This is a genomic window from Helicobacter zhangjianzhongii (assembly GCF_030249855.1).
Classification (GTDB): domain Bacteria; phylum Campylobacterota; class Campylobacteria; order Campylobacterales; family Helicobacteraceae; genus Helicobacter_B; species Helicobacter_B zhangjianzhongii.
The window spans coordinates 57,672-107,419 of sequence record NZ_JANURN010000008.1 but is presented as its reverse complement, the minus strand read 5'-3'; the positions used below and the strand labels follow the sequence as shown (position 1 = coordinate 107,419).

The following is a 49,748-nucleotide window of genomic DNA, read 5'->3' as shown; positions in this document are numbered from 1 at the left end:
GCAAGGGTCATATACACGCTAGAGTTTTGTGTGATACTAAGGGCTTTAAGGAGATGAAAGATAGCCCACACTATGGGTAAAAAGCAAAAGATAAAAAGATAGGAGTTAAAGAGCATAGGAGGTCCTTTGGGGGGGTTAGTTATTTGCGAGCATAGTCATCTGCTAGGCGCACGATGTCATCTTCGCCAAGGTATTCACCCATTTGCACCTCAATCACCACAAGGGGGATTTTCCCGGGGTTTTCTAGCCTGTGGGGCTGCCCCATAGGAATATAGGTGGATTGATTGGTTTGTAAAAATATCTCTTTATCCCCTAGCTGCACCACTGCGCTGCCATTGACAATGATCCAATGCTCATTGCGATGAAAATGCTTCTGCAAGCTTAGGCGAGATTTTGGCTTGACGATGATTTGCTTGATTTTATAAAAACTAGATTCTAGCAAGATCGTGTAGCTCCCCCACGGGCGATAGGTCGTGCGATGTGTGCGTGCAAGCTCGGGGTAAGATTCACGCAAACGCGGCAGCACCTCTTTAATACGCGCCGACTCGCCCATCTTGCTAACAAGCAAGCAATCATCACTATCAACAATTATCATATCCTCCACGCCTACGCCTACAACAGGTCGAGAAGATAAGATAAAGTTATTTCTAGAATCCTTGGCGATGAAGTGGGTATTTGTGGCGTTGTTTTGCGCATCTTTTGGGTATTCTTCACTCAAGGATTCAAAGCTCCCCACATCACTCCAGCGCAGCTGGCTTGTGATACAAGCAATATTATCTGCCTTTTCCATTAGGGCATAATCAATACTCTCTTCCCTAAGCCCTTGACTTAGCTCCCTGTCTAGCCGCACGCATTCTTGCTCATCGATTATTTGGCTTTGACTTTGGGCAAAGATCTCTTCACAAAGAGTGTAGATGTCATTAGCGTGGTGTTTTAGCCCATCAAGCAGCACACTAGCCTTGAAGCAAAACATACCGCTATTCCAAAAATACTCCCCAGAATCCACATATTTCTGCGCGGTTTTGGATTCTGGCTTTTCATAGAAGCCTAGCACACGCCCGCTGCCCTGCTCCACGCGGATATAGCCATAGCCTGTGTGCGGACTTGTAGGCGTGATCCCAAAAGTTACGATTTGATTATGTCTAGCTTGCTCTAAAGCCTGCTCTATGCAGGATTGATAATTGTCTTTGGCGATTAAATGATCGCTTGGCAGTGCTAGGATAATCTCATCGCCTCCATAGTGCTTTTGCGTATGCAAAGCAGCCATAGCTAGAGCTGGGGCGGTGTTTTTCCCATAGGATTCTAGGATAAAGTGATCAATCTGCACGCCTAGATCGTGGGCTTGATCTTTGGCAAGAAAATAGAGCGATTCATTGGTGATGATTTGTATCTTTGGCTCTCTGCCCTGCTCTGCGCACAATGCCACATTGCGCGCTAAAGTCTCTTGAAAAAGTGAAGTAGCGTATTTGTCTGTTTTAGGGAGAATGTGGGCAAACTGCTTGGGCAAAAGCTCGCGAGAAAGTGGAAAAAGCCTAGTCCCAGAGCCGCCGCATAAAATACTAACAACCATACCACACTCCAAAGTTACGCAAAAAAGGGGCTTGACACCTAGCCCCTAAGTATTAGTAAGAGAATTTAGCAAACACTTTTAGTGCATTGTCGCTGAAGTTTGAGCTGCTGCCTGTGATGTTGTTTTTGATATACGCGTAGCCTACACCAAGGTCAAGCCCCATATTTTTCTGCTGCCATACATGGAAATTCGACATAAGAGAGTATTCTTGATATGTCCCAAATGCTGCCATCGCATCAAGTCGCACCCACTTAAAGTCAAATCCACCAAACACATAGCCATAGAATGAGCCATTAGCGAAATATGGCGCGATATTGGCACTTGAGCCAGCAAAGCTTCTACCATAGAATTTAGAAGAATCACTAAGCGCGTAGATATGGCTTCCTGCTCCACCTAGCACACCCACGATCCCAGCACCAAAGAGAAATTGCTTCTTATAGCGGAATGACTGATCCCCCCATACAAGCCCAGAGATAGAGTCTTTTGGGCGGTCCCAGTATTGAAACATACCTTGTAGCACTGTGGTCCCCTCTAAGCCCTTGAAGTCAAAGGCATAGCCAGCTTTCAAACCACCTTGCAGTAAGAGTGCGTTTGCTGTGCCAGCACCGCTGTGGAAAAGCACGAAAGGCTTAAGCAAAAAGCCCTTATAAGTAAAATCCACACCCCCAGCGACTAACTCGCCTTTGCCAAAAAGAGGGTTTTTGCTTGTGCCATTCATATAGGCAGTTAGGCTTGAGAGATCACCTGCAATCCTATCACCTTGCAAATAGTTGTGCTGCTTGCCATTGTAGAGATAGGAGTTGGCATAAGTAAGCCAATAGACCATTTTATCTTCATAGGTTGTAAAGCGCAGTGAAAGCCCTTGCACATTGCCTTGTAGCCAATCAAACTTCATAAAGTCGTTTTTAAATCGCCCAGCATAGAAAGAAATCAAGCGGTTTTTATACCCAATGTAAGCCTCTGAAGCATCGCCATCACTCCCATAAGGCTGCGCCTTGCTATCGCTATCATAAGGTGTCCAAGCACCAATTGCCCCAAGCCCCCAGCGGAAGCCATTTGTCAGCGAGAAATCCGCCCCAGCATTTGCTAACACACCAGCAAAATGCTTGCCACCGCCGCTAAAGTCAATGGAGCCTAATGATCCTAGCTTGCCATAAGTGCTTACATTGATATCTACCGCATTTGCAGCACTAAAGGCTAGCAGTGAGCCTAGAGCCACACTCTTAAAACCTACGAAGTTCTTCATCACATTTCCTTTTTGTCAAAATAAGCGCGGATTATAGCTAAAGTTTTCTTAAACCAATCAGCTACTTCTGCGGTAGCTCATAGACATAAAAATGCGCAGGTAGATTCCAGATATTGCCTGAAAAGACAAGATTGCTAGAGTCTTTTGCTAAGGCATATTTCATCAGTGTTTTTATGCCTACAAAGCCAAGATTTAGCCCAAAATCTGCGTGGTATATGCGCTTATAGGTAGAATCTAAATGCGCGATATACTCACTATTGACAAAATTACTGCTATAAGGCGTTAGGATTAGGTATTGCGGCTGTGGTGCGGCTTTTGTGCTGTCGCTTTGGCTAGAATCCACTTTTTCAAAAGTGGATTCTAGGCTTTTGCGCAATGGATTATACATATCTCTATCAGGGACAATAGTCGCTTTGACTCCAGCATATTCAAGCCATTTTTCAAAGCTATAGCACACTTCGCTTTTTTCTATCAATGTGCAATCCACACCTTCAAGCATTATGCTAACAGGCTTATTTTGGCTAGAGAAAAATGCCAGAGTGGATTGGAGATTTTGCCCAGAGGCTTTGTAGTGGGCAATTGTATGAGCGGAGTAAAAAAGTGAGTTGCTTACAAAAATCCCCACACAAAGCGCGATCACCACTGCAAAAACCTTGCGCACAAAGCCACTTAAATGCGTCCATAAAGCAGGGATAGCACTTAATGCCACAAGTCCAAAAATATAGCCCGGAAGCGGATAATGCGCGCTAGAGATATTAAGCACCAAATACGCCCCCATAAATGCCGCACACGCACAAAGACTAGAATCCAGTATTGGTATAAATGGCGAGCTTGTGGGGCTTGCCTTATAGGCACGCACAATCACAAACACTCGGTAGAAACATAGCAGCGGCACAAGCACGAACAAAAACGGCTCATTCATAATGTAAGTGAAAAGATTTTTAGCAAATACGATAAGCGGATTATGCAGTGTATCGCCATATCTACCGCTAGTAGTTTTCTGCGCGATAACAAAGACATAATACGCTACTACCCATACCACACAAGCACATAGTAGCAGCACATCAAAGACCATAAGCTTGCGATTTGGCAAGGCGCGATGATTGACAGAACGCTTGTTGAGAAAAGTTAGCAGCAAGTGCGTGAAAGCAAAGCTGCCAATTAAGATAAAAGCCGTTTCTTTATAAAAGCAAGCGATCATCGCACTAAGCCCACCTATAATAAGCACAATCACACTTAGCATACCCCTATTGTTTGCAACAAAGGCGTAGCTTGCAAGCATAATGCTTAAAAACACAAACTCCATTCGTTCAGGCACAAAAAGCCGAAACCACGAGCCACAAAATGCCGGTGTGAGCAAAAGCAAAGCCACGAGTATGTAGGCGATTGTTTTAGGGGCTTTGGTGTGTGGGGCAATGAAGGGCAAAAGCGTGGCGATAGCATAGCTAAGGCACAATCCCACCACTAGCACACAAAGGGCATTAAAGCCATAAAACACAGAAGCAGAAGCACCAAAAATCGCGCTTAAGACATTGAGATCTTGCCCATCTAGTGGGTAAAATCTGCCAATTTCTGGGATAATGTGATGAGTTAGTGGGATATTTTGCCCTATAAGAAGCGTTTGTATCAGCGTGTGGTCATCAATCACAGCAAAGGCACTATCGTAAAACACGATAAACGCATAGCAACATAAAAAAGCGAAAAATACAAAAGTAGCGACAGGAGATGAACTAGAATCTAAATTCTTTGCCCCCCCCCCCCCCGTTTTATACGAAGTTGCGGTGTGGTGTAGCATTGCACTATCCTTTATAAACACTTATTTGAGATAAACAAAAGCGCGATTATAGCAAATGTTTGTTGTAGGCATTGTTTGACTTGCGTATATTTATGGTAGAATTGCGCCTTTAATTTTCAAGCATTCTTAAGCAGGAGTTATTATGAGCGTGCTTTTTATCACAATTGAGATTCTTTTAGCACTTGCCATTGTTGGTGTCGTGCTACTACAAAAATCAAGCTCGCTTGGGCTTGGGGCATATAGCGGGAGCAATGAATCGCTCTTTGGGGCTAAAGGACCAGCAGGCTTTCTGGCGAAATTTACCATTATCCTAGCACTGCTATTTCTAGCAAATACGATTTTCCTAGGCTATCAGCTTAACACCCAAAGGCAAAAGAGTGTCTTTGACACAGCTAAATCGGTAGAATCCGCACCGCTTAATGCCCCATTAAATGCGCCACTAGACTCTGGGCTTAATCAACCCTTGCAAGGCACGCTAACCCAGCCAGAACAATAGCACCCTATCATCAAAGGACAAACAATGACACAAGAGATTATGACTCATACTAAATCCCATATGGAAAAATCCCTAGAATCTTTGCGTAAGGATTTTAGCACCTTGCGCAGTGGCAAGGTATCTGTAAGCGTGCTTGATAATATCCGTGTGAGTTATTATGACACCCCCACCCCACTCAATCAAGTAGGCTCTGTCATCGCCCAAGATGCAAGCACCATTGTCATCACGCCGTGGGAAAAGTCTTTGCTAAAAGATATAGAAAAAGCGATCCAAGAAGCCAATATCGGTGTCAATCCAAATTCTGATAGCGAATGTATCAAGCTATTTTTCCCACCGATGACCCAAGAGCAGCGCAAAGACATCGCCAAAGAGGCAAAGGCTATGGGCGAAAAGGCAAAAATCGCTGTGCGCAATATCCGCCAAGATGGCAACAACCACATCAAAAAGCTTGAAAAAGATAAGCAAATCACCGAAGACATTAGCAAAAAAGCTCAAGATGATGTGCAAAAGCTCACCGATGAGTTTGTCAAAAAGATTGATGAAATGGTCAAACACAAAGAAGAAGAGGTTATGAAAATCTAATGCAAGCACTTAATATCGAGCAAATCTACAAAGATGCAAACGCCCTTTTAGAAGGGCATTTTCTCCTAAGCAGTGGGAATCACTCCACCCACTATCTCCAATCCGCCAAAGTGCTTGAAAATCCACAAATCGCTAGCCAGCTAGGCTGTGCATTAGCAGCGCAGATCATAGCTGCTGGCATACAAGCAGATACCATTTGCTCCCCTGCGCTTGGAGGGATTCTAGCAGGCTATGAGCTTGCGCGAGCACTTGGCGTGCGATTTATTTTCACAGAGCGAGTCGATGGGGCAATGCAGCTGCGGCGTGGATTTGATGTAAGAATGGGCGAAAAGGTCATTATATGCGAAGACATCATCACCACAGGTGGCTCTGCACTAGAATCCGCGCGGTGTGTGGAGTTTCTTGGAGCAGAGGTAGTGGCGTATGCTGGGCTTGCTAATCGCGGATTTTGCGTGCGTGCAAATGGAGAGCAGACAAGCAAAAAGCCCGAGTGTCGCCTGCCAGATTCTATCCCGCTCTTTGCCTTAGAGGATTTCATCTTCACAATGTATGATCCCAAAGACTGCCCACTTTGTGCGCAAAACCACAAAGCCATAAAGCCCGGCTCTAGGGGAAATTAGCCCTACTATGCCAAGCAAATCGCCAAGCAAATCCGCACCACCAAACTCTACGCCACTAAGCAAATCTACATCAAAAAAGCCGCGCTTCCGCACGATAAAAAAACAGCATAAAAGTGCCAATACGCCAAATGTCCGCACACACACTCTCTCTGCCATAGCTAGAGAGATATTTTTAGTCCGTAGGCTCAAGGCATTGCTTGTTGATATGTTTATGATTTATACACCTATTTTGTATTGTGCGTATTGGATTCTAGGCGGTGCGCAAGGCTTTAGAGATAGCCAGCTTGCGATTTTTGTATGCTTTGTCTCCTATGCAAGCATTTGCGCGCTATTTATCGCTAAAAGTGGGCAGACACCGGGGCTGCGCTATGTATGCTTGCAGCTTGTGGATACAAGCTACACACCAGAATCTACACAATCCCCGCATAGGCAAGTTGGTTTTATGCGTGCTTTTGTGCGTGTGTTTGTGTGGGCATTTACTTGTGCGATTGTGGTTGGATTTGTCGCGCCATTTGTATCCCAAAGCCGCCAATGCCTACACGATCGCTGGCTCAAAACAAAGCTAATCGATAGAGATACGCCTATGCCAAATGCCCCAAAAGCATAGCCATATGGAGAATCCATTAGGAAGATCCACGAAGTTGGCACATATTTTGCTTTATGCTTACTAACTTTCAAAAAAAGGATGTTTGATGACAAGTATCACACAGAGAATCAAGATGATGTCAGTTGCGACAATTACAGCCCTAAGCCTTGTCGCGTGCGTTGGGACACAAGAGGGTGTTGGGCTCACTCCGCCAAGTGCTGATTTTCACCCAACAGGCATTGAAAATCCAAGCTTTGGTGGTGTCAATCCCCCAATGATCAATCCACCCTTGGCAAATCCGGGACCTATCATTGGCAGTAACCCTATGGTAGAAGAAGATGATGACATCGCTCCATCAAAAGGGGGTAGTGAGCCTATCATCCAAAACAACCCAAATCTAACCCCAAGCAATGTGATTGAGCTACAAGTAACAGGCACAGGAGTCGCACCGCAAAACTCCATATCCCCAGCGCAATCAACAGCCCTAGCCAAACGCGCAGCAATGATTGATGCCTACAAGCTCCTTGGTGAAAAAATGTATGGCGTGAAATTAAATGGTCAAGACACAGTGGAAAATATGGCGATCACAAGCTCAACGGTAAAATCCAAAGTCCAAGCTCTCGTGCGTGGTGCAGATGTCGTGAATGTCGATTGTAAATCTGGATTATGCCAAGTAACAATGGAGCTTAAACTTGATGGTCGCGTGTGGTATCGCGCGCTTGGTGGGCGATAACTAGCGTGAAATCTCTTGCATCTCTATGTGGCATTGCGCTGCTTGCCCTATTGCCTATCTTTGTGGGCGGCTGCGCAAACTTGGGGGTCCTAGATCTCTTTTCTGACAAACCCGTAAGCAAGGACGCTCTCTCTCAATACAATCAACAAAAGCAAGAAAACGCGCCCAAAAAGGCTACCGGCAAGCGCGTGCTATACATAAAATCCCGTATTTTTAACTACTATGACTATGCGACATTTGCTGTCAATAAAAAGCAAGAGATTTTTATCGAGCTTTTTGCTGGGGGTAAAACCATTGGGACACTAGAAGTCAATAAACGCAGAATCTGCATTCTAAAGGACTGCGCACGCAAGTGGCCTGTGGCTAAGGAGTTTTTCGGCAAGGTGAGTTATGGGGATTTGTTTGATGATATATTTTTCCAGCGCGATATTTTTGGCGGAGTGGGAAAAGTCATCGAGAGAGATGGGGCGTTGGTGCAGCGATTTCAAAAAAATGGCGAGATCATCTACTATCGGCGCACAAAAGATGGCGTGCTGTTTAAAAATATGAGCAATGGTGTGATTGTGTCATTGCACAAATACCAAGAGCCAAGAGTGCCAAAAGAGCTAGAAGAAGAAGCTTAGCAAGCCCAACATCTCCCAACAATCTTTTGCTATCTTTTACCCCTGCCTAGAATCCACTTTTATCACCACCCCCAACCGCACAGATCAAATCAAAGCTCCATAGCACAAGCTAGATTCTAGGGCTTTCTCACTACACACACGATCGCTCAAAACTAGATTCTAGTCAATTAGCGATCGATCAAGCCATAATTGATAGGAATACTTAGTAAAACAATCTTGCTTGGCTTGGGGAAAGACTTATGCGCTGCTTGGATCGTCTGTATTGCTTGCTTATTTAAAATATCTCCTGTATTGGAGCGCACGACCCGCAGTCCTTCAAGACTCCCATCAGGCTTTAGGCAAAACTCCACGACCACAGTGCCTTGCATACCGCGGATTCTAGCGAGCTGTGGATAATCGTGCTTGCGTGCTATGGCAGCTTGCACCTTGGCATAAAACTCATCGCTTATGCCCTCATTATGCGCTAAAAGCTCTTGTGTAGAGCCTTGGGAGTCTTGATTAGACGCGCTCTCTTGTATCTCCTCGCCATCTTTATGCGTAGTCTGCTTGGATTCTAGTGGCGAGTCGTGTCTTTGCTCTTGGTCTTGCAAGATCTCTTGAGTTGGGATTGGGTGCTTTGTCTTATGCTTTTGCTTATGGTGCTGATTTTGGGCGTGCTTGGGCTTTGTGGGCTTAGAGTAGGTCTTTTGCGGGGCATTTGTGTTGATACTTGCTAGACTCATTGTGATCGGTGCGCTCCCTACTTGAGCGATTGTATCTTGGCTAAACACCCCCACAACCCACGACAAACCAAGCAAATGCACGCCAAGTGAGATTGCAAAGCCTATAAACGATGGGGTTTTAAGGTGTTTGTGCAGTGATGGAAAAATTCTCATGCCCTTTGTCCTTAATAATACTAATGATTTGCACAAAGCTTTCAAACCTCGCGTCTTTGTCGCTTTTGACCTCAATCATCGTTGCATTATCAATAGCATTGATCGCCTCGCGCAACGCACTAGAATCTAGCTCCTTATCATCGATATAGATATGATTGTCCGCGTTAATAAGAATCTGCACGACCTTATCATCTGCCTTTTTTTCGACATTGTCGGCTTGGGGGAGATTGATGGGGATTTTACCTTGAGCGATAAATGTCGAGACACTTAGCACAATAGCTAACAAAACAAGCATCACATCGATAAAAGGCACGATATTTAGCCCCTCCGCACGCCTAGGCTTCATCGCTATCCTTTCTCTCTTTTCTATATTGTGCGGTGGATTGTGATTTTTGCGCTTTGTAGCGGTTGCTTAGCACATCACAACGGCGCAAGAGAATATTATAAACCATAAGCGTAGGGATAGCCACGCACAGCCCAAGTGCGGTTGCTTTTAGCGCGAGTGAAAGCCCCACCATAATTGTCTTAGCATCCATTCCGCCACTCATACCCATATCATAAAATGTAATCATTATCCCACACACCGTCCCAAGCAGCCCGACATAAGGGGCATTTGAATAGATGATATATAAAGCAGTTAGATTTTTGCTAAGAGATTCTTCTAGCGCATCAAGACTTGCAAAGACACCTACATCAACACGCGCATAGAAAATAATCCGCTCAACACTAAACCACAAGGCAAAAAAGCTCATCGCTCCAAGCACCGCAAACACGATAAAATCAATATTTTCTCGCAGAAAATCCATACCCAACCCTTTGCAAGCTAAATGTCAGCTAGATTCCCATATTTCCTAGAATCTAAGAATCATTTTTATTTTAGTGTGATAGTAATATGTGTTTAATAAAAATAAGATAAAACAACAAACCCACCACAAAGCGCGGATTTTAGTATATAATCGCGCCTTGTGATTATGCCCTAGCCATCACGCTAGCCAGCCCTAAGTCCCGAACGCTACCACTCCATACACGAGCATTGCAATGAGATCACAAGTATCCAAAGACTACAACAAAGACCGCTTAAAGCAAAATCTTAATGCCTTTATCAGCCACGAATCCTTCAGCGGCGTGCTGCTGTTTTTCTGCGTGGTGTTTGCTATGCTTGTGGCAAATTCCAAATTCTCTGTGCTGTATTTCGCGCTAAAAGAGCTTGAGCTAGGCGCATTTTTGGGTCCTTATCACACAGGAATGAGTATAGAGCATTTTGTCAATGATGTGGCGATGAGCTTATTTTTCTTAATGATGGGGCTTGAGATGAAGCGCGAGATCCTCTATGGCGAGCTTGCTGGGTTTAAAAAGATCATTTTCCCAATGCTTGCTGCCATTGGCGGGATCATCGTGCCTATAGGGATTTATCTCTTCTTCAACCACGGCACCCCAAGTGCCAATGGCTTTGGTGTAGCGATGAGCACAGATACGGCATTTGCGCTAGGGGCGATTTTGTTTCTAGGCAAGAGAGTGCCGCTAAGCTGTAAGGTGTTTTTGGTAACTTTGGCAGTTGTTGATGATTTGGGGGCGATTTTAGTTATCGTGCTGTTTTATACAAGCACCCTACATATCGGCTGGCTACTTGTAGCAGGGGCGATATTTGCCCTACTTGTGTATATCAACCACAAGGACACCTACAAGCTCCCGATCTTTTTGCTACTTGGAGTGGGCTTATGGATCGCGGTCTTTAATAGTGGCGTGCATGCCACTGTGGCAGCGGTGATTTTGGCATTTTGTATCCCGGGGCGATCCAATGTCTCTGATACTTGCTTGCTAAATCTTAAAAAGGAGCTAGAGGGGATTTATACAATGGTGCAAAGTGGGAGAAATTTCTTTGAGACCAGCATAGAGCACGCCAAATTTAGCCTACGCGGGATCTGGGAGAGTCTCACGCGCTTTTTTATCGATGATAGCCCTAGAAGACAATTTGACTTGCAAGAGCAAAGCAAGCGCGTGCAGATTCTAGACTCTATCTCGCGCTACTCCTTGCAAGCCCAGAATCCACTTTTGCGCTTGCAGAGTGTCTTGCACCCGCTTTGCTCGTATTTCATCGTGCCTTTGTTTGCCTTCATCAATGCAGGCGTGCAGATAGACTCTAGTGTCAATCTTAATATTGATGCGATATTTTTAGGCACGGTTGTGGGGCTTGTGGTAGGCAAGCCGCTAGGGATTTTTGCCTTTGCCTATCTTGGAGTCAAGCTCAAAATCGCCACAAAGCCCCCTACACTTAGCTTCACACAAGTGTTTGCCGTAGGCACACTTGCGGGGATTGGCTTTACGATGTCGATTTTTGTCGCAAATATCGCATATATCAATCTCGAATACGGCAGAGAGGCTGTTATGGTCTCTAAGCTTGCGATTTTATATGCTTCATCATTGGCATTATTGCTTGGGATCGCTATGCTCTGGCTTAGCACAAGGGCAAAGCCAGAGACCAAATCCCCTTAGCTACCCGCGCATTTGGTGTGTAGTTTTGGATACTCTCTTGTAAAATCTGCGTAAATTTATAACTCTTTTGTATAAAGTTGGCTAGAATCGCGTAATTTTACAAAAAGGACATCTATGCAAGCAAATGCACAAATGCTAAAGAATATGATTGGCTTGGGGCTAGCTGGGAACTTTGCCAATCACCTAGAGCAAGCAGGAGAGGCAAAGGATTTTGCTTGCATTATATGTGATGATGAGAATGCCCCTAAGGGAATGTTCCCTTTCTATGTGCCGCAAGATTCTGGGATTTTGGGGCGATTTTGCTTCAATGATGAAGCTATTATCCTGCCGCAAGATTCTACTTTGCGCATACAAGCAGAGCCAGAAGTCGCCTTGGAGTGTGAGATCATTTATGAAGGCGATTCATCAAAAGTCATAGCCGTAGAGCCTAGATTTTTTATGGCGTGCAATGACACTTCCGTGCGCAACGACCCAAACGCCACCAAGCTCTCCCAAAAGAAAAATTTCTCCCTAGGCTCCAAAGGACTTGGCAGGAAGCTGCGCATTGATAACTTTACAAAATCTGGAGTTTGCCAGCAGTATTCACTCGCCTCATTTATCCGCAAGCAAGGCGCAGAGCTTGAGCCTTATGGCGAGTGCAGCACACTCTGCTCATATAGCTATTTTTATCGCACGCTTACAGATTGGATCGCTTGCAAGCTTAATACGCAAAAAGACCTAAGCGTGCTAGAAAATCTACAAGACATCTTGGCGCGCTCACACTATCCGCGGCAAGCCATCATCTCTGTGGGAGCTACGCGCTATATGCCACAATACGAAAACTACTTCCTGCAAGAAAATGATGAAATCGCTATTGTAGTCTTTAACCACAACACCCACACCTATGAGCAGATCCAAGCCCTAGTCGCTTCCAAGTCCCTTGACCCCCACATATCTGCGCTATACCAACGCGTGCAAAGACACGCCTAGGCTTCAAGCCCCAATCGCGCAGGATTCTGCTCTTTGGCGCGGAGACAGATTAAAAGTGGATTCTAAGAAAACGCCCAAAAAGCAGAAAGACTAGAATCTCTAGCACGCCCTATCATTGCGAGCAAAATTATTTTCTCATCGTAAGCCACGCGCTAGCAAAGCGGGCGATCCACAAAATCGCGCCCAAAATCGCACTCCTAGAATCCACTTTTGACATTAAAGCCTTTTTCCGTCATTGCGAGACTTCCGCTAGGAAGTCGTGGCAATCCATAAAAACACATAATCACAAAAAGTGGATTCTAGTGCAAAAGTGGATTCTAGGCGTTAGGCTTCTCTAAGTGGTGCAAAAGCTCATCAGAGGTCTCTTCAAGTGCTTTGACATTATCGATAATAGCACTAGAAGAATCGATCGTGATAGGCTCTGTGATACGCGTGATCGCATCGCTTGCGTGGTGCAAGATCTTATCTGTGATCATCTCGCACTCACTTTGCGGGCAGTTTTTGTATAGTCTATCTACCACGCTCTCATCATTGATAAGCCTAGAGATAGGCTGGGCAGAGTCTAAGTCCATTGGGGCTTGGGTATTGAGCGAGTCATATACACGCGTCTTGAAAGAAATGTGATCAAGCTTTGCCACGGATAAAATCAAGCCCTCCGCAAGCTTGGCAAAAATACTATCAAGCGATGAGCTACTCTCATCAACCCTGCTAAACACTTCGTTAAATTCTGTGATTTTAGATTCTGAATCTTGCGCGATTTGCGAGACTCGCTCGCTTCCGCTTTGGATTGTCTCCATTTCTTGCTGCATTGTTTGGATAGAGACAGAGATTTGGTTTGTAGCTTGCTGGGTTTTCTCCGCGAGCTTTCTTACCTCATCTGCCACCACGGCAAAGCCCCGTCCGTGCTCCCCTGCTCTTGCGGCTTCGATAGCGGCATTTAGGGCTAGGAGATTTGTTTGATCGGCGATGTCTGAAATGATCCCAACTACATTGCCAATGTCTTTGGACTTTTCTGCAAAGCTCTCCACAGAGCTATTGTTGGCTTCGATCAATTCTAAAAGATTGTTGATTGACTGCGTTAGGACAATGATGTCTTGCTTGCTCTCTTTAGAAGAGTTGCTGATTTCTTGGATATTAGAATCCACTTTTTTCATATAGGATATATCTTGATTTAGCCCATTGGCAATTTCGCTTAAATCTCTGGTTTGATGAGAGAGACTAAGATTCATTAGATTTTTGCTTAGGGCATTTTTCACACTCTCTTTGGCGTTTTGCTCGATTTGTGTTAGGGCGTGATTGATACCTTGGATATTTTGGGCAAATGTCCCATCAAGCCCACCACTCAAAGCGTGGCGATAATACTCGCCCTTTTGCGAGCAGGCGATGGCTGTTTGCACCTCGCGCAAAAACGCTTCTAAGTGATCGATAAGGTTATTGAGATTCTCACAAATGTGTGCCACAGGGGTATTGCCCCTAATATGCACTATGCGCCCCTCAAACTTCCCATCTGCATATTGCTTGCTCACTTGCAAAAGTGATTTGAGCAAATACTCATCTTTGCGACCTAGCACAAGAGCAAGCACCGCACCAATGCCCACAAGCACAAGCGCGACACACGCATACCAGATAGAATCTAGCACGATACCTAGCCCCACCCCAAGCACACTTAAAGCAATAAGAGCGATATTGATTGTTTTTGCACTCATCACGCACCCCTTTGTAGCTCAAAGATAAATTCATTATACTCTTTTCCTGCTAAGGCGGCTTCTAAAATCGCTATGCTAGATTCTATGGAGCCATTTCTCTCAGCTTCTACCATAGCGCGATAGAGTGGCTCAATGCTTTCAAGCGCGCGAGGATTTGGCTTCCTGCGCACAGAGTAGTAGCCTACGATGTTTTTGTTTATATCAATTGATGGCGTAACATTAGCAAACACCCAATAGTGCGAATTATCTTTGGTGCGGTTTTTCACAAAGGCAAAGACCTCTTTGCCCTGCTTGATATACTCCCAAAGTAGCTTAAACACTGCCTTTGGCATATCTCTATGGCGGACGATGTTGTGAGGCTTGCCTAGCACCTCATCTTCGCAAAAGCCACTATAAGTGTAGAAGTCGTGATTGCAGTAAGTAATGGCACTTTTTAGGTTTGTCTTTGAAGTGATGAGCGTATCTGTATGTAGCTCTAAGCCTAGGTCTATCATTATTATTCCTTATGTGTATGATTGCTTCTTGCCTTGTAAAAATGGCGTAAAATTGTATCTAACTCACAATAACAATGTGTATAGAAAATCACCTAGAATCTCCCGCCATACCAAACTTTGCCAAAATATAGCCCCTGTGGGCTTGCTGGGATAGAGTAGTGGCGGCGCACTGCATCACGCTGGGCTAGAAAATCATCTTTAGTGATGATGCCTTTAGATACAGCAAGGCACGCTCCAAGCAGCAGTCGCACTTGCGCACGCAAAAAGGCATTCCCCACGATACGCACGACATAGCACTGCTGCCCTGCATAGATTCTAGGACTTAGGTGCGTGCTATAAATGGTGCGTATAGTGGATTTGGGATTTGAGCCTGTCTTTGAAAAAAGCGCGAAATTATGCTCCCCCACGCAAAGCTTTAAGCACTCTTGCAAGGCGCGATAATCCCCTAGCGACTCTCTTGCGATAAAAGGTGTGAAAAATGGCAGCATAGAATGCGGACTAAACACATAGAGATATGATCTAGCACGGGCACTAAATCGCGGGTGGAAGCTAGAATCCACTTCCCATACTGCGCGAAGCTTGATGTGGGGATAGAGCTTTGGGGCTAGAATCTCACAAAGCCGCCCACTATCCCAGCAGTCTTTAGCACAAATGCGCACGACCATTCCTAGAGAATGCACGCCCTTATCCGTGCGCCCTGCGCCAATCACAGGAGAATCAATACCGAGTGTTAATAAAGTGGATTCTAGTGTCTCACTCACGCTTTGTATGCCCGCCGTGCGCTGGGGGGCAAACCCGCTAAAGCTCGCTCCATTATAAGCGATCTTTAGCGCGAAGTGTTTCATAAATCTTAGAAGATAAGTCCTAAAGTCAAAGCGACTTGGTGCTGTGATTGGCGAATATCTGTGCCAAGGATTTTAGGCTTTTGCCAGCTTGCATCAATACCAATACTTAATGGCAAGATAGGAATATCAAAGTAAATCCCGTAATTTAGCGCGGTCGTATCTGCATAGCCAGCATCTTTAAAGCCAGAGTAGCTCGCCCCGATATATGGCGTAAAGCGGAAGATCCTATACCCCATAAGTCCGCCTGCTTGGATATTAGCAAAGCCTTTTTGCTCATCTACTCCAAAGATATAGTTATACTTCACCATAGGCGCGACTGTGAAGCCATTGCCACCAAGCCAGATTCTAGCATAGCCACCTAGATCGCTTGTCTTGCTTGGTGTAGCCATACCATAGCTTACACCTGCTTCTGGGTTGATCTTAAACTTCCCTATACCAATCGCAAAGCTTGATGACACAAGCCCACACAACAATGCCAATGCTACTAATCTTTTCATAGCTTTCTCCTTGTGTAAGTAAATAAAAGTCGCCACTATAACACAAAATAATAACACTTAATAAAATAGCAGTGTGGATTCTAGCGATTGCACATATCTGCATACGCACAATGCACACAGCTTGTCGTATCTTGTGTCTTTTCAAAGCACACTTCGCCACTTGTTTGCTTAAACAGCTCTATAATACGCTCCTTTTGGGCGTGAAAGTCTTCTTGAGATAAGAGAAGTGCGCGGTCTTTTTGCGGCTTTGCATCTTTGAGATAATAGACCATAGATTCTATGCGTGTGGGCTTTGTGCCAGCAAGCGCACTAGCAGTATCACTAAAGACAAGCGCGCTAGACTCTAACGCCAAGCGGTAGAATGCTAGCTGCAATAAGTGCTTGTCTCTGCTTGCTTTGCTAGGCTTAGAGAGCTTGTAGTCAATCACGCGCCACTTGCCATCTGCTAGCTTATCTATGCGATCGATTTTGCCTGTGATTTTATACTGCTTAGAATCAATCGCAACACTTGAGACAAACCCCTGCTCACACGCCAAAACAAAAAATCCACTCCTAGCAAGCCTCCTTTCTAGCTGCCAAAACCCGCGCAAATCTTGGCGGATTAGCTCATAGCTAAAGCCTTGCGTTTGGGTATGCTGAAGCTGCGTGCGCAAATACTCCTGACACTCTTGCTCAATCATCTGCATACACGCTTTATCACACACTACACCCACGCGCGCACCATAAGAATGCTCAAGAGCCTTATGCACAAGCTCGCCCAATGCTAGAGAGTCAAAAGTGGATTCTAGTGGCTCTGGCTCTTTAAGCCTAGCGATATAGCGGCAGTAAAACTTGCGCTTGCACTCTGCAAATACCGCCAAGCTCGTAGGCGAAAAGACAAAATCCCCCACTTTTGCCACAATCTCTTCTTCTACATAGGGCTTAGGCTCATTCACAGCAAAAAGCGCGTAGAGATTATCGCCATTATCGCGCGTGATAGACACACCTTGTAGCTCTAGCTCATTGAGTAGGCTAGATTCTCTGGCTTCTTCATTGTGCGTGAAAGTTACAAACACACCTTTACGCGCACACATAAAAAGCTGGTAGTAATAATGCTTTTGGAGGTTTTCTCTATCTTGCAAAGTGGGCATTTGTAGCTTTTCTCTAATGGCGGTGTTTAAAAACACATCGCTCTCTTTGATCCTAGGCAGAAAGCCACTATTGCAATCCACCATAATCACATAATCACACGCAATCCCCCTAGTCTCCAAAACCCCCATAACACGGACTTTCCCGCCAAAGACATCATCAACGCCTAGCTCCTGTATGCGCAAGAAAAGCAGCTCCAAAAGCTGCCCATAGCCAAACTCTTCTAGCACGCTCTCCACACGCAAATAATCCCCTATAATCCCCAGAATCTTTGCCTGCAAGCGTGTAGTAAGCGGACAAGGCGGCAGAGTATCAAGGAGTGCTATATGGCTAGAATCTAAACTAGAATGCGCTTGATAAATAGGGGCATTGGTAGAATCTAGGCTTGTTTGGGTGTTTGCCTTGGCGTTTGCTTGGGTAAAAATATAAGTAAAAATGGATTCTACAAATGCCAAATCACTCATCGCATTTGGTCGCTGCGTGATCGCTTCTAGCACAGAGCGCAGCTCATCACACCACGCGCGGATTTTGGGCGATGAGAGCAGCTCCCTCCCCATAGCGTAGTTGAGATTATGCGCAGAATCTAGCAGGGCAAAATACTCGCTAAAGCTCTCATCTGGCGTGATGATAATGATCTCATCGCCACTAACGCCACTTGCCAGCAGCCCGCGCACTTTCTCTAGCACAAAGCTACATTGAGCTATGCGTAGCTCAAAATATAATGCGTGGATATGAATCTGCTTGGGATCAGGTAGGGCGTGCTTGCGTGCAAGTGTAGTGCTGGGGGTAGATCCCACAGCCACACCACTAGAATCCACTTTTCTACAATCAGCCCCCTTAGCCACCCCCTTAGAATCCACCTCCCTAGAATCCAAAATAATCGTATAGCTAAACCCCGGCTCTATCTCTGCATACAACCACCGAAAATACGCATAATTATAGCTATCTGTGTCAATGTGAATATATAGCGGAGTATAGGCACTTAGGGCATAGAGCTTGTCTTGCTCAATGGGGTTTAATAGCCCATCAAGATAGATTTCTATCTGGCTAAATCCTTGGACAAATTCCTTAATCACTTCTTGCTTATCATCAAGCCACTCTAAGCCTAGCTCATCAAGCCTAGCTACAAAGCGCGTATAAATCTCCTCTAAAATCGCCAAATGCTCTTCATAATCCGCATAAATATCGCGCAAAGGGATCTCACTCATCGCAACTTTGTGGCGTGCGATCTCGCGGAAAAATGGCAGGAGAAACTCACTCCCTTGCAAATATCCTAAGAAGCTTTGCTCAAAGACAAGCAGCTTTGTAAGCGCGGGTCTTTGAGCAAGCAAATCGCGTAAAATTGTATGGAGTAGAATCCTATAAATATGTGAAGAAGCCGCGCTTTTGCTAGGGGTAAAAAATGCGCGAGAAAATAGCTCATCAATCCCCATAGCCTTAGGCATAAGCCCCTCTTGCTGGCTGGCATAAAAACTCGTTATAGCCCTTTGTGTCGAAAAGACAAAGAGCCTAGAATCTAGCGTATGCATCACCTATGGTCGAAAAAGCGTGCGCGCACTCCACCACCCAAGTAAAGATGCGATACCAAAAAGCACGATAAACAAAGACACCATAATCCCTATGGTGATCCCACCAATGGCTGGGAATGCTATGAAAATCATCGCAACGGCAATATTTAGCACACCAAGCAATAACACCACCCAAAATGCACCCGTGTGGAGCTGCCTAAGATCAAACGCATAGACAAATGCCAGCATCCCACGAAACATCGCTAAAAACGCGACAAAATACACAATCGTAGCAGAAGTGGATTCTACTCCCATACTAAAGAAAATAATCGCTAATAGGAGATTAAAAATCCCAGAAAAGAGCAATGCCCTAGCCCCGGCAAACTCTCTCACACGAAAATAGTATAAAATATCTGCCACACCACCTACGCACAAAAATATCGGTAGCAAAAATGCCAAGCTTGCTACAACCTCTAAAGGTGTGAAGCACCCTACCACACCACCAACAATAATCATCACGCTAAAAAGCACCCAAATAATTGAGCCAAACACTTGCATTTGTATCCTTTCTTCAATGAGATAAATTGTCTAGATTCTACCTAAATGCCTAGAATCTAGCACACCCTAGCTGCACACCCCTACAACTGCATATCTTGGACAAAGGAGATTTTGGCATTGCACTTTTTGCAGTGATAAGTCTGCCCACTTAGAATCTTTTGATGGATAGTCTCAAGCACCCGAAACGAATCCCTACAATCGCATTTATAAAAATGCCCGATCTCCATTTTTGCCTGCGATATGGCGTCTTCTTGCGCACCGCCTTCAAGCAACTGCGAATTTTTATACTCCTCATACCACCGCTCGATTTTCATATCTTCTTTCATAATATGCTCGACCAGCCAATCGCGCGTGATTATGGCAAGCTTTTGCTTGAAGTCGTATTTGATATTTTGGATAAGATCTGTTACGCGCTCGATCATATCCTTGTGTATTTCTCTGTGTGCGGGGAGATTTGGGTAGCCGATTTGCTCCATATAGGCTTCTTCATCGCGGAAGTGGAATTTCATATAGTCAAAAAGCTCCATCAAAATCGCTTTGATCTCACTAGAATCCACTTGTTTATGGATAAGTATCGCCGCTTGTTTAGCAAGCTTGAAAAGCTGCTGATGCTGCTTATCAATGTGTCCATTATGGACACTATACTGATCATCCCACTCCGGAATAAACATCACAACCCCTAAGCATTTTTGCTAATTATACTAAATAAAACACAAAATCAATCAAGTAAAACCCCCAACAAGCAAAAACCTAAAACTTCGCTATAATGCGCGATTTTACTTGCTAGTTTAAGGAGCAGTGATGTCCTACACTTTTGAAGAAGCCAAAGAAATCTTCTATCAGCCCTTTATGGAGCTACTTGCCAAAGCCCATAGCGTGCATACCAAGCACTTCTGTCCAAACACAATCCAAACAAGCACCCTGCTTAGTATCAAAACCGGATCCTGCACAGAAAACTGCAGCTACTGCGCACAAAGCGCGCATTATGCCACAGGCACAAAGCCACAAAAAATGCTCGATAAAAACAGCATTCTCGCCCTAGCCAAACAGGCAAAAGACGCTGGGAGTTCTAGGTTTTGTATGGGGGCTTCTGGGCGTAGCCCTAGTGAAAAGGAGCTAGAAGAGATTTGTGAAAGTATAAAAGAAGTCAAAAAGCTAGGGCTAGAGACTTGTGTAACGCTGGGACTTCTCTCTAAAGACAATGCCCTAAAGCTTAAAGACGCAGGGCTAGATTTTTATAATCACAATATCGATACTTCAAAAGAGCATTACGGGCAAGTGATCTCTACGCGCACCTTTGAAGATCGGCTTGATACTATCGCTAATGTGCGCGATGCAGGGCTTAAAATCTGTGTAGGTGGGATCTTGGGTATGGGTGAAAGCAATGATGATAGGATCAATATGCTCTTGTTACTTGCCAATCTCCCCACCCCACCAGAATCCGTGCCTATCAATCAGCTTGTAAAAATCCCGGGCACGCCGCTAAGTGAAGCCCCTGAAGTGGATAAATTTGACTTCGTGCGCACAATAGCCCTTGCTAGAATCCTTATGCCAACTTCTTATATCCGCTTATCTGCTGGGAGAAAGGCGATGAGTGAAGAGCTGCAAGCTTTGTGCTTTTTTGCCGGGGCGAATTCTGTCTTTTATGGTGATAAATTGCTTACCACAAGCAACGCTGCTCCTACAAGCGATGAAGTATTGTTTAGCAAGCTCAATCTCCAAAAAGAGCCATTTTTAGAAATGAAAGCATAATCCCTAGCCACAATCATCACCCTAGTGGCAAACTAGATTCTAGGCTTTGTGTCTTTGGATTAGAATCCATTTTGTGCTGTGGATCGCCACGCCGCTAGTGCAAGGCTCGCGATGATGAAGAAAAGTGTTTGCCTAGAATCCTCGTTTGCTAAGAGGGATTCAGCTTGCGGGCTAGAATCGCGGATTTCATCAGCCCGCTCGCTCGATAGACCTCTAGTCTTATCTCACTCGCTCGCTTTGAAAAACCACGATTCTAGCTCCACAATCCTAGAATCCCAAAGCAAAAATCTTAGAGTCCTAGGAGAAGAAAACAAGCAGATGAAAAATCCACCCCACCCCTAGAATCCACTTTTTACACTTTTGGCGTTTTGCATTTTTTACTTAATCCCAGAATCCATTTTTTGTAATCCTACCGCCTGTGAGTTGTTTAATTTTTCAAGCTTTTATCGTCATCGCGAGCGGTGCAAACACCGCTCGCGATGACGATAAAAGGTGTTTTCACAAAGCCTGTTTTACTTCAAAAAGCTTGGTTGCTTTACAAAACCTGCTTTACTGCCGCACGATTCTAAGAGTTGCGGTGGGGTCCTTGCGTGCTTTGAAAAATTTAGGGTAGGAGCTATTTTGGCGATAGTGACTGCCCTAAATTTTTCAATGGCGTGAATTGCTCACCCAAGGCTGAATCGCCTACCCCCTAGAATCCACTTTTCTTGTCATAGCGAGCGAGCGCGGCAATCCATAAATCAAAAGTGGATTCTAGGGGGTCCTTTGCTTGTGCTTTGGTCGCTATGCTTATTGCGCCTGCTTAGAATCTAGCATTGCTATGGGCATTGATATGCCTTAAGACATCTTGTGTTAAAATCACGCCATTTATCGCAAGGCTTATCAATATGGCACGACTCACAACTCTCATCATACGCACACCTTTGGTGCTTATGGTGTATGCGTGCCTATTTGGCTTGGCACTTGCTAAACAGCAAAAACCCGCCATAGATCAAGTAGCCTGTGATGATCTATGTCAAGCTATCACAAATCGCACCGCCATAAGCCGCCAAAAAAGTGGTAAATACATCGGCGTTGGGGCTGGAGTAAGCCTGCTTAATGGCAACACCGGAAATGATGGCATTAGCATTAACAACGACATCGCTAGCCCGTATGATAATATTATTCCTATCCCTTCATTTGGGCTACGCATAGGCACGATAAGCTTTTTTAATCAATACATAGGGGTGCGCGGATCTTTTGGGTTTGATATGGGGTTTGGCAAGCATTCTGGTATGCTAACTATGATTTCTCTAGGGCTTGATGCCATAGCAGAGTTCCCTATCTCTAGAGATCATAGTGCGTTTTTAGGGGGGATTTTGGGGATTGGAGCTGATGCATATCTCTACTATGACAAGCAGGACTACAATCGATGGAGCAGAATGAAAAAAGCCGGAGAAGTGTATATGCAAGCAGGCATTACCGCTATGCTAGGCAAGCATAATCGAGTCAATCTCATCTACCGCTTCTTGCCAGCACGCAGAGCATCGCACTTTAGCCCAACAGGCGTTGTCTCACTAGAATATGGGTTTAAATTCTAGCCATTCATCAAATCGCGCATTGATAGATAACTATTGAGTGCAGAGATATACGCCTTTGCCGTAGCACTCATTGTATCTACATCAATGCCGTGTCCAATGACTGCCCTATGCGCAGATGGAAACTCTGCTTTGACAACCACCTTTGCCAGCGCATCTTTGCCACTTGTAACAGACTCGACTTTATAGTCTTTTAGCGTGCCTGCGATCCCGCTAACCCTATCAATACTCTTTAGCACACAATCCACCGCGCCATTGCCAAGCGCAGAATCACTTAGCTCTATCCCATCACGGATAATACTCACCGCCGCGCAATATTTGGCATTAGAGCAGACACTTACTTGCACCAAAGAGAGTGTGAAAATCTGTGGGATATGTGTGGTCTCCTCACCGATAATCGCGCGAATATCATCATCAAATACTTCCTTTTTACTATCGCATAAATGCTTAAAACGCACAAACGCTGCTTGCAGCTCATCATCACTAAGACTAAAGCCAAGACTTGCGATTTTATCTTTAAAGGCAGCGCGCCCAGAATGCTTGCCTAGCACGAGATTTGTGGATTCTGGCATACCTATATCGCTTGGGGATATGATCTCATAGGTCTCTCTGTGCTTTAGCACACCATCTTGGTGTATGCCACTCTCGTGGGCAAAGGCATTTTTGCCCACGATTGCTTTATTGGGCTGGGGACAGATCCCTGTAATATCAGCGACAAGCTTGCTTGTGGGGTAAATCTCTTTTGTATTGATATGTGTATCAACGCTAAAAAGCTCCTTGCGTGTTTTGATAATCATCACAAGCTCTTCTAATGCCGTATTGCCCGCGCGCTCGCCAAGCCCATTTATCGTGCATTCTACTTGCCTAACACCAGCGTTAATAGCAGCGATAGAATTTGCCACCGCTAGTCCTAAATCATTATGGCAATGCATAGAAAGCAGCGCGGAATCTTGCACAAAGCTATGCACTTCAGTGATAAATGCCCCAATTTCTGCAGGCAAGCGATACCCCACGGTATCAGGGAGATTGATCGTGCTAGCACCTGCTTCAATCACAGCTGGGATAATCTCGCGCAAAAACCCCATATCACTGCGCAAAGCATCTTCACAGCTAAACTCCACATCATCGCACAAACTCTTAGCATATCGCACGGCTTCAACCGCCTTTTGTATCACCTGACTAGGAGAGAGCTTGAGCTTATATTGCATATGGATAGGGCTTGTAGCGATAAAGGTATGGATTCTACGGTGCTTTGCTTTTTGCGTAGCTTTTGCTGCTTGCTCAATATCGCTAGGGATAGCACGCGCTAGGGAGCAGATCTTCGTGCGTTCCAGCACTTCAGCGATCCTAGAGATAGCTTCAAAATCCCCTTTGCTAGAAGCCGCAAACCCTGCTTCAATCACATCAACTCCAAGCTTTTCAAGCTGCAAGGCGATTTTGATTTTTTCCTCTATATTCATAGAAGCCCCGGGGCTTTGCTCACCATCTCGCAATGTCGTATCAAAAATCACAATGTCATCTAGCATCATTTATCCTTATACCGCGATCTACACTCGCTTTATCATCATTTTGCCAAGCAAAAAACACCACCGAATAATCCCATACAGCACATACGCACTCATAAGCGCACATAGCACTTCCACATAGAATTTAGAGCTAATAATCGCCGCGATGGCTATGAGCATTATGACAAATACTTTTAGATTCCAAGTAATTTTCTTAAAACTTGGATAGCGGATATTGCTCACCATAAGGATACTAACCACAAAAGCAATGACAAGCAGCACATAGCCATAATGAGGCGCGAGAAGATTGTAGCGCAGATCTACTAGAATCCACAGCACCACGATCACCGCTGCCGATGGGATAGGCAAGCCGATAAAGGTATTTGGCTCGGTATTTGAGGTGGTGATATTAAACCTAGCAAGTCGAATCGCACCAAATATCACAAACAGCGCACAGACAAAGACACGATACAAACCATAAATCCCTTCAAGCCCGTAGTTTGCCCCTGTTGTAGGGAGATAATAATACACAAGCATAGCAGGGGCTACGCCAAATGCCACAATATCTGCCAAAGAGTCAAACTCCACGCCAAATTTACTCTGGGTATTTGTAAGCCGTGCTACGCGTCCATCAAGCCCATCAAAAATCATAGACGCTACGATCAGCCACGCTGCTTGCTCAAACAGCGAGTTTGATGCAAGCATAATACTCACAATGCCAAAAAATATGCTCCCCGCGGTAAAAAAATTAGGCAAAGCATACAAAGGATTGATATTCATTTCATATATCCTAGCACATTGACACCGCCCCTTAACTTATCGCCAATATGCGCGCGTATCTCCACAGATTTTGGCAGCTCTAAGACAAGTGTGCCAAGCTTCATAAAGCCCATTCTCTCGCCTAAGCGATAGGCTATTGGCGCGTAGAATCTTGTATTTTTAAATACTTTGGGATAGAGAGAAATTTTGCAAGACATTTTGCCCTGAATGTTTGCGTGCATTGCTTCATTAAGCTCTTTGTGCAACGGAGAAAAATACGCCACAAGCCCCGATCTCTTCTGCAATGTAATACTCTGGGCTTCTTGGGGGGAGCGCACAAGTCCCACATCAAAAAACGATACATCAATGCTAAGGCGCACAGCATCTTCACACTGCTCGATATTACTGATTGTCCCATCAATGGGTGCTAGCACTATATCATCACCTCTATCAAGGGAGGTGCGCTCTGGATTTCTAAATGCCCATAACCAAGCAAGCAGTAGCACCACACCAAGTAAAATCCCTAAAGAAAAATCCACAATCTGGCAAAACACAATCCACAAAACAAACCACACAATACCAAAAAACGACTCTCTTGTAATGATTTGGATACCACTCATCTATGCCTCCTCTTCTTGCTCCTTGATGATGCGTGATGGCATATTGTTTTCTTGCTCATATATCTCAATGATCTCGCGCACTTTCTCACCATCTATGACTTCTTTGTCAAAAAGCTCTTTGACCATAGATTCTATCGCACCATTGTAGTCTTGCAAAAGCTGCTTTACAGCTTTAAACCGCTCATCAAGTGTTCTGCGCACAAAGCTATCGACATATTCAGCTGTCTTCTCGCTAAATTCTCTAGCATTACCTATACCCCCGCCTAAAAACGCGTTGCGCTGCTTCTCTAGCACCATAAGTCCATTTTCATCTGTCATTCCATAGTAGCTAATCATCGCTTTTAATATATCAGTAGCGCGTTCTAGATCGTTGCTAGCCCCGGTAGAAATCTCGCCTAAAAACACATCTTCAGCCGCCCTACCTCCAAGCAAGACATCAACTTCTGCAAGTAATTCGTGCTTTTGCATAAGGTATTTATTTTCCTCTGGGGTATTGAGCGTATAGCCAAGAGCTGCCATACCGCGTGGGATTATAGAGACTTTATTGACTTTGGAAGCACCTTTTGTCATCTCCGCTACTAGCGCGTGTCCGCTCTCGTGGTAGGCGACAATCTTTTTCTCCTTGGGGGAGATTCTGCGCGATTTTTTCTCTAGCCCAGCGATCCCTCGCTCAACTGCTTCTTTAAGATTTGCTTGGGAGACTTGCTTTTGATTATTGCGCCCTGCAAGCAAGGCAGCTTCGTTGATGATATTTGCTAGATCTGCCCCTGCTAGTCCAGCTGTGAGCTTGGCAATCTCCTCTAAATCCACATCGCGTGCAAGCTTGACAGATTTAATATGCACTTTAAGAATCTGCACGCGCCCATTGAAATCCGGCTTATCTACAAGCACCTGCCGATCAAATCGCCCCGGACGCAAAAGAGCAGGGTCAAGCACTTCAGGGCGGTTGGTCGCTGCTAGCACGATCACAGGAGCATTTTCGCTACCAAAGCCATCCATTTCTGCCAAAAGCTGGTTAAGCGTCTGCTCTCTTTCATCGTTGCCGCTGATCATTCCCCCAGCAGCGCGGGATTTGCCTATGGCATCAATCTCATCGATAAAGATAATGCTAGGAGCTTCTTTCTTTGCCATTTCAAACAAATCGCGCACACGACTTGCCCCAAGCCCCACAAACATTTCAATAAAACTACTCCCACTCATTGAGAAAAACGGCACATTTGCCTCCCCTGCCACAGCTTTAGCAAGGAGAGTTTTCCCCGTGCCCGGAGGTCCTACAAGCAGCACACCTTTGGGGATTTTCGCCCCCACAGCCGCATAGCGGTCAGGGTATTTGAGAAAATCTACAATCTCTACAACCTCTTCTTTTGCCTCTTCATTGCCTGCCATATCATCAAACTTGACCTTGGGCTTTTCGGCATTGACAAGCTTTTTGCTACTGCCCATACCAAAGATCCCTCCACCCATACTCTTTTGCATCCTACTTGCCAAAAACATCCACAAGCCCAAAAACACAAAAATAGGCAGCAGCCAGCCAAGCGTCTCTGTGAAGAAATTCGACTCACTAAAGCCACCATAGTTAATCTTATGTTCTTCCAATAGCGGCACAAGCGATGGATCAGCGACTTTGCGCGCGACATACACGACTTTCGCCCCACTCGCATCAATCCCACTTGCCTTGATGATACTCTGTCCGATACTGACATTTTGCACTTGCTTGGTTGCGATAAGCTGCTTAAGCTCGTAATACTCGATATTTCTACTACTACTTGCCCCAAATCCACCCAAGCCAGAATCTGCACTTGTAAATTTCACAACAAGCATTGCCACAATCGCAAAGACAACAAAGAGCAAAATAGGATTTTGCTTCATTGGTGGCTTTTTATCGTTGTTTGGATTCTCGTTTGTCATTATTTCCTCTTTGCATTAGCTTGATAAATCGTGCATTATAATATATTTTGTGTAATGTTTATGTTACCCGCGCTAACTTCAAGCTCACCCACTCATCTTTTTGCTCTTTTTGCAAAAGCTGCATATCGCTAAATATATCTAGAATCCACTCGCATTTTTCTGCAAGAATCCCAGAGAGTATCAGCACGCCACTAGGCTTTAGTGCTTTGATAAAATCCCTATGCATACACGCAAGCACATCAGCCACGATATTAGCACAAATCACATCATAGCCACTCTCTTGCAGCGACTCAGCTCGCGCATTATAAGAGCTAGAATCTGTGTTTGATTCTGTGGATTCTAGGCTATTGGCTAAAGAGCCTAGCCAAATAGCACGAGGGGCAACACCATTTTGCGCAAAATTTTTACCCGTCTCCTCCACAGCTAGCATATCCACATCACACGCCGATACAATCCCACCTTGCTTTGCCATAATAATGCCCAAAATCCCACTCCCACAGCCTACATCTAGGCAGTGTTTCCCGCGCAAATCCATAACAGAGAGCAGCGATATACACATAAAAGTGCTTGCGTGATGTCCAGAGCCGAAGGCTAGGGCTGGATCAATGATGATATTTTGCTTATCATTTTTTGGGGCGTGCCACGATGGGTGGATATAGTATTTGCCACACTCTAAGGGCATAACGCCAGATTGATAGAGTGCGATCCAATCTTGATTGTGTTTATGGGATAGCGTATAAGCAAAGCCCACTTCACGCCCAAGACGCTTTGATAGCACAGAAGCAAAAGACTTTAATGCTTGCAAAAGGGTCATATCGCTAATGGGGCTAGAATCCACTCCGTTGCCATAAGCACTATCTATCTGCATATCTGCATTATCTACCCCCACATATTCACACAACAATGTCGCGCTAGGATCATAGCGGATAATACACGCTTGAGTGGCAAAATCCCTTACCACACTTGTGATATTTGCCCTATCGCTAGAGACATTGACAAATTGCAGCTGCTCATCTAGCGCAGCATTAGACAATGTGCTTGTGGCGACCTCTTCGATCGCTAAACCGGTGATTTGTATAATAAAATCCACAAACACTTCATAACAATCTGTAGGAATACATAGTATTTCTGTGTAGGTTTGGGAGAGATTTGAATTGGGAGAGTGAGAAGACATTGTCCAAATAGATGTAAATCTAAGATTCTAGTGCGCTAGGGCTAGTCATTCACCCCAAGCACAACTTCAAGCTTTTCTTTCAAAACCTGTGGTGTAAATGGCTTAACGATATAGTTATTTACCCCAGCCTTTAATGCCGTGATGACTTCCGCCTTACCGCCCTCAGTTGTAACCATAATAATAGGGATTTCTTTATATCGATCATCAGCGCGCACCTTTTTCACCAAATCAAGCCCATTCATCTCAGGCATATTCCAATCCGTGATCAGCACGCCTATACCTTCTTTGGTATCCATAATATCCCACGCTTCTACGCCGTGTTCAGCTTCTAAAATATCCTCATACCCCAATCGCTGCAAGGTATTTTTAATGATTCTGCGCATAGTCGAACTATCATCTACAACTAACAACTTCAAAGCACAACTCCTTATAGATCATCTAGAATCTCTGCAAACACGAGCTTTACAAAGACACCATAGTGATAATTGATTGGCTAGTAATAATTTGGAATCATAGCATAAAACTATAAAATTTACTTCATTTTATTTGTGTCTGGACAAAAGCTTCTTGCAAATCGATTTTTTTCTCATACAATGCCTTGCCGATAATCACTCCGCCTTGCACACTATGCTCCCTAAACGCCCGTGCTAACTGCGCGATATCCTGCGCATCTTTAAGCCCACCACTTGCGATGATAGGTAGCCCACTTGCTTGCCCCATAGCCACGCTAAAGCCCACATTTACCCCACTTAGCGCACCATCTCGCCCAATATCCGTGCAAATGAGTGTTTGCACCTTGCTTCCGGCATAGAATCTAGCCAAATCTAGCGCATCCACACTGCTGGATTCTACCCAGCCATTAGTAGCGACTTTGCCTTCTCGTGCATCAATCCCCACCGCTATGGGGTATCGCTCCGCAAGCGATCGAGCAAGCTCTGGGGAATGCGCAGCCAAAGACCCCAATATCACGCGATCAATCCCTAAATCAAGATAGCGTTTAATGCTCTCCTCATCGCGTATCCCACCGCCTAGCTGGATTCGTAGCTGCGTGCTTTTGCGGATAGATTCTATGGCAGCTAGATTCTCACTCTTACCGCTTAATGCCCCGTCAAGATCGACTATATGTATCCATTTTGCGCCTGCTTGCTCAAACTCTCGCGCGAATGCACACGGATCGCCATAAATCGTGGCATTTTGCATATCGCCTTTGTATAATCGCACCGCCTGCCCATTTTGCAAATCAATTGCCGGAAAAATCTCTAGCATAGCACCCCTTTTGGATTGTTTGATAAATTATAGTCTTTTTATGGTCTTTGTATTACAATTCCTAGCATATTTCTTGCCACACTATCGCCATTAGGAGAATCTATGCAGAATCTACTCAAATGTTTTGAGTATCTTAAGCCCTATCACATCGATATGCTTGATGCCATAGCGGTGATGATGGAGCTTTTTACCCTGCAGTCCAAAACCCCAGAATCCATCACCACAATCCTAAAACTCGATAAGCCCAAAGCAAGCGCGATGCTTTTGCAAAAATTACGCGAGATCATAGAGCCAGAGTTATTTATAGAGCCAAATCCCAAAATCAACCCGCGCAAGATCTTAAAGCTCCTAGCTAGCACCCCCATATCCCACAGCATTATCGAGCAGTTTCTCCACACCATCACACAGAAAAAAACCACCAACAAACTCTACTTCTACTCCACACCCTATGAAATCAATCAGCTTTTAGTAGGGATTTTAGACATTCAAGCAGGGGAGAGTATCTATAATCCCTGCTATGGTATGGGAAGTGTGTTTTTGAGTCTTTCTCACATCGCACCACATATCACCCTCTATGGCGAAGAGCTAGACCCTAAGCTCTCTCTCATCGCACGCCTTATTGCCAATCTTAGCAAGCTGGATTCTAGCAATCTCTATGTCAATGATATTTTAGCAAGTCCCATATTTAGGCAAGGGACAGGCTATAAAAAGTTTGATAAAATCCTGTGCAACCCTCCGCTAAACGCCCACCTAGGCACAGAGCTGCTCAAAGATGATGAGCGATTCAGCACTGCTGGCAATCTTATCAAAACCTATCCCGAGCTAGTGTTTTTGCTCCACTCTCTAGCACATCTTGGGCAAAAGGGTGTCTTCATCGTGCGCAATCAAACCTTGATGAAATCCTCCTTAGAAAAGCGGCTGCGCGACAAGCTCTGTGAAGATGAAATGATAGAAGCCATCATCGAGCTGCCTAAAAACATCTTCCCTCACCAGAGCTATGATTTTTCCCTACTTGTCATCTCTAGTAGCAATAAGCAGATTCTACACATTGATGCAAGTAGCGAGCATTTCTACACCAAAGATGGCAAGTATAATCGCCTAATCAACACCCAAGAGATCTTGCAGCTCTATCGCACCAAAGATAAAAGCCCCTACTCAAGCCTAACGCCCATTGCCTCCATAAATCCACAAGACCTGCGTGCGCATAGCTATGTCAAAGACAGCCACGCTAGAGTCAAAGCCACCCCGGTCAAATCCACCGCCCAGAGCCTTGAGACACTAGGGGTAGAGATTTTTCGCGGACAAAGAATCTATGGCACACAAAAAGATGAAGAAATCGAGTTTTTTGACATAGGGATAGCTGATTTTGCGCCCTGTGGCTATACAGAGAGCTTTCAAACCAAAAAACAGCTAGGCAACAAAAGTAAAATCCATAAATACCAAGTGCGCTCCTATGATATTTTGCTTTCACTCCGCGGTATCACACCAAAGCTCACAATCCTAGGAGACATCACACACACAAGTGTCGTAAATGCCGGGATCATCGTGCTTCGCGCCCCTAGCAAAGCAATCGCGCAAGGCTTATACTGCTATCTTTTCTCGCAAAGTGGCGAGCAAGCCCTAGCACACTTATACAAGACAAGTGCCGATGGCACCATTAGCACCGAGAATCTAGCCAAGCTCCCTATCCCAAGCACTTATCTACGCAATACCAAAGACACGCTACAAAAGCTAAATGCCCTGCGTGATCAGCTCTATGCCACACACGCCCAAATCCACGCAATCAAAGCACGCCCCTATGCAAAAAGCTAGCCAAAATCTCTCCCATTCTACCGCACAAGTCGCTATCACCACACAGGCTTCTTGTATCCGTGATATTACACACGGAGAAAATCTCCATATCATCACACCTGTCAATCTCTATGAATGCACCTTTGGCGATAATGTCTTCATCGGTCCATTTGTCGAAATCCAAAGCGATGTGTATATCGGGGATAACTGCAGGATCCAAAGCCATAGCTTCATCTGCTCTCTCACGCGCATAGGCAATCACTGCTTCATAGGACACGGCGTGATGTTTATCAACGATACCTTTGCCACCGGCGCACCAGCAGCACACAAAAGCCAATGGAAAGGTGCGCACATAGGCAGCAATGTCAGCATAGGCAGCAATGCGACCATTTTGCCTGTCCATATCTGCGATAATGTCGTCATCGGCGCAGGCGCAGTGGTAACACGCGATATTACAAAAAGTGGATTCTACGCGGGCAGCCCAGCAAAAAAGCTCCGCCCTTACACCCCACCCACACATAAGCCTTAAGATTATCGATCTTTGCTAACCCAACAAGCCAAAATACAAACCCTATCGCTAACCCCACACACAAAACAATCATAGAATCCACCCTAGAATCTACTAACAAAGCACAAGAAGCAATCACTTAAAGCTAGACTTACCCCTGTGCCATTGGCACGCTATTTTTCTGCTAGCTAGCAGGCTCATAGGGATCAAGATGCGTGATCACCACCCACTGCCCCTGCCACTGCTCTTGTAGATTTTGGATTTTACACTCTAGCATATCCGCCACAGCGTGTGCGTCCTTTAGCAAAATATCTGGGCTAAATACCAAATGCACTTCCACAAAATGCGTATCCCCACTTTGCCTAGTTTTTAGATCGTGATAGCTTTTGACCTCTGTTGCAGAGTCCAGAATCTCCTTAATCGCTGTAAGCTTCTCATCATCTAGTGCGCGATCTAGCAAGACCAGCACGCCTTGCTTTAGCAGCCCAAAGGCGGAATACCCCACATACAGCCCAATAGCAATCCCAAAAAGCGCGTCAATAATCTCAAAGCCTGTAAGCTTGATAAGCACCAATGCCACAAGCACCGCGCCATTGCTTAAAAGATCTGTTTTATAATGCAAAGCATCAGCTTGTATCACAAGATTATTGCTCATCTTTGCGACATAGTTTAGATACAGCACAAGGCAGGCTGTTACAATCAATGAAAAGATCATCACAAACACAGACAAATCAAGCCTTGCTAGCTCACTTCCTAGCGCGATTTTTTTAAACGATTGATAGAGGATAAAAATCCCAGAGACTACAATCACGCTTCCTTCAATCACAGCTGCAAGTGATTCTATCTTGCCGCGCCCATAGTTAAACTTCACGCAAGCAGGCTGCTCGGCTTTGGTGATGGCATAGAGATTAAAGAGTGAGGCAGATAAATCAAGCAACGAATCAATCGCGCTTGCAAGAATCGCCACAGACCCACTAATAATCCCAGCCACAAACTTCACTACAATCAGCACCAACGCCACACAGCTTGAGATCATAGTCGCTCTGCGCTGGGGGCTTATCTTTTTGGCTTGCGTGCTTGGGCTGGATTCTAGCTCTTTGGGATCTTTGGTAGGATCCATAGAATCCACTGCGCTAGAATCCATAGCATTGAGCGGTGCTTTTGTCCCCATAGCTAATCTCTAAGGGCGTGGATATGAGCTATAGATTCTTGAGCTTTCATAAACCACTCGCCTATAAGCACGCTATCTACCCTAGCTTCTTGGAGCTTGCGCAAGTCCTGCACACTGCTTATCCCGCTCTCGCTTACAAAGACTTTGGATTCTGGCACAAGAGGACGCAGCTCTAAGCTTCTTTGCACATCTACACTAAAGGTATGCAAATCCCTATTATTTACCCCAATGATACGCGCATCAATGCTCAAGGCTTGCTCGATCTCTTTGCCTGTGTGTGTCTCTACCAAAACACATAGCCCAAGCGACTCTGCAAGCGCGTAAAACTCCCTAAGCTGCACAACATCTAGCGCACTTACAATAAGCAGCAGCGCGTCTGCCCCCATCACCTTTGCCTGATAGATCATATAAGGATCGATTGTGAAATCCTTACGCAGCATAGGGATAGAGCAAATCTCTCTTACTTGTGTGAAAATCTCATCACTCCCTAAGAAATACTGCGGCTCACTTAAGCAAGAAATCGCATTTGCCCCGGCTTTTTCATAAGCTCTAGCGATGTCAAGATAGGGAAATGTCTCGTTGATAACGCCCTTTGATGGGGAAGCCTTTTTAATCTCGCAAATAAAGCTTAGTCGATTTTCTACGCGCAAGGCATTTTCAAAGCTTCTTGTATAGGGCTTTGCCTTGTGAAGATTCTCGGCTTGCTCGCGCAAGACACTTAGCGGCAGCTCTTTTTGGCACTTGGCTACGCGCTCTTTGGTGCTTTGTATAATTTGTGTAAGTATCATAAAGTATCCTTAAGAGAAGTAATTAGCTTTAGCATAAATTGGCTTGAATCTTATTTTGCCCTGCATTTTGCAAATAGGATTCTAGCAAAATCTCACGCCCCCACCGCCCAAAAGTAAAAAATCTTTTAATTTAATTATAAAAATTTTTGGGCTACTATGGTAGCACTTCTTCTCTAGGAGCGCATAATGCAAGAGACACAATCACACCCCACACCCAAGGTGCTTATCATCGGCGGTGGCTACGGCGGGCTTAAAGCCGCGCTAGGCTTGCAGCGCAAGCTCAAAACACCAGCAGACATTACACTTATTAGCAAGCACGATTATCACTACCAAACCACACTTTTACACAAAGTCGCCATAGGCACACTAAGCTCACGCAAAGCCAGAATCTTCTACCGCAAGATCCTAGACCCAAAGAAAATCCGCTTCATCAAGGACAAAATCCTAGAGATCTGCCCAGAAGAAAACAAAGTCATAGGCAATGGCGGTGCATATAAATATGACTATCTCATCATCGCCCTTGGATTCCGCCCTGATCATTTAGGCATCAAAGGCGTGGGGAAAAACACCTACCGCCTATCCTCGCTCAATGCCGCCCTAAAGCTTATGAAAAACATCGAAAATAAATTCAAAGAATATACCCACACAAAAAATGCCCAAGATCTCTCTGTGATCGTGTGTGGCACAGGCTTTACCGGGATAGAATTTACCGCAGAGCTAGCCACACAGCTTGATGAGCTATGCCTTATTTGCGGGATTGATCGATCCTTGCCCAAAATCACTTGCATAGGGCGTTCAGAGCATATTTTGCCTGTCTTTAATGACAAGCTTGCCACAGCAGCAGAATCCAAGCTTAAAAAGCTTGGCGTGCGTATCGTCTCAAATGCTACCATTGAAGAAGTGCGCGATGATCGCGTGATCGCCCGCTATAAGGGGCAAGATGAGCCGCTAGAGATTTTGGGCAATACAATCATCTGGAGTGCGGGGGTGAAAGGTAGTGAAATCATCGAGCGTTCAACCCTGCCCAACAAAAAAGGCAGGATCCCTGTCAATGCCCAGCTGCAATGCGAAGCCTACCCCAATATCTATGTCGTGGGTGATAGCGCACAAGCTAGGGATAAAGACATTATCCACGCCCCCACAGCCCAGCTCTCTGCGCAAATGGGTGATTACATCGCAGAGCTTTTTTGCGCCAAGCTTGCTGATAAGCCATTTCATCGCCCCTTTGTCTTCCACCACAAAGGCACGGTTTGCTCCATAGGGCATACTGATGGCGTGGGTATGGTGCTTGGCAGGGGGATTAAGGGCGAGTTTGCGGCATTTATCAAAAACACCATAGAAAATAAATGGCTCTATAGTCTTGGGGGATTTGAAATAGTCTTCAAAAAGGGGCAATTCCGCTACCGCACAAGCAATTAGCCTAGAATCCACTTTTGCTAAGAGGGATTCAGCTTGCGGGCTAGAATCCCAAAGTAAAAATCCACAAATAAGCAAAAATCTTAGAGTCTTAGGAGAAGAAAACAAGCAGATGAAAAATCCACCCCACCCCTAGAATCCACTTTTTACACTTTTGGCATTTTGCATTGAACAATTTGTCAATCGCTATCGTGTCCTAAACCATCAAAAAAACACAGATTCAGGATTCTCTGCTACTCTCTTTGAAGATACAGAGGATAAGAATCAAAAGATATTTGCTATTAGAGGCACAGAATCTACAAAGGAAATAGTGTGAGAATGGTGTATGTAATCATAAGTGCTTTATTTGTGGCAGTCGTGTTTAGTGGGTGTGGTGCCTCAATGAATGTGCAAAAATATTTCTATCCAAGTTATTGGGAAGCAAGAAGCCTAAACAAAAACCTGACTTATTATGGAGAATGGACAGATAGAGAAAAATTTAGAGAATTAATGACAAATGAAAAAAAGAAAAATAAAATCACAAAAAAGTATGAAAATTTGCTCGCTTACTTTAACTTGACTCTAAATGATTGGGAAGAAATACAAAAAAATCTTGTTAAATTTAATCCTATGGTCCCAAATTATAGGGAATTGAATTTAGAGCCCAAAGATGGGGAAATTATAAACAAAAGACATAGGAGCATCAATGTCATCATAATCAACAAGAGGATAGCGATGGGCGGTGCGCGTATTGTTTTTGATACAGATAAACCCATAGGAGTGGAAAATATAGTTAAGTTTTATCCTATTATCTATTGGTATAACGATACATTTAGGTTTGATGATAGTGCTGCGAGTTTTTTTGATATAATGAGACCCGAATGGGAGTTTATGGGGTTTATGCGATGAAAACAAATAAACAAATCATAGAAGCCTTGAGAGATAACGCAGATCTTGCTTGGGCAGCCTATGGATTCTTTGATATGGGTGAGTATGATAATGGTGAGTTAGGGTATAGATATGAAAACGAAACCACTTTTTGAAATTAGATTCTAGGGCTGTGTTATGGATCGCCACGCCTTGCTAGCACAAGGCTCGCGATGACAGATTGGGGCGTTTTTACAAAGCCTGCTTTACTGCGGCACGATTCTAAGAGTTGCGGTGGGGCTTTGCGTGCTTTGAAAAAATTTAGGGTAGGAGCTATCTTGGCGATAGTGACTGCCCTAAATTTTTTCAATGGCGTGAATTGCTCACCCAAGGCTGAATCGCCTACCCTCTAGAATCCTCGTTTTACACTTTGCTTAATTAGGATTCTAAGATTGTGGTGCTAGAATCGTGGTTTTTCAAAGCAAGCGAGTGAGATAAGACTAGAGGTCTATCGAGCGAGCGGGCTGATGAAATCCACGATTCTAGCCCGCAAGCTGAATCCCTAGAATCCACTTTTTTAGAATCCAAGCGTAAGCTTGACATAATAACTTCGTCCGGGCTCATAAATCCTGCTTACAGGGGCTAGATCGCCTATCATCACGCCAGCTTTAGAGAGATGATAGCTATATAGCGTATTAGTTAGATTCTCAATCCCACAAAGCAGGCTAAAATTCTTGCGCTTATAGCCACCATAAATGCTTAAAGTAGCAAAGCCCAAGCTCGCGCCAAAATCCTTGCCAATCACATTGCCATAGTCTTTGGCATAGCGGCTTTGTGCGGCATTGGCAAAGACATCTGCCCGCGCCAAAAACCCTCTATATTCAAGCCACAAAGACACTTGTGCTTGCAGTGGAGCTACTTGGGGTAGCGGTGCGCCTGCTAGTAGCCCGGATTTGGTCGTGAGATTTTGCCCATAGGTGTAGGCAAGTGAGCCAGACATATAGAGGAAGTCAAATAGCCCATACTTTGCTTGAAGCTCTGCGCCTGCTAGCAGGGCGTTGGTATTAAACGCGCTTGTATTTACGCCATAGTGCAAAGCGATATAATCCCACATATACGCACTATACACAGAGGCTTGTATATACAAAGAATCTACCTGATACAAAGCAGCAATATCTAGCTGGAGGTTGGTCTCTGGAGCTAGACTCATACCGCCCATTTTCCCCCGCTCCCAAAAATCCGCGCTTCTTTGCGCGCTGCCTAGCCCCACAAGATATGAGAATCCATCTTTTTGGTATTGATAGCGCACAAAGCCGCTACCTAGATGATCGCTTGCTACTTGTGCATTGCTCGCTTGATAGGCTTGCGCATAATCATACCTCGCGCCAAAATACACACTAGAAGCAGAATCTAGCTGCGCATAAGAGCCTTGAGCAAAGATAGAAGCATAGTTGAAGTGGAAATTTGGCTTATAGCTTGCAGACAAAATAGCATTAGCCGCAGCAGTAGAATTAACATCACCAGAAGAGCGCATTTGATGATCATCATAGGCATAGCTTGTGCCTAGATAGAGCGTGAGAGCTTGGCTTGGATAGAGTGTAAGCTCGGCGCGGGCGTTGGCATTGGTGCGCTGTGGATTATTGAGCTTATAGATTCCATCAATCACTTGCCTATGAGAGAAATTATCCATAATATGATCGACTCTATGCCACGAGGCGCGGAGATCAAGCTTTTTTATAATGTCATTTTGGAATTCGTGCTGGGCTTTTAGGCTAAAAGATAGGCGATCAAAGGTGCGTGCATCCATTGATCTATCTTGGTAGGAGGAAAATCCCCTGCCTATATCCATATCAAGCTCTATGCCCGTGTATTTGCTGGGCGTGAAAGTAGCAATTAGACTAGCAGACTCTCGCTTATAGGCTGTATGCGTGCTAGCCCCAAGCTTGTGAGAGCTAGCACTCCCCGTGCGATAATCCCCACTCTCATAGTGGCTTGCGATCGCCTGCAAAGAGCCGTATTTGCCCCCTGCTAGTGCGCTTGCGTGCAGATCTAGGCGATTAAAGCTACCTGCTAGCATACTTGTATCAGCCTGCAAGGTGTTGGCACTTAGGGCTGTAATATCGCGCATAAACACAACACCGCCAGATACAAGCGCACCAAAGCGCACATCTTGGGGACCTTTGATAAGCAAAATGCGGTGGTAATTTTCAGGGAAGATATAAGTGGCAGTTGTGTCCATCCTCCCTCCACACGCGCCGTGCAGATTGCTGCCATCAAGTGAGATAGGCACTCTCCCAGCCCCTTGAGAGCGGAAGATCACCTCAGAGCCTAGCCCTCCCTTGCGCATCGTAGAAAAGCCCGGCACATACAGCAACGACTTCGCAATATCACCAGAATGCAGCAAAGCATCTTTGCCCTCTAGGGTTTGTGTGCTTTGGATAGGGGTGCGCACCGCAGCAGCATAAACAGGAGAGAGCTTATATACACGCTCTGCCTTATCGCTTGGGCTAGATTCTAGCTCTTTAGTAGAATCCAAAGCCCCACTAGAATCCACGATCGTTTTTGTCTCCGGTTTTGTCTCATCGCGTTTGCTACGAGTATCAGCACATAGCGGCACAGCTACTATCAAGAGTGTAGCAAAACTCGTGGCAAACAGCATTGTAGATCGCATATACACCCCTTAAGATTCTCATTTGTTACTCCATTATAAAAAAACTAGCCTTTGTGCTTGCTTTTTGTGCTTGCTTATAGACTCTTCACATTGACTTCATAGAAATACTGCTATAATCACGCCCTATCCCAATTATAAGGATTTTTATGCCACTACTTGATAGCTTTAAAGTCGATCATACCATTATGCCAGCCCCTGCGGTGCGGCTTGCTAAAACTATGCAGACACCTAAGGGCGATGTGATCTCTGTCTTTGACCTACGCTTTTGCGTGCCTAATGAAGACATTCTTAGTGAAAGAGGTATCCACACGCTAGAGCATCTCTTTGCCGGATTTATGCGCGATCATCTCAATGGCAAAAATGCCGAGATCATCGATATTTCGCCTATGGGCTGCCGCACAGGGTTTTATATGAGTGTGATTGGAGAGCCTTGCAGCTATGATGTATTAAGCGCGTGGGAGGCGAGTATGCGCGATATTTTGCGCGTGGATACAATCCCAGAAGCAAACAAATACCAATGCGGCACCTATGCTATGCACTCACTCAAAGAAGCACAAGAAATCGCCATAAAAGTGCTTGATAAAGGCATAGGTGTAATGGATACGCAAAAGCTCTTGCTTAAAGAGTTTGCCTAAGCAAGGGCATTAGGCGGATATTAGATAGGCAGCAGGCGGGCATAGTGATAGTGCGATCAAGGCTTATAGGCTGTGCAAGTATAGGCTGTATATGTATGCTCGCGCTCCTTAGCTGCTCCAAGCCCTATACAGAAGAGAGGGTGCTAGAGTCCATCTCTCTCCCCACTACCTTTAGCAAAAAAGTGGATTCTAGGCTAGAATCCACTTTTACCCCATCAAGCACGCTTGATTTTGCGCAATCTCTGCTCACACTTATTGATGATGAAAGCTTGCAGGCTTTGCTAGAAATCGCCCTAGCAAACAACACCAACCTTTTGACCCTAACCTCCCAAATCGCCCAAGCACGCGAGGCACTCGGGCTAGCAAGTGCCAATATGCTCCCAAAGCTCTCTATCAATATGGGCTACAATTACAGCTCGGGCAACTACAACCGCTATCAAATCAATATCAATCAAAACACCCTAAATGGCAATCTCTCTCTATCGTGGGAGCTAGATCTCTTTGGCAAGCTTAATATGCTAAGAAAGTCCAAAAAATACGACTATCTCGCCACGCTCTCTAACCTCTCTGTCGCGCAAGTAAGCTTGATTGGCGAAGTGGCGAGTGATTATTATGCCTATATGCGCTTGCGTAATGCAGCCCTTATACAAGCCCAAATTGTCCAAAATCACAGCAAAATCCTAGCCACTTTGCGCGATAAACACGAGCTTGGGCTAGTAGATATAAGCGCGATAAATGACACGCTAGCTGCCCTAAGCCAAGCCCAAAGCACACATAGCTCTCTACTTCTTGAACAAGAGCAGATGAAAAACGCCCTGATAATCTTGCTCAATCTAAGCGACCCACAAATCCTAGCACAAATCCTAGAACGCCCGCAGCCTGCACAAGCCCCCACACACCACGCCGCAGCACGCAAGAGCCTAGAATCTAATGCCACATCTTTACAATCACGCCCCCTAGAATCCACTTTTTCAAACAATGTTGAAAAATCGCAAAGCATAGCTTCTTTAGAAAAAGTGGATTCTAGCTCCACGCTCCCTAGTCTCACACTTCCTAGCCCGCGCCTGCCTGCCATAGATGCCCTGCCTAGAGAGATCTTGCTCTCCCGCGATGATGTGCGTGCAAGTATCGCTAGTCTAAACGCCCAAGTTATGCTAAAAAACTCCAAAAAAGCCGCCCTTTTCCCCACGCTAAATCTCGGCGGAAGCTTGGGTCAGATCCTCTTCTCTTCGCGTGGGGTGGGGGATTTGATCTGGAATATCACAGGCTCGCTTGCCTCTCCGCTCATCAATCGCTCCGCCCTAACCAAAGACTACAAGATCCAAAAAGAAAGCGTCAAGCAAGCTCTCTATGCTCTAGAATCCACCTTACGCACCGCGCTTGGCGAGATAGAAAACGCTATCACACAAGTCAATACCGCCCAAAGCTCCTTGCAGGCAAAAGAGCAAATGCTCTCCACCTCGCAAGAAGTATGGCTTGTGGCGCAATCTCGCTATGAGCTAGGGCTGCTTGATGAAGCAAGCTATCTCACAAGCTATAATGCCCTTTTAAGCGCGCAATCTAGCACAGATGAAGCAAAATTCGCGCAGCTTGCGGCGGCGATTATGCTGTATAAGGCACTAGGCGGGAGACTTGCCCTGCAAGAATCATCTGCCCATAATGCCGCACAAGACCCCCACCTAGAATCCACGCAAAAGGGCTGATATGCAGAGACTTATGGGCTATTGTATCGCGCTGGTGCTGCTTGCAGGCTGTGGCTCTGCGCCACCTAGCTGGTTTTTAGGCAGTGAGAGTGCCAAGCAGCACGGAGCTAGATTCTATGGGGTTGGCACGGGGAAAAGCTTTGAGAGTGCTAAGCAGTCTGCCATTGATGACCTAGCCCAAAGTGTGCAGACCCAAGTGCGCTCCTCTACGCATATCCACAACGCCCAGCATAATGACAAGCTCACAACCACGCTCTCCCAGCATATACAGCTAGACTCCGCCTCTCTCTCCTTGCAAAATCTCCAAATCACCAACAAAGCCTACAAACACGGCACATACTATGTCCAAGTAGGCATTAGCAAAGAGCATTTACTCGCTCCACTACGCGCCCAGCTACAAGAGACCCTAGCCCCTGCCAAGCACCTTAGTAGCACAGATCCTAGCTGCCTTAGCCTAAGAGATTTTGGCGTGCTAGAATCCAGCTTGCGCCGTGCTAATGCCATTATGCCTATCCTATCAGCACTGCAAGCCCCTACGCCAAAGCTTTTTAGCCAGCTGCTCACTCTCTATGACCACGCCCCAAAGCCTATGCTAAATGTCGCCTACTATGGGCTAAGTGCCGCACAAAGCTCCGCCCTTAGCGCAGAGATTTCTAAGCTTGCTACTATCACCAAGCACAAAGCCCCCTTGCTTAGTATCTCTGCTACAAGCACCAAAAATGCGAAAGGAGCAAGCATAACGCTGCAAATCACACTGCTAGATTGCGCCCAAAGAGCTATTTTCCAAGCAAGCATACAAGAGAGCCAAGCAAGCTATGACTACGCGCTAAAGCGTGCAGGTATCGTGCTATACAAAAAACTCCGCGCATTTATGCAAGGTGAAGATGACTTCCCTGCGATATAGAATCCACTTTTTGCTCCTACTATGTGGGCTACTCGCCTATGCAAAAGATCTACCCCAAATCAAGCAAGCACAAAGCAAAAAGCCCCCGCAAGTGCTGCTGCTTATGGACTATCACAAAGCCAAGCCTAACAATCTCCAAGAATATGTAATGAGTGAAAAGCTTGATGGCGTGCGTGCCTTATGGAATGGCAAGCAGCTTATCACGCGCAATGGCAGAGTGATCAACGCCCCTACTTGCTTTACCAAAGATTTTCCGCCCTTTATGCTTGATGGCGAGCTATGGATAGGCAGGGGGGAGTTTGAAAAGATCTTAGCCCTTGTGCAAAAAGACTGCACACACTGCCCCTGCCATAGCCCCAGCACAGACAAGCACCAAAGCTTGTGGGACAAAGTGGGGTATTATGTCTTTGATGTGCCAGATTGTGGGCTAGAATCCAGCCAGAAAGCCCCCAAGCCCTGCACGCTGTTTGAGCGACTTAGCGTGCTAGAATCTTATCTATCAGGCAAAGCAGGCAAAGCAACGCGCATTACCCCTATCAAACATCAGCCAATCACAAGTGAAAAGGAGCTTTTTGCGCATTTGCGAGATCTAAGCAAGCAGGGTGCAGAAGGACTAGTGCTAAGAAAGATCAACGCCCCTTATGAGCAAACACGCAGCACAAATGCCCTAAAGCTCAAGCTCTATGAAGATACAGAGTGCAAAGTCATAGCCCACCACAAAGGCAAAGGCAAATACGCTAGCAAGCTAGGCTCTCTAACTTGCGAGCAAGAAATCACCGCCAATGGCGCAAAACGCACACTGCGCTTTAAAATCGGCAGCGGCTTTAGCGATAAAGAGCGCGATGATCCACCGCCCATAGGCTCTATCATCACCTATAAATTCTACGGCTATACCAAAAATGGCGTGCCGAGATTTGCGACTTTTCATAGGATCTATCACAATCCCTAAGCTATCCCACCACAAAGCCACATAGAAGGAGTCTTATGCGTGATATTGTGCTAATCCACTCTACAATCTCCCAAGAGATCCCCACGCTTTGCGTGAGTGAGATCCACTATCTCCCCATCTATGATGCCCTACTAGAATCCAATATCCCACCCCACGCGCCACAAGAGTGCATTGACGCGCTTATTTTCACCTCTAAACACGCGGTTTTTTCCCTTATGCAAGCAATGGCTAAGAGAAAAGAGCTTAGGGCATTTGCCAAGATTCCTGCATTTGCCATAGGGGAGAAATGCGCCCAAGCATTGACCCAAGCAGGCTTTGCTGTGGAGTTTGTCTCTAGCACCTCGCACGGGACAAGCTTTGCTAGAGAGATTATAGAGCGCGCTAATGGGCGTAAAATGCTCTACTTCCGCGCCAAAGACATCGCCTCAAATCTCGACCTACTTCTCACACAAGCCCAAATCCCCCTAGCCCAAATCACCGCCTACACCAAACAACCAAAGCCCCTGCCCCAATCCCTAAAGCCACGCCCTCAATCTGTGCTAATTTTTACCGCGCCAAGTCATTATCACTTTTTTGTGCAGAATTTTGGCTGGGATCCTAGCTATATCGCCGTAGCGATCGGGCAGACAACCTTGCGTGCCTTCGCCCCTAGCACGATATGCTATGCCAGCCCTATACAAAGCCTAGAGTCCTGCATAGACCTAGCCAAAATTCTAGCCCAAAGAGCCCAGAATCACACCGCTGCGCAATCAAGCCTCAAAAAGCTTAAATAAAGCCAGATTTAATATAGCGCGTTATACAATGTGGCTTTATTTCTTACAAGGAGTGTCCTATGAAAGGTCTTTTTTCAAAATTGGCGGTTGCAGCGGCTTTGGCTATGCTTTTTAGCGCGTGTGGTGATGATAAGAAAGCAGAAGAAGCTGCTACACAAACAGAGTCAAGCGCACCAGCAGCACAAGAAGCTCCTGCCACAGAGCAAGCAGCAGATACACAAGCTACTGAAGCACCTGCACCAGAAGCCACAGAGCAAGCTCCAGCTGATGAGAATGCACCAGCAGCACTTGAAAATGCTGAAGAGCCTAAAGATGATATGGCTCAAGCTCCTGCTGAAGAAGCAAAATAACCCTTTGTCTCCGCTCGCGGAGACTCCAATCTACCACCTATCTATACTAAACTTACCATACAAAAACTTGCACCCTATCACATCTAGCTCCAAGCAAGCCAAATCTCACACCATAGCAAGGCTATTATGTATCCTTTGTATATGCTTACTGCATAATGTAGATTCTACCACCACGCCTAGCGACTCACCAAGCTCCGCGCAAGCCCCTAAAGCCGCACCCCCCACACTCCAAATGCGCACGCACGCGCTACTCAAGCTTGATTATGAAAATGACGCAAACTTCGATAGCAGGGTAGATAAATACTACACCGCAGGCGTGCGGCTAGGCTTTATCTCTAAGGAATCTAGCGCGCTTAAGTTTTTGCGCTTCGCTAGCTTGCAGCAGTTTTTTACGCCTAGTGCGGCTACTAGCTTTGGGCTAGCTATCAAGCAAGAAATGTATGCCCCTAAGGATAGATTCTCCCCTATCCCGCCAGCAGATGATCACCCTTATGGTGGCTATGTGGGCGCGACATTTAGTAGCCTTACGCGCAGTGCATATATATTTGAAAATCTAAGCATTGATCTTGGGCTTGTGGGCAAGGCAAGCGGGGCAAAAGAAGTGCAAGATCTCATCCACGATCTAACCAACAACGCCCATCTAGCAGGCTGGGGGACACAACTACGCAATGAATTTATCCTAAATGCACATTGGGGCATAAGTGCAAGTATCCCACAGATCCTAGAGCACACCGCCCATAGCCTAGATCTAATGCCGCAATTTAGCCTAAATCTAGGCAATGCCAGAATCCACGCGCAAGCAAGCTTGCTTATGCGCTTTGGCTACGCTCTTAGTCCCAACACCGCGCCTATGCTTATCAATAGTGGCTTTGTAGGTGCGCCAAGTCCTAGCAGGAGCTTTTGCCTCTATGGCTTTGCGGGGGCTGGCGTGCGTGCTGTGGGGCGTAATATCTTTTTGCAAGGCAATACCTTTGCCCCGCATTTTGCCGTTGAAAAAACAATCGCGATTATGCCTTTTATGGCTGAGTTTATTTGGGGCGGTGTGCTTGAGTATCGGCGATTTATGCTGACTCTTAGTGTCGTGCATAGGAGCAAAGAGTTTGCCACACAAGATGGCTTCCACAACTTTGGGCTAATTTCGCTAGGGGTTAAAATCTAAGAACCCCCTAGAATCCACTTTTTGAAGGGATTCGGCTTTGCGCGATAAAGCAGGGAGCTTGCCTTTTGCTTGTGCGATAGGCACCAGCCTTATCTCCGCGCAAAAGGCGGCGCAACCCTGCTTTTTCATCGCAAATCCTAGAATCCCAAAGCGGTGATGAAACAAGCCTAAACCCCCTAGAATCCGCTTTTTCACAGGGGCTATTTTCTCTGTCATTGCGAGCGGACTTGTCCGCGTGGCAAAGCAAGCGCAGCGCAGCTTCTTTAGTAATCCATTTGCGTTTTATCAAAAGTGGATTCTAGGATTTGTGTCTTTGCTTGTGTGGATCGCCACGCCTTGCTGGCGCAAGGCTCGCGATGACGGATAGGAAGAGCGGTGTCATCTCGCGATGACAGGGAGCAGCCAACGCTCAAATACAAAATGCGGATTCTAGTGCTGTGTGGGCTTATCTCTATCAAACTCCCAAAAGCCCTCATATACTCTTGAGGGCTTGCCAAGCTCTGCGGCAAGGGTATCCTCCCCTAGCTGCTCTTGAAGCGTGTGCCCATAGAGAGGGTTGCGCCCTAGCCCAAAGGCGCGTGTAGGGATAGCGATAGAATCTAGTAGTAATGCTGTGATGTCAAAGTGGCTAAGGGCGCGATTTGCTAGCAGATCTTGCGTGGGCGGCTTGGTGAAAGTGGGATTGATGAAAGCATTGTAGATACTTCTGCTTGTGCCATCTCGCACAAATCGCTGCTGCATTGTGAGATGATCTCCTAGCAGGACCAAAGTCGTATCCTTTGCCAAAGGACTCTGCAAAAACCACTCCACAAACTCCCCCACAATCCCATCAAAGCAGTGCAGGGAGTTGGCATAGCTTGTGGGGAGATCGCACTGCGCCTTATCCACAAATCCCGGGGCGTGTGTATCGGCACTTAGCACATAAAAGGCAAAGGGCTTTTTGTCCTTTTTAGCAGCATACTCTTGTAAATATTCTTTGACATAGCTAAAAAGCACGGAGTCTTTCACGCCCCAATCATTACGATAATCCCCAAAGCCCTGCGCATAATCCTCTATGGAAGCAAGGTCATTTATAGGGATATTATGCGAGGTGAAAAACCCCCTAGACCCAGCGAAATCCGCATTCGCCCCGCGGAAAAACGCCTGCTCATAGCCAAGCGCGCTAAACACATCGCCCAAGCAAGTAGCCGAGTGCAAAAAATAGCGTGCGACATTGTCATTAAAGCCAGCATTAAAGGGCAGCCAAGTTTGCGGGAAAGCGCAGTTATAGGAGATAAGCCCAGCGATCGTCCAGCCTGTGCCTATGGTCTGCTTGATATGGCTAAAGCTCACCCCCCTTGAAGCTAGAGTGCTTAAATTTGGAATGAGATTAGGCGTAGCAATACTTGGGATAAAATCGTGTGGATTTGTGCTTGCAAACGATGATTCCATAGACTCCATATAAATCACAAGCAAATTTCTAGGCTTTGCCACCATAGAGAAGCTTTGCTTTATGGATTCTATATCGGGGACCTTGTAGTGGCTCTCATAAAAGGTGCTATAAGTTTTATGCGCTTTGTTGCTTGCGATAAACTCGCTGATTTTTAGCTTTTTGCCCACATAGCTCCAGCCATAGATACCAAGTGCAATGATAAGCACATAGCGCGCTAGCATAGAGTGCTTGCAGACTATGTGCTTGCCTAACACAAAGCCCCGCTTGCACAGAGCAAAAATCGCTACAAACACCCTAGCCGTGCCACTAGGGTGCGCAAGAGCTAGCGAGATAGCAAGGCTAGGCAAGAGAACTACACCAAGAAAAGCAAAGACAAAATCCACATCAATGGCATTTGGCGCGACAGGGAAGCGCAGGTGGAAGATGATCTGGCTAAGATCCACCTTGCCAAAGGTCCTGCGCACCCACAATGTCGCAAAAAATGGGAAAAATACACAAAAACTGCAGAGAAACACTCCAGCACGCGCAAGAAATGCTTGGGCGAAAAGTGTCGATGTAAGAAGAATAATGTGAAAAGATTGCGCTTCAACCCTAGAATCCGCTTTTTTGCTTTTTTGCGCGGTGTTGTCAAAAGTGGATTCTAGGTTTTTTATATTTTCGGCATTGTCTCTAGAATCCGCTTTTTCACAGGGGCTATTTTCTCTGTCATTGCGAGCAAGCGCGGTTGCGTGGCAATCCACACTAGAATCCACTTGCGCGGATTTATGGATCGCCACGCCTTGCTGGCGCAAGGCTCGCGATGACGATAAATAAGCGTTGTGTGCAGAATGGCTGTTTTGCTCAAAAGTGGATTCTAGTTTAAGCTTGCTCGCGGTTGGATTTACTAAAGAAACTGCGGCTTTGCCTTGTTTTCTAAAGAAACTTCGCTTCGCTTGTTTTCTAAAGAAACTGCGTTTTGGGCTTTTGGCTATTGGAGATTTTTCACTATCGCTGTGGGATTCTAAGATTGTGGAGCTAGAATCGGCGTTTTGTGAGCTTTGTGGTGTAGAGTCGCTCGCGGTTGGGTTTGTAATTTCAGTGCCACTTTGGGATTCTAGGATTTTTGAGCTAGAAACGGGGCTTTGTGTATTTTTTGGATAACTTTGCTCGCGGTTGGATTTTCGTGCTAAAAATGGGGCTTCGCAAGGCGATTCAAGGGATTTACCTTGAGTGGTAATGAGCGCAGAATCGCCGTAGCGATCGCCATTTTTAGCCGGAAAGCCTACGCGCCTAAGTTCCCCCCCCCCCCCGTTTTACTCTGCTTCATTACTTGCGCTTGCTTCATCTTCGCTTGTCTCTTCTCTTTCTTCTTTGGGGCAAGTTACCGCAAAGGCGACTTTCTCGCCCCCTACATTGACGATTTTCACGCCGCTTGTGTTGCGCCCTGCTTCGCGGATCGCATTGGTATCGACTCGTATCATCTTGCCCTTGGTGGTTAGCACCATTAGATCCATATTTTCATCATTGACATTGACAATGCTCACAAGATCGCCTGTTTTACTAGTGAGCTTCATCACAATCACACCCTTGCCTCCGCGCGACTGCAAGCGGTATTCTCCCGCTAGGGTCTGCTTGCCGATACCTTGCTCACTCACGGTTAGCAGCTTGTCATTATCGCTGCTTATGGTGGTAGCGGCGATCACGCAATCGCCCTTTTCTTTAAAGCGGATTCCTGTAACACCCCTAGCCACTCTGCCAATCTCGCGTATATCATTGATACTAAAGCGGATACACATACCCTTATGCGTGGCGATGAAGAGCTCTTTGACACTAGAATCCACAATATTCGCGCTCACAAGCTCATCGTTTTCATCAAGATTGATCGCACGCACGCCCACAGAGCGGATATTGCTATACTCGCTTAGATTTGTGCGCTTGACGATGCCATTTTTCGTGAAAAACACTAGCGATTTATCGCTATTAAAATCTTTGGTCGTGATAGTCGCCATAATCTTCTCATCTGGCTGGATATTGATGAGATTGACCACTGCTTTGCCAATCGCCGTGCGCCCAGCTTCTGGGATTTTATAGACTTTGAGCCAGTAAAGCTGCCCTTTATTGGTGATAAATAGTATCGTATCGTGCGTATTAGCGATGAAAAAGGATTCTATAAAGTCATCTTCGTGCGTATTACCGCTAATCTTGCCCTTGCCTCCGCGGTGCTGCTTTTCATAAGTTTTTAGCAGCACGCGCTTGACATAGCCGCGGTGGCTCATCGTTACAACCACCGGCTCATTGGGGATAAGATCTTCTATATCGATAGCATCATAGTCTTCTTCAATCTGCGTAAGGCGGGGGCTAGAAAACTTCTCTTTCACCTCTAGTAACTCCTCTTTGATGATCTCTTTTAGCTTCTCTTCGCTTTTTAGAATGCTATTTAGATACTCGATTTGCGCAAGTAGCTCGGCGTATTCTTGCTCGATTTTATCGCGCTCTAGCCCTGTGAGCCGCTGCAAGCGCATTTCTAAAATCGCCTTAGCCTGCAAGCTACTTAGCCCAAATGTCTTCATAAGTCCATCGTGGGCTTCTTCGGTATTGGCACTTGCTTTGATAAGTGCTATAACCTCATCGATATGATCAAGCGCGATTTTTAGCCCCTCTAGGATATGCGCCCTAGCTTTAGCCTTTTCTAGCTCAAAAATCGTGCGGCGGATCACGATTGTTTTACGATGAGAGATGAAAATATTTAATAGCTCTAAAAGTGTGAAAATCTTTGGCTCTTTGTTGT

Annotated in this window: 53 protein-coding genes (1 of these 53 only partly in view); 24 read left to right on the top strand and 29 right to left on the bottom strand. The window is 45.6% G+C overall.

Annotated features, from left to right (window positions below; genetic code table 11):
- Nucleotides 1–139: 139 nt before the first annotated feature.
- From NYG90_RS08755 to NYG90_RS08745, 3 genes are all read right to left on the bottom strand, one after another.
- Nucleotides 140–1,570 carry a mannose-1-phosphate guanylyltransferase/mannose-6-phosphate isomerase gene (locus NYG90_RS08755; protein WP_285264946.1) on the bottom strand — a complete coding sequence of 477 codons (1,431 nt, stop codon included), beginning with the start codon at nucleotides 1,568–1,570 and terminating at the stop codon, nucleotides 140–142.
- A gap of 52 nt (nucleotides 1,571–1,622) precedes the next feature.
- Nucleotides 1,623–2,816 (bottom strand): hypothetical protein, encoded by a 1,194-nt coding sequence (locus NYG90_RS08750; protein ID WP_285257537.1) that lies wholly within the window; start codon nucleotides 2,814–2,816, stop codon nucleotides 1,623–1,625.
- Between the two features lie 61 nt (nucleotides 2,817–2,877).
- Nucleotides 2,878–4,611: a hypothetical protein gene (locus NYG90_RS08745; RefSeq protein ID WP_285264945.1), complete on the bottom strand. Its 1,734-nt coding sequence runs from the start codon at nucleotides 4,609–4,611 to the stop codon at nucleotides 2,878–2,880.
- Nucleotides 4,612–4,753: 142 nt separating this feature from the next.
- On the opposite strand from NYG90_RS08745, the gene secG reads away from it, so the two are divergent.
- From secG to NYG90_RS08715, 6 genes are all read left to right on the top strand, one after another.
- Complete coding sequence (gene secG / locus NYG90_RS08740) at nucleotides 4,754–5,107, top strand: preprotein translocase subunit SecG (protein ID WP_434062738.1); 354 nt, start codon at nucleotides 4,754–4,756, stop codon at nucleotides 5,105–5,107.
- 24 nt (nucleotides 5,108–5,131) lie between these two features.
- Complete coding sequence (gene frr / locus NYG90_RS08735; protein ID WP_285257539.1) at nucleotides 5,132–5,689, top strand: ribosome recycling factor; 558 nt, start codon at nucleotides 5,132–5,134, stop codon at nucleotides 5,687–5,689.
- Nucleotides 5,689–6,309 carry an orotate phosphoribosyltransferase gene (pyrE, locus tag NYG90_RS08730; protein WP_115011333.1) on the top strand — a complete coding sequence of 207 codons (621 nt, stop codon included), beginning with the start codon at nucleotides 5,689–5,691 and terminating at the stop codon, nucleotides 6,307–6,309. The genes frr and pyrE overlap by 1 nt, the downstream gene beginning before the upstream one ends.
- 7 nt (nucleotides 6,310–6,316) lie before the next feature.
- Nucleotides 6,317–6,916 carry an RDD family protein gene (locus NYG90_RS08725; RefSeq protein WP_285257540.1) on the top strand — a complete coding sequence of 200 codons (600 nt, stop codon included), beginning with the start codon at nucleotides 6,317–6,319 and terminating at the stop codon, nucleotides 6,914–6,916.
- 85 nt (nucleotides 6,917–7,001) lie between these two features.
- Nucleotides 7,002–7,628: an LPP20 family lipoprotein gene (locus tag NYG90_RS08720; protein ID WP_115011331.1), complete on the top strand. Its 627-nt coding sequence runs from the start codon at nucleotides 7,002–7,004 to the stop codon at nucleotides 7,626–7,628.
- A 5-nt stretch (nucleotides 7,629–7,633) separates the two neighbouring features.
- Complete coding sequence (locus tag NYG90_RS08715) at nucleotides 7,634–8,251, top strand: HP0838 family lipoprotein (RefSeq protein WP_147278770.1); 618 nt, start codon at nucleotides 7,634–7,636, stop codon at nucleotides 8,249–8,251.
- Nucleotides 8,252–8,418: 167 nt separating this feature from the next.
- Here the strand turns inward: NYG90_RS08715 and NYG90_RS08710 are convergent, their stop codons facing one another.
- The 3 genes from NYG90_RS08710 to exbB are packed head-to-tail and all read right to left on the bottom strand — an operon-like array spanning nucleotide 8,419 to nucleotide 9,932.
- Nucleotides 8,419–9,126 (bottom strand): energy transducer TonB, encoded by a 708-nt coding sequence (locus NYG90_RS08710; RefSeq protein ID WP_115011329.1) that lies wholly within the window; start codon nucleotides 9,124–9,126, stop codon nucleotides 8,419–8,421.
- Nucleotides 9,092–9,472 carry a TonB system transport protein ExbD gene (exbD, locus tag NYG90_RS08705; protein WP_115011328.1) on the bottom strand — a complete coding sequence of 127 codons (381 nt, stop codon included), beginning with the start codon at nucleotides 9,470–9,472 and terminating at the stop codon, nucleotides 9,092–9,094. The genes NYG90_RS08710 and exbD overlap by 35 nt, the downstream gene beginning before the upstream one ends.
- Complete coding sequence (gene exbB / locus NYG90_RS08700; RefSeq protein WP_115011327.1) at nucleotides 9,462–9,932, bottom strand: TonB-system energizer ExbB; 471 nt, start codon at nucleotides 9,930–9,932, stop codon at nucleotides 9,462–9,464. The genes exbD and exbB overlap by 11 nt, the downstream gene beginning before the upstream one ends.
- A 232-nt stretch (nucleotides 9,933–10,164) precedes the next feature.
- On the opposite strand from exbB, the gene nhaA reads away from it, so the two are divergent.
- Nucleotides 10,165–11,619 carry a Na+/H+ antiporter NhaA gene (gene nhaA, locus NYG90_RS08695; RefSeq protein ID WP_285257541.1) on the top strand — a complete coding sequence of 485 codons (1,455 nt, stop codon included), beginning with the start codon at nucleotides 10,165–10,167 and terminating at the stop codon, nucleotides 11,617–11,619.
- Between the two features lie 114 nt (nucleotides 11,620–11,733).
- A complete protein-coding gene (locus NYG90_RS08690) occupies nucleotides 11,734–12,588 on the top strand; it encodes a DUF5718 family protein (protein ID WP_285257542.1) in 855 nt (284 codons plus the stop codon).
- 317 nt (nucleotides 12,589–12,905) lie between these two features.
- Here the strand turns inward: NYG90_RS08690 and NYG90_RS08685 are convergent, their stop codons facing one another.
- From NYG90_RS08685 to NYG90_RS08655, 7 genes are all read right to left on the bottom strand, one after another.
- A complete protein-coding gene (locus NYG90_RS08685) occupies nucleotides 12,906–14,294 on the bottom strand; it encodes a methyl-accepting chemotaxis protein (protein ID WP_285257543.1) in 1,389 nt (462 codons plus the stop codon).
- Nucleotides 14,294–14,788, bottom strand: coding sequence for a PAS domain-containing protein (locus tag NYG90_RS08680; protein WP_115011324.1), 495 nt, complete (start codon nucleotides 14,786–14,788; stop codon nucleotides 14,294–14,296). Before NYG90_RS08680 ends, NYG90_RS08685 begins: the two co-directional genes overlap by 1 nt.
- 92 nt (nucleotides 14,789–14,880) lie before the next feature.
- Complete coding sequence (truA, locus tag NYG90_RS08675) at nucleotides 14,881–15,633, bottom strand: tRNA pseudouridine(38-40) synthase TruA (protein WP_285257544.1); 753 nt, start codon at nucleotides 15,631–15,633, stop codon at nucleotides 14,881–14,883.
- A gap of 5 nt (nucleotides 15,634–15,638) precedes the next feature.
- Nucleotides 15,639–16,130 (bottom strand): hypothetical protein, encoded by a 492-nt coding sequence (locus NYG90_RS08670; RefSeq protein ID WP_285257545.1) that lies wholly within the window; start codon nucleotides 16,128–16,130, stop codon nucleotides 15,639–15,641.
- Nucleotides 16,131–16,210: 80 nt separating this feature from the next.
- Entirely contained in the window at nucleotides 16,211–18,787 is a 2,577-nt protein-coding gene (locus tag NYG90_RS08665; protein ID WP_285264947.1) for a PD-(D/E)XK nuclease family protein, read from the bottom strand.
- A gap of 3 nt (nucleotides 18,788–18,790) precedes the next feature.
- Entirely contained in the window at nucleotides 18,791–19,324 is a 534-nt protein-coding gene (locus tag NYG90_RS08660) for an HdeD family acid-resistance protein (protein WP_115011320.1), read from the bottom strand.
- A gap of 80 nt (nucleotides 19,325–19,404) precedes the next feature.
- On the bottom strand, nucleotides 19,405–19,995 hold the full coding sequence (locus NYG90_RS08655) for a bacteriohemerythrin (RefSeq protein WP_115011319.1): 591 nt from the start codon (nucleotides 19,993–19,995) through the stop codon (nucleotides 19,405–19,407).
- 130 nt (nucleotides 19,996–20,125) lie between these two features.
- On the opposite strand from NYG90_RS08655, the gene bioB reads away from it, so the two are divergent.
- The 3 genes from bioB (at nucleotide 20,126) to NYG90_RS08640 (ending at nucleotide 22,656) form a co-directional block, all read left to right on the top strand.
- Nucleotides 20,126–21,076 carry a biotin synthase BioB gene (bioB, locus tag NYG90_RS08650; RefSeq protein ID WP_115011318.1) on the top strand — a complete coding sequence of 317 codons (951 nt, stop codon included), beginning with the start codon at nucleotides 20,126–20,128 and terminating at the stop codon, nucleotides 21,074–21,076.
- Nucleotides 21,077–21,187: 111 nt separating this feature from the next.
- A complete protein-coding gene (locus NYG90_RS08645; RefSeq protein ID WP_285257547.1) occupies nucleotides 21,188–21,418 on the top strand; it encodes a hypothetical protein in 231 nt (76 codons plus the stop codon).
- 545 nt (nucleotides 21,419–21,963) lie between these two features.
- Nucleotides 21,964–22,656 (top strand): outer membrane beta-barrel protein, encoded by a 693-nt coding sequence (locus tag NYG90_RS08640; protein ID WP_285257548.1) that lies wholly within the window; start codon nucleotides 21,964–21,966, stop codon nucleotides 22,654–22,656.
- Here the strand turns inward: NYG90_RS08640 and NYG90_RS08635 are convergent.
- The 7 genes from NYG90_RS08635 to hisA all read right to left on the bottom strand — a co-directional run bounded on the left by NYG90_RS08635 (nucleotide 22,653) and on the right by hisA (nucleotide 29,885).
- Nucleotides 22,653–24,182 (bottom strand): 2-isopropylmalate synthase, encoded by a 1,530-nt coding sequence (locus NYG90_RS08635; RefSeq protein ID WP_285264944.1) that lies wholly within the window; start codon nucleotides 24,180–24,182, stop codon nucleotides 22,653–22,655. The two genes, NYG90_RS08640 and NYG90_RS08635, sit on opposite strands and share 4 nt — an antisense overlap.
- An 18-nt stretch (nucleotides 24,183–24,200) precedes the next feature.
- Complete coding sequence (gene pssA, locus NYG90_RS08630; RefSeq protein ID WP_115011315.1) at nucleotides 24,201–24,938, bottom strand: CDP-diacylglycerol--serine O-phosphatidyltransferase; 738 nt, start codon at nucleotides 24,936–24,938, stop codon at nucleotides 24,201–24,203.
- On the bottom strand, nucleotides 24,935–25,537 hold the full coding sequence (locus NYG90_RS08625) for a phosphatidylserine decarboxylase (protein ID WP_115011314.1): 603 nt from the start codon (nucleotides 25,535–25,537) through the stop codon (nucleotides 24,935–24,937). Before NYG90_RS08625 ends, pssA begins: the two co-directional genes overlap by 4 nt.
- On the bottom strand, nucleotides 25,538–27,358 hold the full coding sequence (gene ftsH, locus NYG90_RS08620) for an ATP-dependent zinc metalloprotease FtsH (protein ID WP_408938843.1): 1,821 nt from the start codon (nucleotides 27,356–27,358) through the stop codon (nucleotides 25,538–25,540).
- A 145-nt stretch (nucleotides 27,359–27,503) separates the two neighbouring features.
- Nucleotides 27,504–28,619 (bottom strand): 50S ribosomal protein L11 methyltransferase, encoded by a 1,116-nt coding sequence (locus tag NYG90_RS08615; RefSeq protein WP_285257550.1) that lies wholly within the window; start codon nucleotides 28,617–28,619, stop codon nucleotides 27,504–27,506.
- 41 nt (nucleotides 28,620–28,660) lie between these two features.
- Nucleotides 28,661–29,035 (bottom strand): chemotaxis response regulator CheY, encoded by a 375-nt coding sequence (locus tag NYG90_RS08610; protein ID WP_115011311.1) that lies wholly within the window; start codon nucleotides 29,033–29,035, stop codon nucleotides 28,661–28,663.
- 121 nt (nucleotides 29,036–29,156) lie between these two features.
- Nucleotides 29,157–29,885, bottom strand: coding sequence for a 1-(5-phosphoribosyl)-5-[(5-phosphoribosylamino)methylideneamino]imidazole-4-carboxamide isomerase (hisA, locus tag NYG90_RS08605; RefSeq protein WP_285257551.1), 729 nt, complete (start codon nucleotides 29,883–29,885; stop codon nucleotides 29,157–29,159).
- 102 nt (nucleotides 29,886–29,987) lie between these two features.
- Between hisA and NYG90_RS08600 the strand changes: the two genes are divergently transcribed.
- Nucleotides 29,988–31,697, top strand: a complete 1,710-nt coding sequence (locus tag NYG90_RS08600; protein WP_285257552.1) for an N-6 DNA methylase — start codon at nucleotides 29,988–29,990, stop codon at nucleotides 31,695–31,697.
- Complete coding sequence (locus NYG90_RS08595) at nucleotides 31,684–32,205, top strand: acyltransferase (protein WP_285257553.1); 522 nt, start codon at nucleotides 31,684–31,686, stop codon at nucleotides 32,203–32,205. Before NYG90_RS08600 ends, NYG90_RS08595 begins: the two co-directional genes overlap by 14 nt.
- A 163-nt stretch (nucleotides 32,206–32,368) precedes the next feature.
- Here the strand turns inward: NYG90_RS08595 and NYG90_RS08590 are convergent, their stop codons facing one another.
- Both NYG90_RS08590 and trpC read right to left on the bottom strand, forming a co-directional pair.
- Nucleotides 32,369–33,244 (bottom strand): cation diffusion facilitator family transporter, encoded by an 876-nt coding sequence (locus NYG90_RS08590; protein WP_285257618.1) that lies wholly within the window; start codon nucleotides 33,242–33,244, stop codon nucleotides 32,369–32,371.
- 113 nt (nucleotides 33,245–33,357) lie between these two features.
- Nucleotides 33,358–34,143 carry an indole-3-glycerol phosphate synthase TrpC gene (gene trpC / locus NYG90_RS08585; RefSeq protein WP_115011306.1) on the bottom strand — a complete coding sequence of 262 codons (786 nt, stop codon included), beginning with the start codon at nucleotides 34,141–34,143 and terminating at the stop codon, nucleotides 33,358–33,360.
- Nucleotides 34,144–34,329: 186 nt separating this feature from the next.
- Here trpC and NYG90_RS08580 point away from each other — a divergent pair, with 186 nt between their 5' ends.
- From NYG90_RS08580 to NYG90_RS08570, 3 genes are all read left to right on the top strand, one after another.
- The gene (locus tag NYG90_RS08580) at nucleotides 34,330–35,562 is read left to right on the top strand and encodes an NAD(P)/FAD-dependent oxidoreductase (protein ID WP_285257554.1); all 1,233 of its coding nucleotides are present in this window, start codon (nucleotides 34,330–34,332) and stop codon (nucleotides 35,560–35,562) included.
- Nucleotides 35,563–35,871: 309 nt separating this feature from the next.
- The gene (locus NYG90_RS08575) at nucleotides 35,872–36,447 is read left to right on the top strand and encodes a hypothetical protein (RefSeq protein ID WP_285257555.1); all 576 of its coding nucleotides are present in this window, start codon (nucleotides 35,872–35,874) and stop codon (nucleotides 36,445–36,447) included.
- Entirely contained in the window at nucleotides 36,444–36,581 is a 138-nt protein-coding gene (locus NYG90_RS08570) for a hypothetical protein (RefSeq protein WP_285257556.1), read from the top strand. Before NYG90_RS08575 ends, NYG90_RS08570 begins: the two co-directional genes overlap by 4 nt.
- Before the next feature lie 20 nt (nucleotides 36,582–36,601).
- Here NYG90_RS08570 and NYG90_RS08565 read toward each other — a convergent pair whose 3' ends face one another.
- From NYG90_RS08565 to NYG90_RS08555, 3 genes are read right to left on the bottom strand one after another with little or no spacing between them, the layout of a single operon-like run.
- Nucleotides 36,602–36,796, bottom strand: a complete 195-nt coding sequence (locus NYG90_RS08565; protein WP_285257557.1) for a hypothetical protein — start codon at nucleotides 36,794–36,796, stop codon at nucleotides 36,602–36,604.
- 47 nt (nucleotides 36,797–36,843) lie between these two features.
- Nucleotides 36,844–37,029 (bottom strand): hypothetical protein, encoded by a 186-nt coding sequence (locus NYG90_RS08560; RefSeq protein ID WP_285257558.1) that lies wholly within the window; start codon nucleotides 37,027–37,029, stop codon nucleotides 36,844–36,846.
- On the bottom strand, nucleotides 36,983–39,076 hold the full coding sequence (locus NYG90_RS08555; protein WP_285257559.1) for a TonB-dependent receptor plug domain-containing protein: 2,094 nt from the start codon (nucleotides 39,074–39,076) through the stop codon (nucleotides 36,983–36,985). Before NYG90_RS08555 ends, NYG90_RS08560 begins: the two co-directional genes overlap by 47 nt.
- Nucleotides 39,077–39,222: 146 nt before the next feature.
- Between NYG90_RS08555 and luxS the strand changes: the two genes are divergently transcribed.
- The 7 genes from luxS to NYG90_RS08520 are packed head-to-tail and all read left to right on the top strand — an operon-like array spanning nucleotide 39,223 to nucleotide 45,549.
- Entirely contained in the window at nucleotides 39,223–39,711 is a 489-nt protein-coding gene (luxS, locus tag NYG90_RS08550) for an S-ribosylhomocysteine lyase (protein ID WP_285257560.1), read from the top strand.
- A 44-nt stretch (nucleotides 39,712–39,755) separates the two neighbouring features.
- Nucleotides 39,756–41,414 (top strand): TolC family protein, encoded by a 1,659-nt coding sequence (locus tag NYG90_RS08545; protein WP_285257561.1) that lies wholly within the window; start codon nucleotides 39,756–39,758, stop codon nucleotides 41,412–41,414.
- A 1-nt stretch (nucleotide 41,415) separates the two neighbouring features.
- Complete coding sequence (locus NYG90_RS08540; protein WP_285257562.1) at nucleotides 41,416–42,318, top strand: LPP20 family lipoprotein; 903 nt, start codon at nucleotides 41,416–41,418, stop codon at nucleotides 42,316–42,318.
- Nucleotides 42,299–43,267, top strand: a complete 969-nt coding sequence (locus NYG90_RS08535) for a DNA ligase (protein ID WP_285257563.1) — start codon at nucleotides 42,299–42,301, stop codon at nucleotides 43,265–43,267. The genes NYG90_RS08540 and NYG90_RS08535 overlap by 20 nt, the downstream gene beginning before the upstream one ends.
- Before the next feature lie 35 nt (nucleotides 43,268–43,302).
- Nucleotides 43,303–44,040 carry a uroporphyrinogen-III synthase gene (locus NYG90_RS08530; protein ID WP_285264943.1) on the top strand — a complete coding sequence of 246 codons (738 nt, stop codon included), beginning with the start codon at nucleotides 43,303–43,305 and terminating at the stop codon, nucleotides 44,038–44,040.
- Between the two features lie 59 nt (nucleotides 44,041–44,099).
- A complete protein-coding gene (locus NYG90_RS08525) occupies nucleotides 44,100–44,390 on the top strand; it encodes a hypothetical protein (RefSeq protein ID WP_285264942.1) in 291 nt (96 codons plus the stop codon).
- The gene (locus NYG90_RS08520) at nucleotides 44,335–45,549 is read left to right on the top strand and encodes a lipid A deacylase LpxR family protein (RefSeq protein WP_285264941.1); all 1,215 of its coding nucleotides are present in this window, start codon (nucleotides 44,335–44,337) and stop codon (nucleotides 45,547–45,549) included. Before NYG90_RS08525 ends, NYG90_RS08520 begins: the two co-directional genes overlap by 56 nt.
- Here NYG90_RS08520 and NYG90_RS08515 read toward each other — a convergent pair.
- Genes NYG90_RS08515 through NYG90_RS08505 form a run of 3 tightly spaced genes read right to left on the bottom strand, consistent with a single transcriptional unit; the run spans nucleotide 45,532 to nucleotide 47,772 of the window.
- Nucleotides 45,532–45,765, bottom strand: coding sequence for a hypothetical protein (locus tag NYG90_RS08515; RefSeq protein WP_285264940.1), 234 nt, complete (start codon nucleotides 45,763–45,765; stop codon nucleotides 45,532–45,534). The genes NYG90_RS08520 and NYG90_RS08515 overlap by 18 nt on opposite strands.
- 47 nt (nucleotides 45,766–45,812) lie before the next feature.
- Nucleotides 45,813–46,007 carry a hypothetical protein gene (locus tag NYG90_RS08510; RefSeq protein ID WP_285264939.1) on the bottom strand — a complete coding sequence of 65 codons (195 nt, stop codon included), beginning with the start codon at nucleotides 46,005–46,007 and terminating at the stop codon, nucleotides 45,813–45,815.
- Nucleotides 45,979–47,772, bottom strand: coding sequence for an LTA synthase family protein (locus NYG90_RS08505; RefSeq protein ID WP_285257569.1), 1,794 nt, complete (start codon nucleotides 47,770–47,772; stop codon nucleotides 45,979–45,981). Before NYG90_RS08505 ends, NYG90_RS08510 begins: the two co-directional genes overlap by 29 nt.
- 55 nt (nucleotides 47,773–47,827) lie before the next feature.
- On the opposite strand from NYG90_RS08505, the gene NYG90_RS08500 reads away from it, so the two are divergent.
- Nucleotides 47,828–48,121: a hypothetical protein gene (locus NYG90_RS08500; protein ID WP_285257570.1), complete on the top strand. Its 294-nt coding sequence runs from the start codon at nucleotides 47,828–47,830 to the stop codon at nucleotides 48,119–48,121.
- A 152-nt stretch (nucleotides 48,122–48,273) separates the two neighbouring features.
- Here NYG90_RS08500 and gyrA read toward each other — a convergent pair whose 3' ends face one another.
- Nucleotides 48,274–49,748 carry the 3' portion of a DNA gyrase subunit A gene (gyrA, locus tag NYG90_RS08495; protein ID WP_285257571.1) on the bottom strand. 1,012 nt of this gene lie beyond the right edge of the window, so 1,475 of the gene's 2,487 nt are visible here — the last part of the coding sequence; its start codon lies off the right edge, out of view; its stop codon occupies nucleotides 48,274–48,276.

What these genes read in the sequence shown, in the direction of transcription:
- NYG90_RS08755 (WP_285264946.1), bottom strand. Translation starts at nt 1,570, where the DNA reads ATGGTTGTTAGTATTTTATGCGGCGGCTCTGGGACTAGGCTTTTTCCA.
- NYG90_RS08750 (WP_285257537.1), bottom strand. Translation starts at nt 2,816, where the DNA reads ATGAAGAACTTCGTAGGTTTTAAGAGTGTGGCTCTAGGCTCACTGCTA.
- NYG90_RS08745 (WP_285264945.1), bottom strand. Translation starts at nt 4,611, where the DNA reads ATGCTACACCACACCGCAACTTCGTATAAAACGGGGGGGGGGGGGGCA.
- secG (WP_434062738.1), top strand. Translation starts at nt 4,754, where the DNA reads ATGAGCGTGCTTTTTATCACAATTGAGATTCTTTTAGCACTTGCCATT.
- frr (WP_285257539.1), top strand. Translation starts at nt 5,132, where the DNA reads ATGACACAAGAGATTATGACTCATACTAAATCCCATATGGAAAAATCC.
- pyrE (WP_115011333.1), top strand. Translation starts at nt 5,689, where the DNA reads ATGCAAGCACTTAATATCGAGCAAATCTACAAAGATGCAAACGCCCTT.
- NYG90_RS08725 (WP_285257540.1), top strand. Translation starts at nt 6,317, where the DNA reads ATGCCAAGCAAATCGCCAAGCAAATCCGCACCACCAAACTCTACGCCA.
- NYG90_RS08720 (WP_115011331.1), top strand. Translation starts at nt 7,002, where the DNA reads ATGACAAGTATCACACAGAGAATCAAGATGATGTCAGTTGCGACAATT.
- NYG90_RS08710 (WP_115011329.1), bottom strand. Translation starts at nt 9,126, where the DNA reads ATGAGAATTTTTCCATCACTGCACAAACACCTTAAAACCCCATCGTTT.
- exbD (WP_115011328.1), bottom strand. Translation starts at nt 9,472, where the DNA reads ATGAAGCCTAGGCGTGCGGAGGGGCTAAATATCGTGCCTTTTATCGAT.
- exbB (WP_115011327.1), bottom strand. Translation starts at nt 9,932, where the DNA reads ATGGATTTTCTGCGAGAAAATATTGATTTTATCGTGTTTGCGGTGCTT.
- nhaA (WP_285257541.1), top strand. Translation starts at nt 10,165, where the DNA reads ATGAGATCACAAGTATCCAAAGACTACAACAAAGACCGCTTAAAGCAA.
- NYG90_RS08690 (WP_285257542.1), top strand. Translation starts at nt 11,734, where the DNA reads ATGCAAGCAAATGCACAAATGCTAAAGAATATGATTGGCTTGGGGCTA.
- NYG90_RS08685 (WP_285257543.1), bottom strand. Translation starts at nt 14,294, where the DNA reads ATGAGTGCAAAAACAATCAATATCGCTCTTATTGCTTTAAGTGTGCTT.
- NYG90_RS08680 (WP_115011324.1), bottom strand. Translation starts at nt 14,788, where the DNA reads ATGATAGACCTAGGCTTAGAGCTACATACAGATACGCTCATCACTTCA.
- truA (WP_285257544.1), bottom strand. Translation starts at nt 15,633, where the DNA reads ATGAAACACTTCGCGCTAAAGATCGCTTATAATGGAGCGAGCTTTAGC.
- NYG90_RS08670 (WP_285257545.1), bottom strand. Translation starts at nt 16,130, where the DNA reads ATGAAAAGATTAGTAGCATTGGCATTGTTGTGTGGGCTTGTGTCATCA.
- NYG90_RS08665 (WP_285264947.1), bottom strand. Translation starts at nt 18,787, where the DNA reads ATGCATACGCTAGATTCTAGGCTCTTTGTCTTTTCGACACAAAGGGCT.
- NYG90_RS08660 (WP_115011320.1), bottom strand. Translation starts at nt 19,324, where the DNA reads ATGCAAGTGTTTGGCTCAATTATTTGGGTGCTTTTTAGCGTGATGATT.
- NYG90_RS08655 (WP_115011319.1), bottom strand. Translation starts at nt 19,995, where the DNA reads ATGTTTATTCCGGAGTGGGATGATCAGTATAGTGTCCATAATGGACAC.
- bioB (WP_115011318.1), top strand. Translation starts at nt 20,126, where the DNA reads ATGTCCTACACTTTTGAAGAAGCCAAAGAAATCTTCTATCAGCCCTTT.
- NYG90_RS08645 (WP_285257547.1), top strand. Translation starts at nt 21,188, where the DNA reads ATGATGAAGAAAAGTGTTTGCCTAGAATCCTCGTTTGCTAAGAGGGAT.
- NYG90_RS08640 (WP_285257548.1), top strand. Translation starts at nt 21,964, where the DNA reads ATGGCACGACTCACAACTCTCATCATACGCACACCTTTGGTGCTTATG.
- NYG90_RS08635 (WP_285264944.1), bottom strand. Translation starts at nt 24,182, where the DNA reads ATGATGCTAGATGACATTGTGATTTTTGATACGACATTGCGAGATGGT.
- pssA (WP_115011315.1), bottom strand. Translation starts at nt 24,938, where the DNA reads ATGAATATCAATCCTTTGTATGCTTTGCCTAATTTTTTTACCGCGGGG.
- NYG90_RS08625 (WP_115011314.1), bottom strand. Translation starts at nt 25,537, where the DNA reads ATGAGTGGTATCCAAATCATTACAAGAGAGTCGTTTTTTGGTATTGTG.
- ftsH (WP_408938843.1), bottom strand. Translation starts at nt 27,358, where the DNA reads ATGCTTGTTGTGAAATTTACAAGTGCAGATTCTGGCTTGGGTGGATTT.
- NYG90_RS08615 (WP_285257550.1), bottom strand. Translation starts at nt 28,619, where the DNA reads ATGTCTTCTCACTCTCCCAATTCAAATCTCTCCCAAACCTACACAGAA.
- hisA (WP_285257551.1), bottom strand. Translation starts at nt 29,885, where the DNA reads ATGCTAGAGATTTTTCCGGCAATTGATTTGCAAAATGGGCAGGCGGTG.
- NYG90_RS08600 (WP_285257552.1), top strand. Translation starts at nt 29,988, where the DNA reads ATGCAGAATCTACTCAAATGTTTTGAGTATCTTAAGCCCTATCACATC.
- NYG90_RS08595 (WP_285257553.1), top strand. Translation starts at nt 31,684, where the DNA reads ATGCAAAAAGCTAGCCAAAATCTCTCCCATTCTACCGCACAAGTCGCT.
- trpC (WP_115011306.1), bottom strand. Translation starts at nt 34,143, where the DNA reads ATGATACTTACACAAATTATACAAAGCACCAAAGAGCGCGTAGCCAAG.
- NYG90_RS08580 (WP_285257554.1), top strand. Translation starts at nt 34,330, where the DNA reads ATGCAAGAGACACAATCACACCCCACACCCAAGGTGCTTATCATCGGC.
- NYG90_RS08570 (WP_285257556.1), top strand. Translation starts at nt 36,444, where the DNA reads ATGAAAACAAATAAACAAATCATAGAAGCCTTGAGAGATAACGCAGAT.
- NYG90_RS08560 (WP_285257558.1), bottom strand. Translation starts at nt 37,029, where the DNA reads ATGAGCCCGGACGAAGTTATTATGTCAAGCTTACGCTTGGATTCTAAA.
- NYG90_RS08555 (WP_285257559.1), bottom strand. Translation starts at nt 39,076, where the DNA reads ATGCGATCTACAATGCTGTTTGCCACGAGTTTTGCTACACTCTTGATA.
- luxS (WP_285257560.1), top strand. Translation starts at nt 39,223, where the DNA reads ATGCCACTACTTGATAGCTTTAAAGTCGATCATACCATTATGCCAGCC.
- NYG90_RS08540 (WP_285257562.1), top strand. Translation starts at nt 41,416, where the DNA reads ATGCAGAGACTTATGGGCTATTGTATCGCGCTGGTGCTGCTTGCAGGC.
- NYG90_RS08535 (WP_285257563.1), top strand. Translation starts at nt 42,299, where the DNA reads ATGACTTCCCTGCGATATAGAATCCACTTTTTGCTCCTACTATGTGGG.
- NYG90_RS08530 (WP_285264943.1), top strand. Translation starts at nt 43,303, where the DNA reads ATGCGTGATATTGTGCTAATCCACTCTACAATCTCCCAAGAGATCCCC.
- NYG90_RS08525 (WP_285264942.1), top strand. Translation starts at nt 44,100, where the DNA reads ATGAAAGGTCTTTTTTCAAAATTGGCGGTTGCAGCGGCTTTGGCTATG.
- NYG90_RS08520 (WP_285264941.1), top strand. Translation starts at nt 44,335, where the DNA reads ATGCTGAAGAGCCTAAAGATGATATGGCTCAAGCTCCTGCTGAAGAAG.
- NYG90_RS08515 (WP_285264940.1), bottom strand. Translation starts at nt 45,765, where the DNA reads ATGACAGAGAAAATAGCCCCTGTGAAAAAGCGGATTCTAGGGGGTTTA.